Origin of the sequence: Streptomyces caatingaensis (genome assembly GCF_001187435.1) — a bacterium.
GTDB classification, from domain to species: Bacteria; Actinomycetota; Actinomycetes; order Streptomycetales; family Streptomycetaceae; genus Streptomyces; species Streptomyces caatingaensis.
In genome coordinates this window covers 1-57,671 of record NZ_LFXA01000013.1, presented here as the reverse complement: position 1 = coordinate 57,671, position 57,671 = coordinate 1, and the positions used below count along the sequence as shown (strand labels likewise).

46 protein-coding genes (1 of these 46 running past the window's edge) are annotated in these 57,671 nt (G+C 73.7%); 31 read left to right on the top strand and 15 right to left on the bottom strand.

Features of this window, described 5'->3' with window-relative positions:
- The 10 genes from AC230_RS19655 to uriT form a co-directional block, all read left to right on the top strand.
- On the top strand, nucleotides 1-2,103 hold the 3' portion of the coding sequence (locus tag AC230_RS19655; protein WP_049717619.1) for an AfsR/SARP family transcriptional regulator. 822 nt of this gene lie to the left of the window's left edge; 2,103 of the gene's 2,925 nt are visible here — the last part of the coding sequence; the start codon falls outside the window, past its left edge; it ends in the stop codon at nucleotides 2,101-2,103.
- A gap of 121 nt (nucleotides 2,104-2,224) precedes the next feature.
- Nucleotides 2,225-3,181 carry an L-tyrosine/L-tryptophan isonitrile synthase family protein gene (locus AC230_RS19650; RefSeq protein WP_049717618.1) on the top strand — a complete coding sequence of 319 codons (957 nt, stop codon included), beginning with the start codon at nucleotides 2,225-2,227 and terminating at the stop codon, nucleotides 3,179-3,181.
- A 19-nt stretch (nucleotides 3,182-3,200) separates the two neighbouring features.
- The gene (locus AC230_RS19645; protein WP_049717617.1) at nucleotides 3,201-4,052 is read left to right on the top strand and encodes a TauD/TfdA dioxygenase family protein; all 852 of its coding nucleotides are present in this window, start codon (nucleotides 3,201-3,203) and stop codon (nucleotides 4,050-4,052) included.
- Nucleotides 4,052-5,569: a 4-hydroxyphenylacetate 3-hydroxylase family protein gene (locus tag AC230_RS19640; RefSeq protein ID WP_049717616.1), complete on the top strand. Its 1,518-nt coding sequence runs from the start codon at nucleotides 4,052-4,054 to the stop codon at nucleotides 5,567-5,569. Before AC230_RS19645 ends, AC230_RS19640 begins: the two co-directional genes overlap by 1 nt.
- Nucleotides 5,570-5,592: 23 nt before the next feature.
- Entirely contained in the window at nucleotides 5,593-7,548 is a 1,956-nt protein-coding gene (gene asnB, locus AC230_RS19635) for an asparagine synthase (glutamine-hydrolyzing) (RefSeq protein WP_078871400.1), read from the top strand.
- On the top strand, nucleotides 7,548-8,522 hold the full coding sequence (locus tag AC230_RS19630; protein ID WP_049717615.1) for a quinone oxidoreductase family protein: 975 nt from the start codon (nucleotides 7,548-7,550) through the stop codon (nucleotides 8,520-8,522). The genes asnB and AC230_RS19630 overlap by 1 nt, the downstream gene beginning before the upstream one ends.
- A 28-nt stretch (nucleotides 8,523-8,550) precedes the next feature.
- Complete coding sequence (locus AC230_RS19625; RefSeq protein ID WP_049717614.1) at nucleotides 8,551-9,408, top strand: DODA-type extradiol aromatic ring-opening family dioxygenase; 858 nt, start codon at nucleotides 8,551-8,553, stop codon at nucleotides 9,406-9,408.
- Between the two features lie 64 nt (nucleotides 9,409-9,472).
- A complete protein-coding gene (locus tag AC230_RS19620) occupies nucleotides 9,473-10,000 on the top strand; it encodes a flavin reductase family protein (RefSeq protein ID WP_049717613.1) in 528 nt (175 codons plus the stop codon).
- Nucleotides 10,000-10,536 carry a TerD family protein gene (locus AC230_RS19615; protein WP_049717612.1) on the top strand — a complete coding sequence of 179 codons (537 nt, stop codon included), beginning with the start codon at nucleotides 10,000-10,002 and terminating at the stop codon, nucleotides 10,534-10,536. The genes AC230_RS19620 and AC230_RS19615 overlap by 1 nt, the downstream gene beginning before the upstream one ends.
- A gap of 537 nt (nucleotides 10,537-11,073) precedes the next feature.
- Nucleotides 11,074-12,519 carry a uridine transporter UriT gene (gene uriT, locus AC230_RS19610; RefSeq protein WP_049717611.1) on the top strand — a complete coding sequence of 482 codons (1,446 nt, stop codon included), beginning with the start codon at nucleotides 11,074-11,076 and terminating at the stop codon, nucleotides 12,517-12,519.
- Between the two features lie 61 nt (nucleotides 12,520-12,580).
- Here the strand turns inward: uriT and AC230_RS19605 are convergent, their stop codons facing one another.
- Entirely contained in the window at nucleotides 12,581-13,231 is a 651-nt protein-coding gene (locus AC230_RS19605) for a DUF4360 domain-containing protein (RefSeq protein WP_049717610.1), read from the bottom strand.
- A 33-nt stretch (nucleotides 13,232-13,264) separates the two neighbouring features.
- Nucleotides 13,265-13,912 (bottom strand): DUF4360 domain-containing protein, encoded by a 648-nt coding sequence (locus AC230_RS19600; protein WP_049717609.1) that lies wholly within the window; start codon nucleotides 13,910-13,912, stop codon nucleotides 13,265-13,267.
- 190 nt (nucleotides 13,913-14,102) lie between these two features.
- Between AC230_RS19600 and AC230_RS19595 the strand changes: the two genes are divergently transcribed.
- Complete coding sequence (locus AC230_RS19595) at nucleotides 14,103-15,146, top strand: beta-ketoacyl-[acyl-carrier-protein] synthase family protein (protein WP_049717798.1); 1,044 nt, start codon at nucleotides 14,103-14,105, stop codon at nucleotides 15,144-15,146.
- A 68-nt stretch (nucleotides 15,147-15,214) separates the two neighbouring features.
- Here AC230_RS19595 and AC230_RS19590 read toward each other — a convergent pair whose 3' ends face one another.
- The 5 genes from AC230_RS19590 to AC230_RS19570 form a co-directional block, all read right to left on the bottom strand.
- Entirely contained in the window at nucleotides 15,215-15,871 is a 657-nt protein-coding gene (locus AC230_RS19590) for a VC0807 family protein (RefSeq protein WP_198535569.1), read from the bottom strand.
- Between the two features lie 172 nt (nucleotides 15,872-16,043).
- Entirely contained in the window at nucleotides 16,044-16,703 is a 660-nt protein-coding gene (locus AC230_RS19585; RefSeq protein ID WP_049717607.1) for a zinc ribbon domain-containing protein, read from the bottom strand.
- Between the two features lie 59 nt (nucleotides 16,704-16,762).
- A complete protein-coding gene (locus AC230_RS19580) occupies nucleotides 16,763-18,121 on the bottom strand; it encodes an NAD(P)/FAD-dependent oxidoreductase (protein WP_049717797.1) in 1,359 nt (452 codons plus the stop codon).
- An 87-nt stretch (nucleotides 18,122-18,208) separates the two neighbouring features.
- On the bottom strand, nucleotides 18,209-18,556 hold the full coding sequence (locus AC230_RS19575) for a hypothetical protein (RefSeq protein ID WP_049717606.1): 348 nt from the start codon (nucleotides 18,554-18,556) through the stop codon (nucleotides 18,209-18,211).
- 153 nt (nucleotides 18,557-18,709) lie between these two features.
- Nucleotides 18,710-18,898, bottom strand: a complete 189-nt coding sequence (locus tag AC230_RS19570; RefSeq protein ID WP_157868610.1) for a hypothetical protein — start codon at nucleotides 18,896-18,898, stop codon at nucleotides 18,710-18,712.
- Between the two features lie 167 nt (nucleotides 18,899-19,065).
- On the opposite strand from AC230_RS19570, the gene AC230_RS19565 reads away from it, so the two are divergent.
- Together AC230_RS19565 and AC230_RS19560 are read left to right on the top strand one after the other, a co-directional pair.
- The gene (locus tag AC230_RS19565) at nucleotides 19,066-20,193 is read left to right on the top strand and encodes an amidase domain-containing protein (protein ID WP_241833292.1); all 1,128 of its coding nucleotides are present in this window, start codon (nucleotides 19,066-19,068) and stop codon (nucleotides 20,191-20,193) included.
- 105 nt (nucleotides 20,194-20,298) lie between these two features.
- Complete coding sequence (locus AC230_RS19560; protein ID WP_049717604.1) at nucleotides 20,299-21,573, top strand: polysaccharide deacetylase family protein; 1,275 nt, start codon at nucleotides 20,299-20,301, stop codon at nucleotides 21,571-21,573.
- A 42-nt stretch (nucleotides 21,574-21,615) separates the two neighbouring features.
- On the opposite strand, the gene AC230_RS19555 is transcribed toward AC230_RS19560, so the two are convergent.
- On the bottom strand, nucleotides 21,616-23,550 hold the full coding sequence (locus AC230_RS19555; RefSeq protein ID WP_049717795.1) for a transglycosylase domain-containing protein: 1,935 nt from the start codon (nucleotides 23,548-23,550) through the stop codon (nucleotides 21,616-21,618).
- A 308-nt stretch (nucleotides 23,551-23,858) separates the two neighbouring features.
- Here AC230_RS19555 and AC230_RS19550 point away from each other — a divergent pair, with 308 nt between their 5' ends.
- From AC230_RS19550 to AC230_RS19540, 3 genes are all read left to right on the top strand, one after another.
- Entirely contained in the window at nucleotides 23,859-24,446 is a 588-nt protein-coding gene (locus AC230_RS19550; RefSeq protein WP_049717603.1) for a PadR family transcriptional regulator, read from the top strand.
- Nucleotides 24,439-25,932 (top strand): FAD-dependent monooxygenase, encoded by a 1,494-nt coding sequence (locus AC230_RS19545; protein WP_049717602.1) that lies wholly within the window; start codon nucleotides 24,439-24,441, stop codon nucleotides 25,930-25,932. Before AC230_RS19550 ends, AC230_RS19545 begins: the two co-directional genes overlap by 8 nt.
- Nucleotides 25,933-26,284: 352 nt before the next feature.
- The gene (locus AC230_RS19540; RefSeq protein WP_049717601.1) at nucleotides 26,285-27,502 is read left to right on the top strand and encodes a cytochrome P450; all 1,218 of its coding nucleotides are present in this window, start codon (nucleotides 26,285-26,287) and stop codon (nucleotides 27,500-27,502) included.
- A gap of 134 nt (nucleotides 27,503-27,636) precedes the next feature.
- On the opposite strand, the gene AC230_RS34345 is transcribed toward AC230_RS19540, so the two are convergent.
- Nucleotides 27,637-35,136, bottom strand: a complete 7,500-nt coding sequence (locus AC230_RS34345; RefSeq protein WP_277816919.1) for a type I polyketide synthase — start codon at nucleotides 35,134-35,136, stop codon at nucleotides 27,637-27,639.
- Between the two features lie 130 nt (nucleotides 35,137-35,266).
- On the opposite strand from AC230_RS34345, the gene AC230_RS19530 reads away from it, so the two are divergent.
- From AC230_RS19530 to AC230_RS19515, 4 genes are all read left to right on the top strand, one after another.
- Nucleotides 35,267-35,839 (top strand): gamma carbonic anhydrase family protein, encoded by a 573-nt coding sequence (locus tag AC230_RS19530; RefSeq protein ID WP_049717599.1) that lies wholly within the window; start codon nucleotides 35,267-35,269, stop codon nucleotides 35,837-35,839.
- Nucleotides 35,836-37,392 (top strand): DHA2 family efflux MFS transporter permease subunit, encoded by a 1,557-nt coding sequence (locus AC230_RS19525; RefSeq protein ID WP_049717598.1) that lies wholly within the window; start codon nucleotides 35,836-35,838, stop codon nucleotides 37,390-37,392. The genes AC230_RS19530 and AC230_RS19525 overlap by 4 nt, the downstream gene beginning before the upstream one ends.
- A 326-nt stretch (nucleotides 37,393-37,718) precedes the next feature.
- On the top strand, nucleotides 37,719-38,951 hold the full coding sequence (locus AC230_RS19520) for a cytochrome P450 (protein WP_049717597.1): 1,233 nt from the start codon (nucleotides 37,719-37,721) through the stop codon (nucleotides 38,949-38,951).
- Nucleotides 38,952-39,005: 54 nt separating this feature from the next.
- The gene (locus AC230_RS19515) at nucleotides 39,006-39,890 is read left to right on the top strand and encodes a GNAT family N-acetyltransferase (RefSeq protein WP_049717596.1); all 885 of its coding nucleotides are present in this window, start codon (nucleotides 39,006-39,008) and stop codon (nucleotides 39,888-39,890) included.
- Between the two features lie 109 nt (nucleotides 39,891-39,999).
- Here the strand turns inward: AC230_RS19515 and AC230_RS19510 are convergent, their stop codons facing one another.
- A complete protein-coding gene (locus tag AC230_RS19510) occupies nucleotides 40,000-41,199 on the bottom strand; it encodes an alpha/beta hydrolase family protein (protein ID WP_049717595.1) in 1,200 nt (399 codons plus the stop codon).
- A gap of 318 nt (nucleotides 41,200-41,517) precedes the next feature.
- Here AC230_RS19510 and AC230_RS19505 point away from each other — a divergent pair, with 318 nt between their 5' ends.
- Both AC230_RS19505 and AC230_RS19500 read left to right on the top strand, forming a co-directional pair.
- Nucleotides 41,518-42,579 carry a mechanosensitive ion channel family protein gene (locus AC230_RS19505; RefSeq protein WP_049717594.1) on the top strand — a complete coding sequence of 354 codons (1,062 nt, stop codon included), beginning with the start codon at nucleotides 41,518-41,520 and terminating at the stop codon, nucleotides 42,577-42,579.
- A gap of 250 nt (nucleotides 42,580-42,829) precedes the next feature.
- A complete protein-coding gene (locus AC230_RS19500; protein WP_241833291.1) occupies nucleotides 42,830-43,498 on the top strand; it encodes a cysteine hydrolase family protein in 669 nt (222 codons plus the stop codon).
- A gap of 140 nt (nucleotides 43,499-43,638) precedes the next feature.
- Here AC230_RS19500 and AC230_RS19495 read toward each other — a convergent pair whose 3' ends face one another.
- Entirely contained in the window at nucleotides 43,639-44,469 is an 831-nt protein-coding gene (locus AC230_RS19495) for a zinc-binding alcohol dehydrogenase family protein (RefSeq protein WP_049717592.1), read from the bottom strand.
- Between the two features lie 171 nt (nucleotides 44,470-44,640).
- On the opposite strand from AC230_RS19495, the gene AC230_RS19490 reads away from it, so the two are divergent.
- Entirely contained in the window at nucleotides 44,641-45,051 is a 411-nt protein-coding gene (locus AC230_RS19490) for a tetratricopeptide repeat protein (protein ID WP_053161278.1), read from the top strand.
- Between the two features lie 67 nt (nucleotides 45,052-45,118).
- Here the strand turns inward: AC230_RS19490 and AC230_RS19485 are convergent, their stop codons facing one another.
- Nucleotides 45,119-46,747, bottom strand: coding sequence for a DHA2 family efflux MFS transporter permease subunit (locus AC230_RS19485; protein WP_049717591.1), 1,629 nt, complete (start codon nucleotides 46,745-46,747; stop codon nucleotides 45,119-45,121).
- A gap of 119 nt (nucleotides 46,748-46,866) precedes the next feature.
- On the opposite strand from AC230_RS19485, the gene AC230_RS19480 reads away from it, so the two are divergent.
- Nucleotides 46,867-47,355, top strand: coding sequence for a MarR family winged helix-turn-helix transcriptional regulator (locus AC230_RS19480; protein WP_049717590.1), 489 nt, complete (start codon nucleotides 46,867-46,869; stop codon nucleotides 47,353-47,355).
- Between the two features lie 68 nt (nucleotides 47,356-47,423).
- Here the strand turns inward: AC230_RS19480 and AC230_RS19475 are convergent, their stop codons facing one another.
- The gene (locus AC230_RS19475) at nucleotides 47,424-48,383 is read right to left on the bottom strand and encodes an amidohydrolase family protein (RefSeq protein ID WP_049717793.1); all 960 of its coding nucleotides are present in this window, start codon (nucleotides 48,381-48,383) and stop codon (nucleotides 47,424-47,426) included.
- Between the two features lie 412 nt (nucleotides 48,384-48,795).
- Here AC230_RS19475 and AC230_RS19470 point away from each other — a divergent pair, with 412 nt between their 5' ends.
- Nucleotides 48,796-49,344, top strand: a complete 549-nt coding sequence (locus AC230_RS19470; RefSeq protein ID WP_049717589.1) for a hypothetical protein — start codon at nucleotides 48,796-48,798, stop codon at nucleotides 49,342-49,344.
- A gap of 147 nt (nucleotides 49,345-49,491) precedes the next feature.
- Here the strand turns inward: AC230_RS19470 and AC230_RS19465 are convergent, their stop codons facing one another.
- Nucleotides 49,492-50,331 carry a helix-turn-helix domain-containing protein gene (locus AC230_RS19465; RefSeq protein ID WP_049717588.1) on the bottom strand — a complete coding sequence of 280 codons (840 nt, stop codon included), beginning with the start codon at nucleotides 50,329-50,331 and terminating at the stop codon, nucleotides 49,492-49,494.
- Nucleotides 50,332-50,583: 252 nt separating this feature from the next.
- Between AC230_RS19465 and AC230_RS19460 the strand changes: the two genes are divergently transcribed.
- Entirely contained in the window at nucleotides 50,584-51,009 is a 426-nt protein-coding gene (locus tag AC230_RS19460; RefSeq protein WP_049717587.1) for a pyridoxamine 5'-phosphate oxidase family protein, read from the top strand.
- A gap of 69 nt (nucleotides 51,010-51,078) precedes the next feature.
- Here AC230_RS19460 and AC230_RS19455 read toward each other — a convergent pair whose 3' ends face one another.
- The gene (locus tag AC230_RS19455; protein WP_049717586.1) at nucleotides 51,079-51,525 is read right to left on the bottom strand and encodes a MarR family winged helix-turn-helix transcriptional regulator; all 447 of its coding nucleotides are present in this window, start codon (nucleotides 51,523-51,525) and stop codon (nucleotides 51,079-51,081) included.
- A 136-nt stretch (nucleotides 51,526-51,661) separates the two neighbouring features.
- On the opposite strand from AC230_RS19455, the gene AC230_RS19450 reads away from it, so the two are divergent.
- From AC230_RS19450 to AC230_RS19430, 5 genes are all read left to right on the top strand, one after another.
- A complete protein-coding gene (locus AC230_RS19450) occupies nucleotides 51,662-52,201 on the top strand; it encodes a phenolic acid decarboxylase (protein WP_049717585.1) in 540 nt (179 codons plus the stop codon).
- A gap of 119 nt (nucleotides 52,202-52,320) precedes the next feature.
- Nucleotides 52,321-53,412, top strand: coding sequence for an alpha/beta hydrolase (locus AC230_RS19445; RefSeq protein ID WP_049717584.1), 1,092 nt, complete (start codon nucleotides 52,321-52,323; stop codon nucleotides 53,410-53,412).
- Nucleotides 53,413-53,557: 145 nt separating this feature from the next.
- On the top strand, nucleotides 53,558-54,199 hold the full coding sequence (locus AC230_RS19440) for a DedA family protein (protein ID WP_049717583.1): 642 nt from the start codon (nucleotides 53,558-53,560) through the stop codon (nucleotides 54,197-54,199).
- A 142-nt stretch (nucleotides 54,200-54,341) separates the two neighbouring features.
- Complete coding sequence (proP, locus tag AC230_RS19435) at nucleotides 54,342-55,943, top strand: glycine betaine/L-proline transporter ProP (protein ID WP_049717582.1); 1,602 nt, start codon at nucleotides 54,342-54,344, stop codon at nucleotides 55,941-55,943.
- A gap of 209 nt (nucleotides 55,944-56,152) precedes the next feature.
- Nucleotides 56,153-56,725 (top strand): hypothetical protein, encoded by a 573-nt coding sequence (locus tag AC230_RS19430; protein ID WP_049717581.1) that lies wholly within the window; start codon nucleotides 56,153-56,155, stop codon nucleotides 56,723-56,725.
- Nucleotides 56,726-57,671: the final 946 nt, after the last annotated feature.

The following is a 57,671-nucleotide window of genomic DNA, read 5'->3' as shown; positions in this document are numbered from 1 at the left end:
CAACTCCCCCTCGACACCCCCGACTTCACGGGGCGACACCTCGTCATGTCCCGCGCCGCCGCCCTCCTGGAGCCGGCCGCCGGCGCGGCCCACGCCCCCTCACCGGCCACCACCCCCGTCGTCGTCCTCACCGGACCCTCCGGCACCGGCAAGACCGCCCTCGCCACCCGCATCGCCCACCTGCTGCGCCACGCCTTCCCCGACGGCCAGCTCTTCCTGCGCCTCGACGGCGCGCGCGGCACCCGCCGCCCGCCCGGCGCCCTCCTCTCCGACCTGCTCCTCAGCCTCGGCGTCGCCGGCTCCTCCCTGCCCGAGGCGACCGTCGACCGCGCCGCCATGTTCCGCTCGCTGCTGTGCGGCCGTCAGGTCCTGCTCGTGCTCGACGACGCCCGCGACGCCGCCCAGATCCGCCCCCTGCTGCCCGGCTCCTCCCGCAGCGCCGTCCTGGTCACCAGCACCACCCGGCTCGACGGACTGGACGGCGCCCACCTCGTCGACGTCCCCCCGCTCGACGACGAGGAGGCCCAGGCCCTGCTCCGCCGCCTCACCGACTGCCGCCGCCTGGACGCCGAACCCGACGCCACCCGGCGGCTGCTGACCGCCTGCGCCGGCCTCCCGCTCGCCCTGCGCGTCGCCGGGGCACGACTCGCCGCCCACCCCGACCTGCCCCTCGCCGCCCTCGCGGACGCGCTCCACGCCGCACGGCACGACGGCGCCGTACCCGCCGCGGCCGCCGCCGGCTACCAGGGCCTCGGCCCCGACGCCGCCTGGGCCTTCCGCGCCCTCGGCCTGCTGCCCTCGCCCGAGTTCCCCGGCTGGGTCCTCGCCGCCCTGCTCGACGAACCCGACACCGACCTCCTCGCCGACGCCCTGCTCGACGCCCACCTGATACAGGTCTGCGCCATCGACGCCCAGGGCCAGCCCCGTTACCGCATGCACGACGCCCTCCACGCCCACGCCGCCGAACGCGCCCTCGCCGAGGAACCCCCCGCCTGGCGCCGCGCCGCCGTCGCCCGCGTCCTCGACGGCTGGCTCCTGCGGCTGCGCACGGCCGGCGACCGCCTCGTCCGCGGCGGCCCCGCCGACCTCCTCCGGGGCGGCACCGTCGACCCGTTCGGCTGGCTGGAGAGCGAACGCACCAACCTCGTCACCGCCGTCGAGTTCGCCGCCGACTCCGGCTACGGCGCCCAGGCGGCCGCCCTCGCCGCCGCCATGGAGAACGTCTGCCACCTGCGCAACTGGTGGGACGAGTGGGAGCGTGTCGCCCGGGCCGCCCGCGAGCGCGCCACCGCCGACGACGACCCCGTCGCCGCCGCCGTCGCCCAGGGCTCCCTGGCTCGCGCCGCCGCGGCCCGCGGCCGCGTCGACGACGCGGCCGGCCGCTTCGCCGCCGCCATCGACCAGCTCGACGCACTGGGGGAGGAGCGCCACGCCGCGCTGCTGCGCGTCCACCGCAGCTTCGCCCTCGCCGACCGCGGCATGGCCGAACTCGCCTACGAGGACGCCGCGTCGGCCGCCGCCGTCCTCGAACGCCTCGGCGACGCACACGGCCGCGTCACCGCCCTGCGCAGCCTCGGCTACGCCCTGGTGTGCCGGCAGCGCGAGGCCGAGGCCATCGAGGCCGGGGAGGCCGCCCTGGCCGCGGCCGAACGCCTCGGGCATCCGCTGCTGTTGGCCGACGTCCTCCAACTCCTCGCCGTCGCCGAGATCGGCCACGGCCGCTTCGGCCGCGCCGCGCGCCATCTGCACCGGGCCCTCGCCGAGTACCGGTTGCTGCGGCACCGGCCCGGCGAGGCGTACACCCTCCTGACCATGGGCCGGCTCCACGTCGGCCTCGGGCCCGACCAGGCCCCGCGGGCGCTCGGGCCGCTCGGTGAGGCGGTGGCGGTCTTCACGGAGCTGGGGGAGCTGCGCGGCGAGGCGCTCGCCCACTACTGGCTCGGCCGCACCCACGCGGCTCTGGGGGATGCGGGGCGTGCCGCGGGGCACTTCGGTGAGGGGCTCGCCGGTTTCCGGCGGCTCCGGATGCCGGTCTGGACCGAGCGGGCCCGGCTGGAACTGGACGCGGCCCGGTCGGCGGTGGCGTCGATGAGCGCGTCCTGACGCCCCGTCGGGGTGCCCCCGCCGGGGGAGGGCCCGGGCACAGCACCCCCCGCCCACCGCCATATGCGTTTCTCATGCGCCCGCGCACCACCGTGGATCCCAGTCCACGAAGGGAGGCGCGGTGTCCGATCACGCCGCACCCGATACCGCCGCACGCATCGTCCACGAGATCCTGGCCCACCAGCGCAGAACGCGCGACGCCGGCTGCGACGGCGACATCTGCCCGAAGTGCGCCGCACATCACCTGGACGCGGTCCGGCAGGCCGTCGAGAGCGGCCGGCCCATCGAGTTCGTCCTGCCGGCGTTCCCCACGAAGTCCCCCAACCCGGCCAAGGTCCTGGGCCCCCTGCCCGACCTGGCCGAGGAACTCGCCCTGCGGTTCCTCGACTCGCTCGGCGAGCGCATCGCCGCGCTCCACGAGCCCGGGGCCGTCATCCGCATCTGCTCCGACGGCCGGGTCTTCAACGACCTCCTCGGCGTCCCCGACCACGACGTCACCGCCTACGTCACCGGCATCGACCGCATGATCAAGGACATCGGGGCGCGGCACCTGCGGCAGTTCACCCTCGACGACGTCCACCCCGGCTCCACCCACGAGGGCATGCGCGACCTGCTCTCCACCGGCTACGCCCCGACCCTCGACGCCCTGCGCGAGGAGGTGCGGGCGGGCGGCGCCCCGCTCGCCATGTACCGGGGCATCACCCGCTTCATGCTGGAGGACCTGTCCGGCCCGCAGTGGACCGGCACCCGCTCCGCCCTCCAGCGCAAGTGCCGCGACCTGGCCTACCGCGTCATCCAGCGCAGCCGCGCCTGGGGCGACCTGCTCCTGGAGCTGTTCCCCGCCGCGGTGCGCCTGTCGATCCACCCCCAGCCCTGCTCCACGGGGAAGATCGGCATCCTGCTCGCCGACACCCCCGACGCCTGGCTCACCCCCTGGCACAGCGTCGTGGTCGACACCGGCGACGGCTTCACGCTGATGAAGCGCGCCGAGGCCGAGGCGGCCGGAGCCGTGCTCCGGCACGTCGACGGCCGCCCCAGCCACTACGTCCTCGCCCCGGCCGCGTCCCGCGCCGCCTGACACCCACCGGAGGAACACCATGAGCACACCGGCCACCGACAGCCGCTGGGCCGTCGAGCCCGTCACCCCGTTCGGCCTCGCCCTGCACGCGACCGTCCCCGGCACGCACGTCCGCGAGGTCCCCGTCGAGGCCCTGCGCGCCCTCGTCCGGGAGCACCACCTCGTCCTCCTGCGCGGCTTCGACTCCTTCGACAGCGCCGGCCAGTTCTCCGCCTACTGCGAGAGCTGGGGCGAGCTCGCCCAGTGGCCCTTCGGCACCGTCCTCGAACTCGTCGAGAAGGAACAGCCCGAGGACCACATCTTCGACTCCAGCTACATGCCCATGCACTGGGACGGCATGTACCGCGACCACATACCCGAGTTCCAGGTCTTCCAGTGCGTCCACGCCCCGGGCGTGGACAACGGCGGAGAGACCACCTTCTCCCACACCCCCCGCGTGCTGGAGCGCACCGACCCGCGCACCGTCGAGCAGTGGGCGCGGGTCACCGGCACCTACCACCGGGCCATGGAGTTCTACGACAGCGTCACCGTCTCGCCGATCGTGACCACCCACCCGGTCACCGGCACCCCGGTCATCCGCTACAACGAACCCACCGCCGCCGACGACCAGGACTTCGTCAACCACCCCGACCTGACGTTCACCGGCCTCGACGACGCCGGCATCGCCGAGGTGCACCGCACCCTGCGGGCCGCCCTCTACGACCCCGAGCACCTCTACGCCCACGCCTGGCAGACCGGCGACCTGGTCTTCACCGACAACTACACGCTGCTGCACGGCCGCAACGCCTTCACCAGCGGCGCCCCCCGCCACCTGCGCCGCGTACAGGTCCACGGCAACCCGCCGCTGGCCAACCCCGGGCTGGTGAAGTGATGAGCACCACCACCAACGCCCTGATGACGGGCGACAGTTACCTGGAGAGCCTGCGCGACGGCCGCAACGTCTTCGTCGACGGCGAGCGCGTCAAGGACGTCACCCGCCACCCCGCCTTCCGCAACTCCGCCCTGTCCGTGGCCCGCCTCTACGACGCGCTCCACGACCCGGCCACCGCCGGCGCCCTCACCGGCGTCGACGAACACGGCATCCGCACCCACAAGTTCTTCAAGCCCAGCCGCTCGGCGGCCGAACTCGCCGAGGCCGGCGAGGCCATCGCCACCTGGGCGCGCATGGGGTACGGATTCCTCGGCCGCACCCCCGAGTACAAGGCCGCCTTCATGTCGGGCCTCGGCGTCAACGCCGACTACTACGGCCCGTACGCGGACAACGCCCGCCGCTGGTACCGCGAGTTCGCGAGCCAGGCGCTCTACCTCAACCACGTCCTCATCAACCCGCCCGTGGACCGCAAGCGGGCCATCCACGACATGGAGGACGTCTTCGTCCACGCCGTGCGCGAGACCGACGCCGGCGTCGTCGTCAGCGGCGCCAAGATGCTCGCCACCGGATCGGCCGTCACCAACGCCGGCTTCGTCGCCCCCGTCGGCTCCGCGGCCCTCGCCCCCGGCAAGGCCGAGGCGTTCGCCCTCGTCTTCCTCGTCCGCATGGACAACCCCGGCGTCAAGCTCATCTGCCGCACCCCGTACGCCAACCGGCACGCCACCCCGTTCGACGCGCCGCTCAGCAGCCGCTTCGACGAGAACGACGCCGTCCTCATCCTCGACGAGGCCCTGATCCCCTGGGAGGACGTCCTCGTCCACCGCGACATCGAGCGCGCCACCGGCTTCTACGCCACCTCCGGATTCGCCAACCTCTACAACTACCAGAACGGGATCCGCCTCGGCGTCAAGCTGGAACTGATGGCCGGCCTCCTCGCCCGCGGCACCCGGGCCAACGGCACCGACGAGTTCCGCGGCGTCCAGGCCGCCCTCGGCGAGGTCATCACCATGCGCCACATGGTCGGCGCCCTCACCTCCGCCATGGCCCACGACCCCGAGCCCGGCAGCGGCGGCACCGTCGTCCCCCGCCTCGAACACGCCTCCGCGATGCGGATGTACAACGCCCAGATCTGGGCCCGCGTCCACGAGATCTTCGAAACCACCCTCGGCGGCGCCCCGCTGGCCGTCCCCTCCAGCGCCCGCGACCTGGCCGACGACGAACTCCGGCCGCTCATCGACCGCTTCTACCGCGGCTCCGACACCAGCGCCCACGACCGGATCAAGCTGCTCAAGCTGTGCTGGGACGCCATCGGCACCGAGTTCGGCGGACGCCACGAACTCTACGAGCGCAACTACTCGGGCAACGGCGAACAGATCCGCCTCGACGCCCTCAAGTGGGCCACCCGGCGCGGCGGACTCGCCCGCTACGAGGCCCTCGTCCAGGAGTGCCTCGACGACTACGACCTCGACGGCTGGCGCAGGGGCCCCTGGGAGACCCCCGCCCCCGGCGACCGCTGACCCCACCGACAACGGAGCAAACCATGTGCGGCATCACCGGATGGGTCGCGTTCTCCCGCGACCTGTCCCAGCAGTCCACGGTCGTCGGCGCCATGACCGACACCCTGGACCACCGCGGCCCCGACGCCCGCGGCCTGTGGCTCGGCACCCACGCCGCCCTCGGCCACCGGCGCCTGTCCATCATCGACCTCGAACACGGCACCCAGCCGATGCCCACCCCCGAGCAGGGCCCCGACGGCCTGCCCCGCGCCGTCATCTCCTACGGCGGCGAGATCTACAACTTCCGCGAGCTGCGCGAGGAACTCACCCTCCTCGGCCACCGGTTCACCACCCGCAGCGACACCGAGGTCGCCCTGCGCGGCTACCTCCAGTGGGGCACGGACCTCGTCCACCGCCTCAACGGCATGTACTCCCTCGCCATCTGGGACACCGCCCGCGAGGAACTCCTCCTCGTCCGCGACCGCCTCGGCGTCAAGCCCCTCTTCTACCACCCCACCGAGGACGGCGTCCTCTTCGGCTCCGAACCCAAGGCCATCCTCGCCAACCCCCTCGCCCGGGCCCGCGCCGGCGCCGAGGAACTCTGCGACGCCCTCCTCTTCCTGCGCACCCCCGGACGCGTCCCCTTCCGCGGCATGCACGAGGTCAAGCCCGGCCACCTGCTGCGCGTCGGCCGCGACGGCATCCGCGAGGAACGCTACTGGGCGCTGGAGGCCCGCCCCCACACCGACGACCTCAAGACCACGATCGCCACCGTCCGCGACCTCCTCGACGACATCGTCCCCCGGCAGATGATCGCCGACGTGCCCCTGGTCTCCCTGCTGTCGGGAGGACTCGACTCCAGCACCGTCACCGCCCTCGCGGCCCGCACCCGCGCCGCCGAAGGCCGCCGACTCTCCACGTTCTCCGTCGACTTCACCGGCCACACCGAGAACTTCCGGGCCGACGCCGTCCGCCCCACCCCCGACGGCCCCTACGCCCGTGAGGTCGCCCGGCACGTCTCCAGCGACCACCACACGATCACCCTCGACCGCGGCCGGCTCCTCGACCCCGCCGTCCGCAAGGCCGTCCTCGGCGCCTGGGACCTCCCGTTCAACTTCGCCGACCTGGACGTCTCCCTCCACCAGCTGTTCGCCGCCGTCCGCGAACACGCCACCGTCGCCCTCTCCGGCGAGGGCGCGGACGAGGTCTTCGGCGGCTACCTCTGGTTCACCGACCCCGGCGCCCGCGCCGCCGAGACCTTCCCCTGGCTCAAGCTCGGCGCCCACCGCGGACTCGACCCCCGCTCGCTGTTCCACCCCTGGTTCATCGACGGCATCGACCTCGCCGAGTACGAGGCCGACCTCTACCGCACCGCCCTCGCCGAAGTGCCGCACCTCGACGGCGAGAACGCCGGGGAACGCCGCACCCGCGAACTCGGCCACCTCACCCTCACCCGCTGGCTGCCCATCCTCCTCGACAAGAAGGACCGCATGGGCATGGCGAGCGGCCTCGAAGGACGCGTCCCGTTCTGCGACCACCGCCTCGTCGAGTACGTCTTCAACGTCCCCTGGGAGATGAAGACCTTCAGCGGCGAGGAGAAGGCCCTGCTCCGCGCGGCCGCCGCCGACCTCCTCCCCGAGTCCGTGCTGCGCCGCAAGAAGGCCGCCTACCCCTCGATCCAGGACCCCGCCTACGACCGGGCCCTGATCACGAGCCTGGCCACCGCCGCCGACGGCGAGGCCGGCGCACCGCTGGCCCCGTTCCTCGACGGCGGCTCCGTCCGCCGCCTCACCGACAAGACCGCCGACGGCAGCCTCTCCGAGTTCGAGCGGATCCTCGTCGAATCCACCGCGCGCATGGACGACTGGCTGCGCACCTACCGAGTCGAACTGACCGATGTGAAGGACTGTTCCGTCCCGGGGGACACCCCCCGGACCCCCGGCCCGAACCACAGGTCCACGGTGTCCGCCGGACCTGTCATGCGAGGTGTATCCGAGTAATGCACGCGATCGAGATCCGCGAGACCGGCGGCCCCGAGGTCCAGCTCTACGTCGAGAAGCCCGACCCCGGGGCACCCGGCGAGGGCCAGCTCCTCGTCGAACTCGCCGCCGCCGGCGTCAACTTCATCGACCTCTACCGCCGCGAGGGCCGCTACCCGCTGCCCGTGCCCTGCGTCCCGGGGGAGGAGGGCTCCGGCACCGTCCTGGCCGTCGGGCCCGGCGTCACCCGGTTCAAGGCCGGCGACCGCGTCGCCTGGACGACCGTCCTCGGCAGCTACGCCACCCGCGTCCTCGTCCCCGAGGACAAGGCCATCGTCGTCCCCGACGACATCGACCTGACCACCGCCGGCGGCGTCCTCGTCCACGGCATGACCGCCCACTTCCTCGCCCACGACTCCTACCCCGCCCGCGAGGGCGAGACCGTCCTCGTCCACGCCGCCGCCGGCGGCGTCGGGCAGCTGCTCGTCCAGATGCTCAAGCGGCGCGGCGTCCGCGTCATCGGCACCGTCTCCACCGAGGAGAAGGAACGGCTCGCCCGCGGCCACGGCGCCGACGAGGTCATCCGCTACACCGAGACCGACGACCTGGCCGGCGAGGTCCGCCGGCTCACCGGCGGCGAGGGCGTCCACGCCGTCTACGACGGCGTCGGCGCCGCCACCTTCGACGCGAGCCTCGACTCCCTGCGCACCCGCGGCACCCTCGTCCTCTACGGCGGCGCCAGCGGCGCCGTGCCGCCGGTCGACGTGATGCGGCTGCTGTGGGGCGGCTCGCTCACCCTCACCCGCCCCTACCTGGAGCACTTCCGGGCCACCACCGAGGAGTTCGAGCGGCGCGCCGGCGAGGTCTTCGCCGGCATCGCCGACGGCACCCTGCGCTTCACCGTCGCCGGCACCTACCCGCTGGCCGAGGCCCACCGGGCGCACACCGACCTCGCCGCCCGCAGCACCACCGGAAAGCTGCTGCTCGTCCCGTAACCACCGCACCCAGCAAGGAGGTTCCGCCATGGGAGACATCGTCGGCGCGGGTCTGCTGTCGCACGCGCCCGTCATCATGTTCCCCGAGAGCGCCCGCACCGAGGCCAACGGGGGCAGCGACTTCACGCTCGCCACCGGCCTCGGGGAACTGCGGCGCGAGGTGTTCGACACCACCGAGCACGACGCCGTCGTCGTCCTCGACTCGCACTGGGCCACCACCACCGAGGCGGTGATCACCGCCCATCCGCGCCGCGAGGGCCTGTTCACCTCCGACGAGATGCCCGCCGCCCTCAGCCGCCTGCCCTACGACCTGCCCGGCGACCCGGAACTGGCCCACGCGGCCGCCCGGCTCGCCGAGGAGCGCGGCGTCTGGCTCCAGGCCAACGACGACCCGTACCTGCCGGTCCACTACGCCACGCTCAACCTCTGGACGTACCTCGGCCGCCCGGACACCCCCTGGCTGTCGGTCTCCGTCTGCCAGACGGCGACCGACGAGGACTTCCTGCGGATCGGCGAGACCCTGGGCGACGCCGTCCGCGCCCTCGACCGCAAGGTGCTGCTCCTCGCCTCCGGCGGCCTCTCCCACCGCTTCCGGCCGCTGGCCGAACTGCGCGACCGCATGGCGGGCGACCCGGCCAACATCGTCACCCCGGAGGCCCGGGAGGCCGACGAACAGCGCCTCGCCTGGCTGGAGGAGGGCCGGCACGACCGCGTGGTCGCCACCATGGCCGACTACCACCGCTTCGCCCCCGAGGCCGGCTTCGGCCACTACCTGATGCTGGCGGGCGCGCTCGGCGGACCGCGCTTCACGGGCAAGGGGCGCCGCTACAGCGCCTACGAGAGCGGGATCGGGACGGGGCAGGCGCACGTCTGGTTCACCGTCTGACACCGCGGGCCGCCGGGCAATCCGCCCGGCGGCCCCTCCTCCCGAGAACCCCCGAAGGAGCGGCATGACCCTCGACCCCCGGCAACTGCGCACCTGCCTGGGCCACTTCGCGACCGGCGTCACCGTCGTCAGCTGCGGGCCCGACGGCGCCCCGCACGGCGCGACGGTCAACTCCTTCACCGCCGTCTCCCTCGACCCGCCGCTGGTGCTGGTCTCGCTGCACCGCGACAGCAAGGCCGCCCGCCTGCTGCCGGGACGGCCCTTCACCGTCAACGTCCTCGCCGGGGAACAGGCCGCCCTCGCCCGGCACTTCGCCGGCCGGGGGAGCGGTGCCGCGCCCCGCTGGATCCCCTCGGGCACCGGACTCGCCCCGCGGCTGGCCGGCTCCCTCGCCACCGTCTCCTGCGCGCCCTGGGCCACCCACGACGGCGGGGACCACCTCCTCTTCCTGGGCCGCGTCGAGGAGTTCGCCGTCCGCCGGGACGCCCGGCCGCTCGTGTTCTACCGGGGCGAGCTCGCGGTCTTCCGGGCGCGCCCCGCCGCGGAGATGATGGATGCCACAGGCATCGTGCGGCGGGGAGGCGACCGGTAGTGGGCGGTACGGGCGGTTTCGGCAAGGGCATCGACACGGCTCAGGCGCGGCTCAAGTGGAACCCCGCACCGCTCGGCGCCACGCCCCACGACCTCGACCTGATCGTCGCCGTCCACGCGACCGGCGACCCGCACGGCGCCCCCGTCCAGCTCGTCCACTTCGGCCGCCGCTCGACCGACGGCACGGTCTCCCTCAACCGGGACAGCCGCACGGGCCAGGGGCTGGGCTGGGACGAGGTGATGACCCTGGAGCTCTCCCGCATGCCGGACACCAGCGGGCGCGTCGTCGTCGGCGCGGCCATCCAGCAGCCGGGCGGCACGACCGTCCGCTTCGCCGACGTCGCCGACCCGCGGGCGCAGATCACCGCCGGGTACGACGTCCTGGCCGAGCAGGACTTCGCGGCGGTCGGCGGCGCGACGGCCGCGACGGTCGGGGAGTTCCTCCGCGACGCGGCCGGGCTGTGGACGTTCCGTCCACTTCTGCGGGGCTTCGACACCGACCCGGTGACGTTCGCGCGGACGATGGGCTCCGTGTGAGGGGTTGCTCCTCCCCGCCCCGCCCTTTCACCGTTTCTCCGGGGGAGCCCCCCTCAGCCCGCATGCGGGGGCTGCGCCCCCTGCCCCCGAAAGCGCCCCCGCGCGGAAGCGCGGCCGGCCCCGGCCCCCTGTACCTTTCGCGCTGGGGCGGGGCTCCGCCCCTGCCCCCCCTGGAACCGTGCTTCGCGCGACTGCGAGGGGCCGGGGGAGGGCGGGGCCGGGCCAGGAACGGAGTCCCGCGCACCCGCCCGGGAAGGCGGTGCCGCGCCGAGGGACGGAGGCCGGCGCGTCGCCGGGAGGGCGGGGACGGGGACTGCCCGGGAGGAAACGGTGAAAGGGCGGGTCGGGGGCGAAATCCGCCCCTCCCGGCCGGAGACGGTACCTTTGGCCACGGACTGGAGGTACGGCCGGTTCGTGACCTGGTCGTTCCGGCTCGTCGGAACAGTCCGGCACGCCCTCCCCCGGAGCTCCACTCCGCCGCTGTTCGGCCGAACAGAGGGCCCCTCCGTGAACGAAGACAGACAAAGACGTCGAGCCATGAACGTTTCTCTCACCGGCGACCGCGCCGGCGACCCCGGCGGCTCCGGGACCGCCACCCGGGTGGGCGTGCTGGTCACCGCCCTGCTGACCGCCTGCATCGCCTTCCAGCTCAACGCCAGCATGCTCAGCCCGGCGCTCAAGAGCATCGAGGACAGCCTGGGGGCCACCTCCGCGGAGATCGGCCTCACCCAGACGGCCTTCTTCACCTCCGCCGCCCTGTTCTCGCTGTTCCTGCCCCGCCTCGGTGACCTCGTCGGCCGCCGCAAGGTGCTGGTCGGGATGCTGGCCCTGATGGCCGTCGGCTGTGTCGTGGCCGCCCTGGCGACGAGCGTGCCGATGCTGTTCGTCGGCCGTGTGATCCAGGGCGCGTCCGGCCCGACCGTGCCGCTGTGCCTGATCATGCTGCGGCAGGAGGTCACCGAGCCCAAGAAGTACGGCACGCTGCTCGGCGTGATCACCGCGGTCAACGGCGGCATCGCCGGCGTGGACTCCCTCGCCGGCGGCTACCTGGCCGACAACCACGGCTTCCAGTCGGTCTTCTGGGCCATGGCCGGCGTGGCGCTGATCGCGACGGTGATGGTCGCGGTCATGACCCCGGAGACCAAGGTCGCGGACGCCCACCGCATGGACTGGCCGGGCGTCGCCATGCTGGTCGTCTCGGTCGGGGCCATGCTCGTCGCGCTCAACGAGGCCGGGAAGCTGGGCGCCGCGAACTGGGCGATGGTCGGCGTCCTCGTCGTCGTGGCAGCGGCCGCGTTCGCCCTGTTCTGGCGGACGGAGGACCGCACGCGCCACCCGCTGGTGTCCACCCACCACCTCAAGCGGCGCGGCACCTGGGCGACCCTGCTGACCACCGTGCTCACCATGACCGGTGTCTTCGCCGTCATGAACGGTCTGATCCCGGCGTTCGCCCAGGACGCCAAGGCCGGTCTGGGCATGAGCGCCGAGCAGTCCGCGTGGTGGACGCTGACGCCGTACGCGCTGGCGGGCCTGGCGATGGGCCCGGTCGCGGGCCGGCTGGCCGCCACCTACGGCTACGGGCGCGTCCTGCGCGCCGGGCTCGTGGGGGCCGTGCTGTCGGTCGTGCTGATGATCGTGACGATTCCGGCGCACTCGCGGGTGATGCTGCTGGTGGCCTCCGTGCTGGTGGGCATCACCTACGCGGGCGTGGCGAACATCGTCCTCAACGGCCTGGGCATCGTCCTGTCCCCGAAGGCCAACCCCGGCTTCCTGCCCGGGCTGAACGCCGGGGCGTTCAACCTCGGCGCGGGCCTGAGCTTCGCGGCGCTGTACGCGGTCAAGACGGCCACGGTGTCCGCCGACACCTCCTCGGCCGAGGGCTACGTCACGGGCATGATCGCCGGTGTGGTGATCCTGGCCGTCGCCTTCGGGACCTCGTTCCTGATCCCCAAGCCCGTCGAGGCCGAGGCGCACGAGGACTGAGCCCCGGAGACCGGGACGGAACGAGCCGGGGGCGGCCCGCGAAGGGCCGCCCCCGGCTCGTTCACGCCGCGGGACACTGCTTCCAGGCGAAGCGGTAGAGGGTGCTGATGTTCCCGTCGGTCGAGTCCATCGCCAGGAAGCTGGTGGTGCGGGCGGTGTCGGAGGTGCCGGCGTCCACCCGCAGCTCGGTGTTGATGTTGAGGAACCGCATGGCCCCGCAGGGCGCGTAGACCAGGGCGTCGATGTCCGTGGAGTCGGACGCCTGCCAGTTGTCGTTGAGCGGGCCCGCGAACGGGTGGTTCACGAACGCCGTCTGCTGCATGCCCTGGAAGTAGTAGTTGGCCCGCTCCAGCCCCGCCGCCCCCTTCTCCAGGTGCGCGAAGCCGCGGTAGTCCGCCCGGGCGACCGCGTAGGTGAACCCCTGCGGCACGTGGACGTTCAGGCTGAGCTGGCAGTTCTTGCGCATGTCCGTGGGCTTGGAGCCGACGCCCACCTGGGCCACGTAGTCACTGTAGGAGACCGTGAAGGCCGTGTTGTCGGGCGAGACGGCCACATTGGCCGTCCCCGCCGGACAGCCGGAGCCGTTCACGGTCACCACGTCGATCACGATCTTGTCGGGCGGGGGCGTGCCGTACGGATCCGCGGCCGCGCCCGGGGCCGGCACCCCGAGCAGCGCCGCCGCCACGGCCGCGGTCATCGCCGGTCTGAGCATGGGTCTCCCTCCCGTACGCTGCGCGGGCGCCGGTCAGGGACACTGCTTCCAGGCGAAGTGGTAGAGGGTGTTGACGCTGCCGTCGGCGGAGTCCATCGCCATGAAGCTGGTCGTGGACGCCGGGTCCGAGGTGCCGGCGCCCACGCGCAGCTCGGTGTTGACGTTGAGGATGCGCTGCGAGCCGCACGGGGCGTAGACGAGCGAGGCGACGTCCGTGGTGTCGGTGGTCTGCCAGTCGTCGCTCAGCGGCCCGGAGAAGCGGTGCGTCTGCGAGGCCGTCTGCGACATGCCCTGGAAGTAGTAGCTCGCCTTCTCCAGGCCCGTCGCCCCGCTCTCCAGGTGCGCGAAGCCGCGGTAGTCGGCCTCGGCGATCGCGTACGTGAAGCCCTGGGGGACGTGGATGTTCAGCCCGAGTTGACAGTTCTTGCGGAAGTCGGTCGGCTTGGAACCGACGCCCACCTGGGCGAGGTAGTTGCTGTACGAGACGGTGAAGGCGGTGTTGTCCGGGGCGACCGCCACCGCCGCCGTACCGGCCGGGCACCCCGAGCCGTTGACCGTCACCACGTCGATCACGATCCTGTCGGGCGGGGGAGTGCCCTGGGGAGCCGCCCCCGCGCCCGGGGCGAAACCGGTCGCCAGGAGCGCCACCGCGGCGCCGCCGGTCACGAGTGGTCTGATCATGGGAACCCCTCCGCTGCTCGGGAATGACGCGGTCATGCCACCACCGAGGCAGGGGCATGTACAGGTCAGGATTGGCCGACTCCGGCCACCCGTCCATAAGGAACCCGTCACCCTGCGACCGGTGACTTGTTGAATCGCGCATGATTGGCTCGACACGCCGTACCCCTCCTCATCACCGCGAAGGAGCAGCGTGTCCACCGTCTGTCAGCCCGTGCTGTGCCTGCCCGAGCACACCCTCGCCCTGGACGAGGTCGTCGCCCACATGGCCCGGCGGCACGCCGGGCACCCCAGGATCCGCACCGCGACCCAGCTCATGCGCAACACCTCCGTCCGCACCAGATCCCTCGTCGACCCCTTCGAGGAGGTCGTCAGCGGCCGGAGCTTCGGCGCGCGCACGCGCCGCTACGCCGAGGCCGGCACCGACCTCGGCGCCCGTGCCGCCCGGCGCGCCCTCGCCGCCGCCGACACCGCCCCGGACGAGATCGACAACCTGCTGGTCGTCTCCTGCACCGGATACCTGCTCCCCGGCCTCGACGCCCACCTCGCCGGCCGGCTCGGCTTACGCCGCGACGTCCGCCGCCTCGCCTTCACCCAGGCCGGCTGCGCCGGCGGCGCCTACGCCCTGGCCCGCGCCCGTGAACTGGCCGTCGCCCACCCCGGATCCGTCACCCTCGTCGTCGCCGTCGAACTGTGCTCGCTCTCCTACCAGCCCGACGACGACCGGATCGCCTCCTTCGTGTCGGCCGCCCTCTTCGGCGACGCCGCGGCCGCGTGCGTCGTGCGCGAGGACCGGCCCGGACTGCGGCTGGAAAACGCCTATGAGGACCTCGCCCCGGACACTGTGCGCCACATCTCCTACGACATCGACGAGTTGGGCTTTCATTTCGACACCAACCCCCGCATATCCCGCGTCGTCGCCGACGCCATGCCCGGTCTGCGGGACTGGCTGCTCCGCGAGACGTCCGTGCTCGCGCCCCAGCCCGACGTCCTCGTCAGCCACACCGGCGGACCGCGCATCATGTACGAGGTGAGCAAGGGCCTGGGCATCCCGCCGGCCATGTTCGAGCTCAGCGAGAACTCCCTCGCCGAACGGGGCAACACCGCCAGCGCCGTCGTCCTCGACGTCCTGGCACAGACCTTCGCCACCCGGCCCAGACCCGGGGCGCAGACCCTGGTCCTCGCCTTCGGCCCCGGCGTCACCACCGTCGCCGTGACCGGCACCTGGACCGGCTGACGCCCGCCGCCCGGCACACGGGAGGGGCGGGATCCCGGAGGATCCCGCCCCTCGCCGTCGCACCGGACCTACGCCGGGCTGCGCACCGCGCCGTCCACGCCCTCCACGGCGCCCCCGGCCCGCGCGGCCGCCGCCCGCGCACGCCCCCGCTTCCCCGTCCGGACCGTCCAGCTCACCAGCGCCGCCACCACGACGGCCGGCAGCACGTTGTTCAGCACCACCATGACCCCGGTCGGCAGCGCGTAGGTCAGCACCACCCGGACCACGGCCTCCAGCAGGAAGGCGACACCCCACACCGTCGTCATCAGGTACTGCATGCGCCGGAAACCCGGGTACCGCCACAGCCCGTTCCAGTGGGCCAGCCCCTCCGGCGACCCGTCGGTGGCGAAGCGGCGGCCCAGGTAGAACATCAGCGGCCGCGGCAGGGCCAGGCTGCCCAGGTACACCAGCCCCAGCAGGCCGGTGATCGCCGAATCCTTGACGAAGACCAGCTCGGTCGAGTTGTAGGCCACCGCGCTGAGTGCACCCAGCAGCATCAGGGCCAGCATCATCATCCCGAACTCGTCGACCCGCCGCCGCACCGCCAGCGAGATCAGCGTCTCCACCACGGGCCACAGCGAGATCAGCAGCAGGGCGTTCACCTTGCTCACCCCGTGGTCCGTCAGCACGCCGTACGTGACGAACGGCAGGACCGCACCGAAGAGGACCGCCGGTCCCCAGTTCATCAGGGCCGATCCCCCGGATCTGCCAGAGCTCTCCTGCGTCATTCCCCCGCCAACCCCTTATGTGTTGCTTATGTGACTGTGAGAGCGAGAGGGTAACAGATCATCAGCGCCCCACCGCGCCCTGACCAGCGCCGGAGCAACTCCCGGCAGATAACCGGAATGCCTGCTTCCGCTACCGGCGCCGCCCGCACCCCGGACAGAACACCGCCCCCTCCGGCAGCACCGCCCGGCAGCCCGCGCACTCCGTCCGCCGCGCCAGCTCCGTCCCGCACGCCGGACAGAACCGCCCGCCGTGCGCCTCCGCCCGGCACGACGGACACACCAACTGCCGCTCCCCGCCCGCGTCATGGCCCGCCGCGCGGCGCTGCCCCTCGTCGTACGCGCGCCGCGCCACCGAGTCGTTGAAACCGCGCTGCCGGGCCGCCAGTTGCTCACCCGCGGTGTCCGGGGCACAGGTGAAGCAGAGCCCCTGGTCCGCGTGCCAGCACCGGCCGCACACATGACAGGCACAGCGCGCACAGCGGTTGAAGCGCCCCTCGGCCTCCGCGACGGCCCGCCGGAACGACGCGTCGCGCGCCGTGCCCCAGCCCGAGCCGGCCAGCCCCTCCACGGCCGTCGAGAGCCGGGCCACCGCCGTGCCGAACGGCCCGGGGACCGCCCCGACGCCCCTGCCGAGCCAGCCGGCCAGCCGCCCGCTGCGGTACGGCTCGAACGCCGACCGCCAGGTGTCGTGACAGCGCCGGCAGGAGAACTCGAACTGGAAGCCCGCCGCCGTCCCGTAGTGCTCGCACAGATCCCGGTAATCGCCGCCGAAATACGTCTCGTTGCCCATGTACGCCCCCCGTACGCGACCGCCAGTCGCAGTGTGGCACAGCCCGGGAACCTGCGTGGTCAGGTCACCGAGGCCCGCCGGGCACGGATCTGTTCGGGCGTCAGGTACGCGTCGGTGAACTCGAAGTCCCGCAGCGTCGCCCGCCGCCGGCTCTGGAAGCCCGTGCGCACGTAGTCGTCGCCCGCCACGGCGTTCAGCAGCCAGTTCGTCGCCGTCCGCACCTTGGCGACACCGGTCCGCAGCGCCATCAGGTGGTAGCCGCGCGCCACCGCCTGCGCCGGCAGGCCCGTCAACTGCACGCCCAGCGGCCGCGAGACCGCGTCCGTGCCGCCGAGATCCACCACGAGCCCCAGGTCCTTGTGCGCGTACGGCCGCAGCGGGTGCCCGTGCAGGCGCGCCACCACGTTGTCCGCCGCCACCTTCCCCTGGCGCAGGGCGTGTTGGGCCGTGGGCGGGCAGACCGCGCCGTCGCCCTTGGTGACGTCGGGCACCGCCGCGGCGTCCCCCAGGGCGAAGACCCCGTCGAGACCGGGCACGGTCATGCGGTCGGTCACCACGAGACGGCCCTTGACCGTGTCCGTGCCGAGCGTGCCCACCAGCGGGCTGGCCGCCACCCCCGCCGTCCAGACCAGGGTCCGGCAGGGCAGCTCCCGCCCGTCCGTCAGCCGCACCCGGTCGCGCTCCACCCGCTCGACCGACGTCCCCAGCGACACCTCGACACCGCGGCGCCGCAGCGTGCGCAGCGCCTCGGTGCCCAGCCGGTCGCCGAGTTCGGGCATCAGGCGGGACGCGACGTCGACGACGTGCCAGCGGATCCGCCCGGCGTCCAGCCGCGGGTACCGCCGCGCCGCCGCGGTCGTCAGCCGCTGCAGACAGGCGGCCGTCTCGGTGCCCGCGTAGCCGCCGCCCACCACGACGAAGCGCAGCCGCGCGGCCCGTTCGGCCGCGTCCGTCGAGGCGTCGGCCAGGTCCAGCTGGGCGATGACGTGGTCGCGCAGGTAGGCGGCCTCGGCCAGGGTCTTCATGCCGAGGGCGTGGTCCGTCAGGCCGGGGATGTCGAAGGTGCGCGTGACGCTGCCGGGCGCGAGCACGAGGACGTCGTACGGCTCGTCGAGGACCGCGCCGTTGATCTTGCGGATGACGCAGACCCGCGCCTTCGTGTCCACGCCGATGGCGCCGCCCGGCACGACGCGGGTGCGCCTCAGACTGCGGCGCAGCGAGACCGCGACGGACTGCGGGGTGAGGACCCCGGAGGCCACCTGGGGCAGCAGCGGCAGGTAGAGCTGGTAGTCGAAGGGCGCCGTGAGGGTGATCCGGGCCTCGCCCGGACGCAGCCGGCGCTCCAGGCGGCGGGCGCAGGCGACTCCGGCGAAACCGCCGCCGACGACGAGGATGCGGGGAGTCCGTTGGGAAGTCATGCTCTGGAGCATGCTCAGCCGGCGCGAGTTCAGTGCTCCCCGTGCCGGACGGACCGCGTGGGATCCGCCCGGCACGGGCGGACCGGGCTAGGGCTCGTCGGGCGTCACGGGCGGGACGACGGGCGGCCGGGCCGGCACGGGGAACTGCCCGAGGTGCCGGGCGACGAGCGCGCCGACGCGGTCGGCGTCGGCGGCGGGCGGTGCCGCGGCCTCCGCGTCGCCCTCCTCCCCGTCGCCGCCGGCCAGGGTGTTCCACATGTCCTCGGCCGCCGCGACGACTTGGTCGAGCTCGTCGCGGAGCGTCTCCCACGCCCCCGCGCGCAGGGCGGCGTCGACGCGCGAGAACGCGCTGAGGAGTTCGACGTAGTCGTCGGCCAGCTGCTCCTCGACCGGGTCGGGCTCGACAGCGGGGATCACCTGAGCGATGGTGGACACTCCTACCTCCAGCGGGAACGTGCCAGGGACTGGCGGGACGAAAACCCTCGACGCATGGTCGCGCGTCCGCCGGACCGATCCGGGTGAAAGACCCCATAGGGGACGGACAGATCACCCGCCCGGGGGTGCGCGGCGGCCGGCCCGCCGCGGGGGTCAGTCGTCCGGGCCGGGGTCGGGCGTGGCCGCCGTCGCGTTGCGCGGCGCGCGCAGCAGGGGGAGCGCGAGGTCGGCCGCGACGCCGAGGACGGCGGCGCCGAAGGCCGCGTAAGCGCGGGCGCGGCGGCGGTAGTCGGGGCGGAGGACCGGCTGCGGTTCCGGCCGGGGGTCCGTCTGCGGAGCCATGTTCACCTTCTTTCCGTGTCCAGTCGGTATCCGTCAGAAAGGACGTCGGTATGGACCTTTGCGTTCCGTTTTCATCACGCCCCTTGTCCTGCGGCCCGATGATCCGGAAGATCGTGCGAAGATTCCCCACCCGGCCGTGAAGAGGCCGGGTGACAAGGGGAAACTTCGTGAATTCAACGACACTCAGAACCGCCGTGGGCGTCGTGCTGGCCGGCGCCGTCTCCGCCGTCCTGCTGCCCGCCTCCGCCGCGAACGCCGCGACGCCCTCCGCCGGTGTCGACAAGGCCACGGCCGACGCCTTCGGCCGCGTCGCCACCGCCGTGCTGACCGAGCGCACCGACGCCCTCGTGGACGGCCGTCCGCAGCACCGAATAGCCGCGAAGGCCGACCGCAGGGCGGGCCTTTCGGCCCGCATGGCCCGCACCGAGCGCACCGACGTCTCCTCGCTGCGGACCCGCAAGCAGCGGCTGGCCGCGCTCGGCGAGGTGTACACCGCCGGTGACACCAAGGTCTCCGTGGACGGCGTCCGGGTCTCCGGGAAGCGTGCCACGGTCCGGGTCACCGAGACCACCACGTTCACGTACAAGAAGATCCGCGGCGACGAGCCGGCCTCGACCGGCTTCAAGGCCCACCACGAGCTGGGCTTCAGCGCCGCGCAGGGCGGCCGCTGGGAGCTGACCGGCATCAAGGCCACCGACGACGGCCCCCGGCCCGTCAACGCCCCGGCCCCGGGGCCGGCCGCCGCCGCGGCCGCCTCGACGACGCCGGACGCCCCCCGGGCCGCCACCTCCTGGCCCGTCCGCGCCGTGCCGAAGAAGCGGACCTCCTACAACTACGCGGCCATGGCGGCGTACTCGGAGAAGTACTGGCGGAACTACAACCCCGCCTACCGCAAGTTCAACGAGGCCGGCGGCGACTGCACCAACTTCCTCAGCCAGGCCCTCAAGGCCGGCGGCTGGAAGCCCGAGACCGGCAAGGCTGGCGACTACCGGAAGTGGTGGTACGACGCCAAGGGCCAGTCCGACAGCTGGATCGGCGTCAACGAGTGGTCGTGGTACGCGCTCAACTCCAAGCGCGTCACCCCGCTGTCCAACGTCTTCCAGATGGAGGTCGGCGACGTCCTGCAGATGGACTTCGACGGCGACGGGTCCAAGGACCACTCCATGATGACGACGTACCGCAGCAGCTACGGCATGCCGTACCTCACCTACCACTCCACCAACACCTACCGGAAGTCGATGGCGAGCATCCTCGCGTCCTACCCGGACGCGGTCTACTTCGCCTACCGCACCTGACGGCCCGGCCCGTCCGGCCCCGTTGCCCGGGGGCCGGACGGGCCCGGTGGTTCGCCTGTGATACTGAGGGCAGAACATGTGTTTTGGTGCCAGGGGGCAAGAAGAATGACGAAGAGAACCGCGCGCAGCGCGTCGGCCCTGGTCACTGCGGCCGCCCTCACCCTCGGGCTCTCGGCCTGCGACGCCGGCCCGGGGGAGAAGGCCGACGGGGCGGACAAGGCCGGCGGTACGGCCGCGCCGTCCGCCCCGCGTCCCTCGGCGGACGCCCCGAAGAAGGACAAGAACAAGAAGAAGCCCGAGGAGAAGTGGGACGGCAAGGTCCGCGTGCTGGGGGACGGATCGACGTCCTTCACCGGCCCGCAGCCCAAGCAGCCCAGACCCGCGAAGCTCAAGCCCGGCGAACGGCCGCCGCAGTTCGTCGTCTTCTCCTGGGACGGCGCGCTGGAGGGCGACGACCACCTCTTCTCGCACTTCCGCGAGGCGGCCAAGGCGAACAACGCCCAGATGACGTTCTTCCTGACCGGCACGTACCTGCTGCCCAGGTCCAAGGCGAAGATGTACCGCCCGCCGCAGCACAAGCCCGGCGAATCGGCCATCTCCTACGCCACCGACGAGCACATCAGGGACACCCTGAACCAGCTCCGCGCCGCCTGGCTCGACGGCAACGAGATCGGCACCCATTTCAACGGGCACTTCTGCGGCGCCAAGGGCGGTGGCGACTGGAGCCCGGCCGAGTGGAAGAGCGAGATCGACCAGGCATACTCCTTCGTCGAGCACTGGAAGACCAACACCGGCTACAAGGACCTGCCCCCGCTGCCCTTCGACTACCGGAAGGAGCTCGTGGGCGGCCGCGCCCCCTGCCTGGAGGGCCAGAAGAACCTGCTGAAGGCCGCCAAGGGCTACGACTGGCGCTACGACGCCAGCTCGCCCGGCGACTTCCAGATATGGCCCTCCCGGACCGACGGCATATGGAACTTCCCCCTCCAGCTGCTGCCCTACCCGAAGAGCGAGAAGCAGGTCCTCTCCATGGACTTCAACTTCCTCTACAACCAGTCCGGGGACAACACCAAGGGCGACCCCAAGAAGTACGCGGAGTGGCGCAAGCTGACCCGCGACGGCTACCTCAACGGCTTCGAGCGCGTCTACCACGGCAGCCGCGCGCCGCTGTTCATCGGCAACCACTTCGAGGACTGGAACGGCGGCATCTACATGAAGGCCGTCGAGGACGTCATGAAGTCCGTCTGCAAGCGCGCGGAAGTGCGCTGCGTCTCCTTCAAGCAGGTCGCCGACTGGCTCGACGAGCAGGACCCCGAGGTCCTGGCGAAGCTGCGCCGGCTCGACCCGGCGCAGTCGCCCGACTGGAAGTCCCTGGTCACATAGGTTCGTCGGGGCGCCGGGCGGCGAACGGCCCGGCGCCCGGCCCTACTTGGCGGTCATGTACCGCGTCCACAGGTCGAGCGGCAGCGAACTGCCCAGGGTTCCCCCGGGCGTTCCGCCGATGCCGTCCAGCGGCAGCAGCTCCTGCGTCTTCGGGTCGATGCGGGCCACCGAGACGGCGGTCGACAGCGTGCCGCGGTAACCGACGTACCAGGCGGACTTGTTGTCCTGCGCGGTGCCCGTCTTGCCGGCCGTGCCGGGGCCCGCGGCGCCCGCCCGCCTCGCCGTGCCCTTGCGGACGGCCTCGCGCAGCGCGTCGTCCACGGCACCCGCCACCTCCCGCGGCAGGACCTGCCGGCCCTCCGGCCTCTCCACCGGCACCTCCTCGCCGTTGCGCCGCAGCCCGGTGACCGAGTACGGCTCGGCGTGCCGGCCCCGGGCGGCGAACGTGGCGTACGCGTCGGCCATGCGGATGGCGCTGGGCGTGGCGGTGCCGAGCGAGAACGACGGGAGCTTCTCGCCGAGGCTGCTCTCCAGCAGCCCCGTCTGGACGCCCACCGTGCCGACCTCGTCCAGCCCCACGTCCATGCCCAGCTGCATCATCGGGGTGTTGACCGAGTGCGCGACCGCGTCCTTGAGCGAGATCTTCCCCCAGGACTTCCCGCCGTCGTTCTCCGCCTTCACGATCTTCCCCGACCGGTCCCAGTAGGGGCCCTCCGGGGTCCGGAGCGAGATCTTGTCGTCGCCGTCGTAGAGCGTGGCCGGGGTGACGCGCGTACGGGGCTTGCCGCGCTCGCGCAGCACGCCGTCGCGCAGGGCCGCCGCGTAGACGAAGGGCGTGAAGGCGCTGCCCGCCGGGACGACGGAGGAATTGGCGTCGTTGAAGCCCTGCTTGAGGTAGTCGGGCCCGCCGGAGAGGGCGACGATGCGCCCGTCGGTGGTCACCGAGGCGGCCCCGATGCGGACGTTGCGGTCGGCCGCGCGCCGGTCGGGGGCCAGGCCGTCCCGCGCCTGCTTGACGGCCCGGGTCAGCGCCGCCATCCGCCGCCTGTCGAAGGTCGTGAGGATCTGGTAGCCGCCGAGCGCGAACTCCTGCTCCGACACGTGCGAATGGGCGAGCACGTAGGCGCGGGCCGTCTCGACGAGGTAGCCGGTCTGCCCGGTGAGACCGGTGGCCTTGGGCGGGGCGATGGGCTCGGGGAAGCGCGTGTACCGGGCCCGCTCCTCCTTGGAGAGCCGGCCGATGGCCACCATGCGGTCGAGCACCCACTCCCAGCGCTCCACCGCGCGCTTGTGGTTCTCGGGCGAGAGGGCCGGGTCGTAGAGGGCGGCCCCCTTGAGCAGGGAGGCCAGGAACGCGCCCTCGCTCGCGTTCAGCTGGGAGACGTCCTTGCCGTAGTAGGCGTGCGCGGCCCGCTGGATGCCGTAGGTGCCGCGCCCGTACCAGCTCGTGTTGAGGTACTGCTCGAGGATCTCGTCCTTGCTCAGCTTGTTGTCGAGCTTGATGGCGATGAACATCTCGGTGAGCTTGCGCGTGAAGGTCTGCTCCTGGTTCAGGTAGGCGTTCTTCACGTACTGCTGGGTGATGGTCGAGCCGCCCTGGGTGTCCCCGCCGCCGATCATCTTGGTGACGGCGCGGAGCATGCCGCTGGGGGAGACCCCGCTGTCGGAGTAGAACGTCTCGTTCTCCGCGGCCAGCGCCGCCCAGCGGACCTTCTTGGGCACGGTCTGCAGCGGGGCGTCCTGCCGGTTGACCTCGCCGGTGCGGGCCATCTCCGTGCCGTCCGCCCAGTAGTAGACGTTGTCCTGCTGCGTGGCGAAGGCGTTGAGGTCGGCGGGTATGTCGGTGCGTATGTACATGATCGTCAGCAGCCCGGCCACCACGGCCACGACGGACGTGAACAGCCCCAGGACCTGGCGCCATGACGGGATCCAGCGCCTGAACCCCTTCCGCCCCGGCCGCGGATAGGCCGGCCGCAGCCGCGGCCTCCGGCGGCGGTGCCCCGCCTCGCGGCGCTGCCGCCCGCCCCCGCTGCGGGCGGAGAAGGGACGCCGCCGCAGCAGCGGCGGGAGGAGGGTCAGGGCATCCACTCTCTTGCGACGATCGCTCACGGATCGACCCTATGGGATGAACCCAAGAGCGGATGTTTGGATTCCAGTCCTCGAACATTACGGTTCAGGGTCATTTGGCCGGACATCCCGGAGGCCGCCGCGTAGCGTTTACTCGGATCCGAGTAGTAGGGTCCGAGTGCACCGCCTCGACGCCCGACGCGACCGAACGGAGCCACATGCCCGACCGACGACCCGCCAACCCCCTCGCCCTCGCCGTCCTCGGCCTGCTCCTCGAACGCCCCCTGCACCCGCACGCCATGGCCACCGCCCTGCGCGAACGCGGCATGGACCGCGCCTTCAAAGTGACGACGGGATCCCTCTACGACACCGTCCGGGCCCTGGCCCGCGACGGCTGGATCGAGGCCGACGGCACCGAACGGGTCGGCGCCCGCCCGGCCCGCACCGTCTACCGCCACACCGCCCACGGAACACGGCAGTTCACCGCCTGGCTCGACGAGCTGATCCGCGAACCGGCCCAGGAATACCCCAGGTTCCTCTCCGCCGTCAGCTACCTCGCCGCCCTCGGCCCGGACCGCGCCGCCGCGGCACTGCGCGAACGGGCCGCGGCCCTGGAGACGCGCATCGCCGCGGCCGAACGGGCCCACCGCACGGCCCGCGAGGAGCACGGCGCGCCCCGGCTGTTCGTCATCGAGGCCGAGTACGCGCGGGAGATGGCCCGGGCCGAGCTGCGCTGGGTGCTCAGGACCGCCGAGGAGATCGAGACCGGCGCCCTGGAATGGCCGGAGGCGGTCCCCGGTGTCTGAGACCGACGTCCTGATCGTGGGGGCCGGACCCGCCGGGCTGACGCTCGCCTGCGAACTGGGCCTGGCCGGCGTCCCCGCCCTGGTGATCGAGCGCGACCCCGCCCCGCCCGGCCACTGCCGCGGCTTCAACCTCAACGCCCGCAGCCTGGACCTCCTGGACCGGCGCGGGCTCGCCGCCCGCTTCCTCGCCGAGGGCCCGACCGTCCCCACCACCGCCTTCACCGGCACGGCCCGCCTCGACCTGACCGCCATGCGCACCGGCCACCCCTACGTGCTGGGGATACCCCAGACCCGCGTCGAGGAGCTCCTCGCCGAACGGGCCGCCGAACTCGGCGTACGCGTCCTGCGCGGGCATCGGCTCACCGCACTGCGCCAGGACGACGACGGCGTCGACGCCGAAGTGGACGCCCCCGACGGGCCGTTGACGCTGCGCGCCCGCCGGCTCGTCGGCTGTGACGGCGGCCGCAGCACCGTGCGCCGGCTCGCCGGCATCCCCTTCCCCGGCACGCCCGCGCGCCGCTTCACCCTCCTCGGCGACGTGGTCCTCGCCGACCCGGACTCCCTGCCCTTCGGGGTCACGGGCGCGGTGTTCGCCGTACCGCGCCCCGGCTGCGTCCGGCTGATCACCACCGACCCGGAGCCGCCGCAGGACCACCGCGAGCCGGTCACCCCGGCCGGCTTCCAGCGGGCCCTCGACCGGGCGCTGGGCCGCCACGTCCAGATCGCCGAGGCCCGATGGCTGACCCGGTTCGGCGACGCCGCCCGGCTCGCGGAGCGGCTGGTGCACGGGCGCGTCCTGCTGGCGGGCGACGCCGCGCACATCCACCCGCCCGCCGGGGCCGTCGGCGTCAACGCGGCGATCGACGACGCGATGAACCTCGGCTGGAAGCTCGCCCTCGTCTCCCGGGGCCACGCGCCCGCCGGGCTGTTGGAGACCTACCACACCGAACGGCACGCGGCGGGCGAAGCGCTCCTGCGCGCCACCCGGGCCCAGGCCGTCCTGGCCCGCGAGGACGAGGACCTGGCCCCCGTGCGCGAACTCCTCGCCGCGCTGGCCACGGAGGAGGAGACGGCCGGGCTCCTCGCCGAGACCGTCACCGCCGTGGGCACCCGCTACCCGGCCCCCGGCAGCTCCGGCCACCCCTGGGACGGCCGCATGGTGCCGGACGTCCCGCTGGAGGGCGAGGGCCTGCTGCCCCTGCTGGCCCGCACGGGCGGCGGGGTGCTGCTGCTGGACGGGGATCCCCAACCGTCCGCCGCGGCGGCCGCCCCCTGGGCGGACCGGGTCGTGCCGGCGCGCGCCCGGCCCGGGGCCCTGGCCGGTGCCGCGGCCGTCCTCGTCCGCCCGGACGGGCACGCGGCCTGGACGGCCGCCGGACCGGCGTGCCCGGCCGGACCCCTGCGCGAGGCCCTCGCCCGCTGGTTCGGCCCGCCGGGGCGGGAGACGGCCGGCGGCGCGCGTCCCGACGCGGGCGCCGCGGGGTGAAGGCGCCGGCGGGCGGCGGACCGCCGTGACGAGGCCCACGCCGTAGGCGTCGGGCGGCGGGCCCGGGCCGCTGCCCGGCGCTCCGCCGGCCGGAGATCTTCGGCCGGCGCCGGCACACGGCGATCCCGCCGATGTCCCGGTCCGCCCGCGCGGCCTTCAACTTCCGCCCGTGCCAGTGCCGTTGAGACCTGCCGGAGCAGCCGGCCGCCACCGGCGGGCACTGCGCGACCCGGTGAGGGCGAACCGTTCCCCGGTCGCTCTTCCCGGGGAACGCCGGAAAAGCGAAAAGTCCGTAAAATCCCTATCGGATCAGCTCGCCCGGCAGACCCTCGCGGGACCCACAGGAGGCGGCGTGACGACAGATCAGCGGCAGCAGACCGGCACCACCGTGGGCGTCGCCCACGACTTCTGGGACCGGCTCCCCCTCGACGTACGCGACCCGGCCTTCCACGCCGACCCCTACCCCTTCTACGAACGCCTGCGCGCCCGGGGCGACGGCCCCGTCGTCCGCCTGCCCGACGGCGTCCTCGTCGTCACCGGCCACCAGGCCTGCCTCGACGCCCTGGGGGACGACCACCTCGGATTCGGCACCCTCGACACCGAGACCCGGTCCTTCCTCATGGTCGACCCGCCCGAGCACCGGCGGCTGCGCACCCGCGTCGCCGGGCCCTTCGCCGCCCGCGCCGTCGAACGCCTCCGCCCGGCCATCGAGCACCGCGCCGCCGAACTCCTCGCCGGCGTCGACCGCGCGTCCGACGTGGACGTCATCGCCGACCTCGCCGAACCCCTCGCCCTGGACGTCATCTGCGCCCTGGTCGGCGTCCCGCCCGGCGAGCGCGAGGAGTGGGTGGACGCCCTGTCGTGGATGGTCACCGGCTTCGACCCGCAGGCCCTGCGCGACCCCGGGACCGACGCCAAGGTCACCAGCTCCCGCCTCGACTTCGCCCGCCACCTGCGCTCCCTGGCCGAGCGGCGCCGGGCCGCCCCGGCCGGCGACTTCGTCAGCGCCCTCGTCGCCCCCGGCCCCGACGGAAGCGTGCTCACCCTCGAACAGGTCATGACCGCCGTCGCCCAGGTCGTCATCGCCGGCTTCGAACCCACCGTCAACCTCGTGGGCAACGGCTTCCACGCCCTGCTCAACCACCCCGGCCAGCTCGACCACCTCCGCCGCCACCCCCGGGACGCCCCCGCCGCCGTCGAGGAACTCCTGCGCTACGACCCGCCCATCCAGCTCCTGACCCGCGTCGCCCTGCGCGACACCGCCGTCGCCGGCGTCCCGGCGCCCGCCGGCACCGTCGTCGGGCTCCTCGTCGGCGCCGCCAACCGCGACCCCGCCGCCCACGACCGGCCCGACCGCCTCGACATCACCCGCCCCCGCCGGCACCTCTCCCTCGGCTGGGGCGAGCACTTCTGCCTGGGCGCCCGGCTCGTCCGCGTGCAGGCCGAGATCATGCTGACCGCCCTCGCCCACTGCGGGGCCGTCGCCACCGGGGAGCCCGTCCGCCACAAACCGACCATGATCAGCCGGGGACTGGAACGGCTGCCGGTGGTGCTGACCGCGGGGTCCTGAACGGCAGGCGCTCCACTGCCCGGCGTTCCCCTGTCCCCGGCCCGTCCGTTCCGGTGCCGGGCCGGGATGGTCCCGCGGAGGCGCTTGGAGGAGACGCTCAGGCCGGCCTCACGGCCTGTCACGGCGACCACCACCTACACCTGTCCCGCGCCCGGGAGACCTACGGCCCCGACCGCTTCCTCCGGACGGCGCAGCACGTCCGACGGACGGCCGCCCGGGCCCTCCCCGGCGGCACCGCCGCCCGCGGGCGCCTCCCGCCCCGCCGCCCCGCCCGACGGCACCGACAGCCGGCGCAGACACCGCCGGGCCAGGTCGCCCACCGTGGCGCTCCCCAGGATCTCCACGGCGGGCACGTCACAGCCCAGCCGCTGGTGGAGGGCCGTCATCAGCTCCGCGCCCATCAGGGAGTCCAGCCCCAGCCGGTCCAGGCGGTCCTCCGCGCGGACCCGGCCCGGCTCCGCCTGCAGCACCCGCTCCAGCAACGCCACCACCGCCTCCGTCACCCGGGCCAGCGCCTCCTCCGGACCGGCCTGGGCCAGGGCCTGCGCGAGATCCCGCGCCTGCCGGTCCGCCGCACCGTCCGACTCCGGCCGCGCCGGCGCGAAACGCGGCGCCGCCACGGACGCCACCGCGTGCCGCAGCCGCTCCCAGCCGAAGCCCGCCACCACCGCCACCGCGTCCTCCCCGCCCAGCAGACCGTCCAGGAAGTCCAGCGCCCGGCCCGCCGGCACCGGCGGCAGCCCCACCTTCTCCATCACCCCGTCCAGACCGTGCCGCGCCACGTGCCCCGCCCCGCCCAGCGCCCCCCAGGCGACCGTCAGCGCCGGCAGCCCGGCCGCCCGCCGCGCCCGCGCCACCGCCTCCAGGGCGAGGTTGGCGCCCGCGTACGTCGCCTGCCCCGGATTGCCGATCAGCGCCGACGCCGACCCGTACAGGACGAAGAAGTCCAGCCGCCGGCCGCGCGTCAGCCGGTCCAGGACCCGGGCGCCCTCCGCCTTGGGGGACAGCACGCGGCGCGCCGACCCCTCCGTGATCCCCGTCAGCGGACCGTCGTCGAGGACCATCGCCGCGTGCACCACACCCCGCAACGGGCGGCCGGGAGCGTCCACTTCGTCCAGCAGCGCCGCCATCGCGGACTCGTCCGCGACGTCCGCCGCGCGCACCGTCACCTCCGCGCCCGCGCGCCGCAGCCCCTCGACGAGCTCCGCCGCCTCCGGGCTCTCCATCCCCCGGCGGCCCACCAGACACAGGTGCCGCGCCCCGCGCGCGGCCAGCCGGCGGGCCGTCTCCGCGCCGAACCCGCCCAGCCCGCCGGTCACCAGGTAGCACGCCCCCGGGTCCAGCACGACCGGCCCGGACTCGCCGCACAGCGGCGGGGCGGCGTCCAGCGCGACCACGACCTTCCCGATGTGCCGGGAGTGCCGCAGCGCCTCGAACGCCTCGGCCACCCGGCCGGCCCCGTACACGTGATGCGGCACCGCGCGGTACGCGCCCTCGCGCACCCACCGCACCACCTCCGCGAACTCCTCGGCCACCACCGCGGGCCGCTCCCGCGCCAGGTGGGCCAGATCGACGGCCGCGAAGGAGAGGTTGCCGAGGAACGGGCCCAACGGCAGCCGGCTGTCGGCGTACAGGTCGCGCTTGCCCAGCTCGACGAAGCGGCCGCCGGGCGCCAGGCACTCCAGCCCCCGGCCGATCGCCTCGCCCGCCAGCGAGTTGAGGACGACGTCCACGCCGCGCCCCGCCGTCAGCGACCGCACGCGCTCGGCGAAGGCCATCGAGCGCGAGTCCACGACGTGCTCCACGCCCAGCAGGCGCAGCAGTTCACGCTTGGCCGGCGTCCCGGCGCTCGCCACCACCCGGGCCCCGGCCCGCCGCGCGTACTGGAGGGCGGCCAGCCCCACACCACCGGCACCGCCGTGCACCAGCACCGTCTCGCCCGCCGACAGACGGGCCACCCGGTGCAGCGCGTGATGCACCGTCAGCAGCACCACGGGCAGCGTCGCCGCCTCCGCGAAGCCCATGCCGTCCGGGATCCGGCCCGCCGTCGCCGCCGGCACCGCCACGTGCGAGGCCAGCGTGCCGGCCCCGAAGGCGAACACCCGGTCGCCCACGGCCGGTTCGGCCACGCCCGCCCCGACGGCCGTGACGACACCGGCGCACTCCATGCCCGGACGGTGCTCCCCGCCCGGCACGTCGAGCGGCATCGTGCCCTGGGCCTGGAGCACGTCCCGGTAGTTGAGCGCGGCACAGCGCACCTCCACGACGACCTCGCCGGGCCCGGGCCGGGGCACCTCGGCCGGGACCCACTCCAGGCGGTGGGCGCTCCCCGGCTCGCGCACCCGCAGGGCGAAGGACGGCGCGTCCGGGCCGCCGCCGGCGTCCGCGCCCTCGCGCAGCCGGGTGACGAACCGCCCGGCGGCGGTCAGCAGGATTTCGTCCTCCTCGCCGTCCGCCGCGGCCAGTTCGGCGGCCAGCCGGTCCGCGTCCTCGTCCGCCCGCCCGGCGGACTCCAGGGAGACCCTGCGGACGGTGAGCTGCGGGTGCTCGGTGGCCAGGCAGCGCGCCACGCCCCACACCGCCGCCGTCCCGGGGGCGGAGGGCCGCTCGGGGCGGGGCAGCGCCCCGGTGGGCGGCGTCACCAGCCACAGCGCGACGCGCGCGTCCGGCTCCCGGTCGGCCGCGACGGCGAGCGACCGCAGGACGGCGGTGCGGCGGACCTCCCGCTCCAGGACCCCGCCGTCGCCACTGGCGTCGCTGCCGTCGCCGTCGCCGCCGAGGAGGAGCAGGACGCCGTCGGGGAGGGGCGACCAGTGCTCCGGTTCCGTGCCGGGCGCCGCGCGGCGGACGGTGGCGCCGGCGGCGGAGAGCCGTTCGGCGACGGCGGCCGCGAGACCCTCCCGCTCCGGCTCGGCGGCCACCACCCAGGAGCCGCCGGCCGCCCCGGGCGCGGGCGGCGGCACCGGACGGCCGAGGTCCGGACGCCGGGCCAGCAGGACGGACGCGGTGGCGCGCGCCGGATCCTCCTCGTCGCCGAGCACCACGGGATCCCGCCAGCCCGCCCCCGAGAGCACCTGCCGCCACGCGCCCGCGGACAGCAGCGGCCCGTCCGGCCGCACGTCCTCGTCCCGCCGGTCCCAGAAGCCCGGCCGCAGACCCGTCAACAGACAGAGCGGAACGGGGTCGTGGGGCTCGGTCATCAGCAACTGCCCGCCGTCGTCCAGCAGGACGGCCAGATGGCCGAGCGCACGGCGGACGTCCCGGGCGGTGTGCAGGGCGTGCGGGGCGACGACCAGGTCGAAACCGCCCTCGTGCCAGCCCTGTTCGCGCGGGTCGCGGTCCAGGTCCAGGACGCGCAGGTCGAGCACGTCGTGCTCCGCGAAGCGCTTGCGCAGCCGCGGGAACGAGGCGTCGGTGGTGTCGGCGCACACGTACCGGGTCCGCTCCGGCGGCAGTTCCGGCAGCAGGAACGCGGTGGCGCCGCCGCTGCCCGCGCCGACCTCCAGGACCCGCAGCGGCCGGTCCGCCGGCCAGTCCCGCACCAGACGCCGCAGCACGGCGCGCGCCGCACGGTGGACGAAGCCGCGCGGACAGCCGTCGGTCGACAGCTCCTCCAACAGATGCCGGTGCCCCTCCGACCGCAGCAACTCGCCCGCGTCCCGGTGCCCTTGCAGCACCTCCGCCAGCCGGGCGCCACAGGAGGCGAGCAGCCCCAGCTCCACCGCGAGCCCGGGCGCCTCCCCGGCCGCCGCCCGCAACCGCTCCGCCGGAGCGGCCGCACGCACCATCCGCCACCCGCCGTCCACCGGCTCGGCCAGCCCCTCGGCGCACGCCGCCCCCAACAGCGCCTCCACCAGCGGCAGATGCTCCCGCAGGACCCCCGACGCCACCAGCCCCTCCACCTCGACGACACCCGCCGCGCCGCCGCCCGCCAACGACGCCACCACCGCGGCCCCCAGATGGGCCGTCAGCCCGCGCAGCCGCTCCGCGCCCGCCCGGGCGGCGGTCGCCCGCAGGCCCCGCACCTCCTCCGCGCACGCCCGCACCACCTCACCCGGCGGCGGCAGCGGACACGGCGAGCCCGCCGGGCCCGGCCGCGGCGCGGCCCGCCCGACCGCCGTCAGCCGCCGGGGGAGCACCCGGCCGCCCGGGTCGAACCGGCGCAGCCGGCAGCCCTCCAGCGCCAGACACGTCAGCCCGTTGGGCGCGAGCACCGTCACGTCCCACAACGCCTCCCGCGCCGACAGCTCCCGCGACCGCACATGGACGTACCCCGTGGCCGGCATCCGCCGCCACGCCCGCACCCGGTCCACCGCGACCGGAAGGAACGGCATCCCGTCCGCGGTCACCTCCTCCAGCAGCGCCGACCCCGCCTGCAACGCCCCGTCCAGCAGCGCCGGATGCGCCTCGAAGTCCGCGGTGCCGTCCCCGCCCGCGTACGCGGCCACCACCTCGCCGTCGCCCACCCGCAGCGCCCGCAGCACCCGGAACGCCGGGCCGTAGCCGATCCCCTTGCGCAGCGCCGCGGCGTAGTGCTCCTCCGGCGTCCGCGTCCGCGGCGCCCGGGCGGCCAGCGCGTCCAGGTCCGCCGGCACCGGCACCGGCGTGTGCAGCCGGCGCACCCGCCCGCGCGCGTGCTCCCGCCACGAGGCGTCCTCCTCGCCCCGCGACGCGATCCGCACGACCCCGTCGTCGGCCGCCAGCGCCGTCTGCAGATCCAGCCGCCGGCCGTCGTCGAACGGCAGCACCAGCGCCGTCGGCACCACCACCCGGGTGATCTCCACCGGGGCGTCCAGCACCCGCCGCCCCGCCGCCAGCATCATCTCCAGGTACGCCGAGGCCGGCATCACCACCGCGTCCCCCACCCGGTGCCCCGCCAGCCACGGCACCCGCGCGCAGTCGAACGGCCCGTGCCACACCGGATCCGCCAGCGCCGCCCGCTCGCCCAGCAGCGGATGGTCCACCGTGCCGTCGCCGCAGCCGCCCGCCCAGGACTCCGGGCCGCCGTTCCAGTGCTCCTCCCGCTGCCACGGATACGCCGGCAGGTCCACCACCCGCCCCGGGCGCGGGAAGAACACCGCGTGGTCGTGCCGCGCCCCGGCCGCCACCAGCCGCGCCACCGCGCGGTCCACCGCCTCCGGCCCCGGCACGTCCCGCGTCAGCGCCGGCACCGTCACCACCTCCGCCCCGCCGGCCGACCGCCGCACGTAGCCGCACAGCACCGGATGCGGCCCCACCTCCACGAACACGTCGCAGCCCTGCTCCCGCAACTGCTCCACGGCCTGCGCGAACAGCACCGGCCGCCGCAGGTTGTGCCACCAGTAACCGGCGTCCAGCTCCGTCCCGCCCAGGACCGTGCCCGTCGTCGCCGACGCGTACGGCACCGCCGCCCGGCCCGGCTTGAGGCCCTCCAGCGCCGCCACCAGCCCCTCCTCCAGCCCGTCCATCGCCCGGCTGTGGAACGCGTACGCCAGGTCCAGCGGCCGCACGTGCACCCCCTCCCGCCGGCACCGTTCGTACAGCTCCTCCAGCGCGCCCCGGTCACCGCTGACCGTCACGTCCCGGCCGCTGTTCACCCCCGCGACCTCCACCCGCCCGCCGTACGGCGCCAGCAGCGCCCGGGCCCGGACCACGTCCGCGCCCAGCGCCGCCATCCCCCAGTTCCCCGCCGTGGACGCCTGCGCCCGCGACCGCGCCACCACCACCCGCGCCGCCGACGCCAGATCCAGCGCACCCGCCGCCCACGCCGCCGCCATCTCGCCCGAACTGTGCCCCGCCACCGCCGCCGGCACCACACCCCGTTCGCGCAGCACCGCCACCAGCCCCACCTGCACCGCGAACAGCAACGGCTGCGCCACGTCCGTCGTATCGGCCCGCCGCCGCCCCTCCTGCGCCGCCAGCTCCTCGGCCACCGACCAGCCCAGCCACGGCCGCAGCGCCCCGTCCGCCTCCTCCACCGCCCGCCGGAACACCGGGTCGCCCGCCAGCAGATCCGCCGCCATCCCCGCCCACTGCGACCCGTTCCCCGAGAAGACGAACGCGACCGCGCCCCGCGCCGCCCCCGCCACCCGCGCCCCCGCGTCGTCCCCCGCCGCCACCTCCCGCAGCCGTGCCGCCGCCGTCGCCGGATCCGCGGCCAGCACCGCCGCCCGCTCCTCGTACCGGCCCCGCCGCCGGCACGCGGTGTACGCCACGTCGTAGAACTCCTCCGGCCCGCACCCCTCCAGCCGGTCCGCCATGCGCCGCGCCGCCTGCGCCACCGCCTCCGGCGTACGCGCCGAGACGACCACCGGCAGCGCCCGCCCGGCCGGCGGCGCGGCCGGCGGCGCGGTGGAGGGGGCCGGGGCGGCGAGGACGACGTGCGCGTTCGCGCCGCCGAAACCGAAGGAGTTGACCCCCGCCACCACCCGCCCCCCGGGCAGCGGATCCAGCTCCGCCTCCCGCACCGCCGGCGCCAGCCGCAGCCCCTCGAAGTCGATGTCCGGACTCAGCGGCAGCGCACCTGCGTTGGCCGGCACCCGCCCGTGCCGCAGCACCAGCAGCGTCTTCACCAGCCCCGCCATCCCCGACGCCGGCTCCAGATGCCCCAGATGCCCCTTCACCGACCCCACCGGCAACGGCCGCCCCGCACCCCGCCGCATCCCCAGCGCCCGCCCCACCGCACGGCACTCCACCGGATCGCCCACCGGTGTCCCCGTACCGTGCATCTCCAGATACACCAGCTCGTCCGGCGCCACCCCCGCCGCCTCGTACACCCCCCGCAACAGCGCCTCCTGCGCCGCCGCGCTCGGCTGCGCCAGCCCCGGCGTCCGCCCGTCGGCGTTCACCCCGCTGCCCAGGATCACCCCCCGCACCGGATCCCCGTCCCGCACCGCCGCCTCCAGCGGCTTCAGCACCACCACCGCGCCCCCCTCGGACCGCACATAGCCGTCCGCCTCCGCCGAGAACGGCCGGCAGCGCCCCGCCGGCGACAGCATCGACGCCTTCGCGAACCCCACGAACTCGAACGGGCTCAGCAGCACGTTGACCCCCGCCGCCAGCGCCAGACCGCTGCGCCCCGACCGCAGCGCCTCGCACGCGTGGTGCAGCGCCACCAGCGACGACGAACAGGCCGTGTCCACCGCCAGACTGGGCCCGCGCAGGTCCAGGAAGTGCGACACCCGGTTGGCGATGTTGCAGGCCGCCCCGCCCGTCATCGTGTACGCGTTGGCCGACCGCGGTTCGAGCCCCTGCAGGAACGCGAACGCCTGGCTCGACGCCCCCACGTACACCGCCGTGTCCGACCCCGCCAGCGACGCCGGCGCCACCCCCGCCGCGTCGAGCGCCTCCACGGCCATCTCCAGCACCAGCCGCTGTTGCGGGTCCATGCGCCGCGCCTCCCGCGGCGACACGTTGAAGAACCCGGCGTCGAAGCCCCGTACGTCCGGCAGGAACCCGCCCGCCATCGCGTACGCCTTGCCCGGACGACCCGGCTCCGGATCGGTCCAGCGCGCCGCGTCGAACCGGTCGGCCGGCACCGGCCCCACCAGCGGACGCTCCTCGCGCAGGGCGGCCCACAACGCCTCGGGCGTGCACAGACCGCCCGGGAGCCGGCACGCGACCCCGACAACGGCAACGGCTTCACGGGAGGTCACCACGGCTGACTCCTCACGACGGCGCGACTTCCCTGGTGGCATGCCCTCCCGCGCACCCGGGCGCCGCACATTTCACCCGATCGGTGGCACAGGGGATGCCCCGGCGGGCGGTAAAGGGAAGCCGCACTCCATGAACACCGCCATCACCCCCGCCACCGTCCCGGCCCCCCTCACCGTCCCCCTCCTCGGCTCCCCGCCCGCCGTCGCCCCCACCGCGTTCGTCGCCCCCACCGCCGTCCTCGCCGGCGGCGTCCACGTCGGCGACCGGGCCAGCGTCTGGTTCCACACCGTCCTGCGCGCCGACGGCGACGAGATCCACATCGGCCCCGAGAGCAACGTCCAGGACGGCACCGTCGTCCACGCCGACCCCGGCTTCCCCGTCCGCCTCGGCGCCCGCGTCTCCGTCGGCCACAACGCCGTCCTCCACGGCTGCCGGATCGAGGACGACGTCCTCGTCGGCATGGGAGCCGTCCTCCAGAACGGCACCCACGCCGGCCCCTGGAGCATCGTCGCCGCAGGCACCGTCGTCCCCCCGGACCGGCGCGTCCCCCCGAACACCCTCGTCGCCGGCCCCCACGCCGCCGTCGTCCGCGAACTCACCGACGAGGACAAGGCGCTCATCACCGCCGCCACCCACACCTACCTCGGACTCCTGCGCCTCTACCGGACCACGGACGGCGCGGACCCGGCCCCCCTCGCGTGAGCGGCGTCCACGCCCGCCGCCGCGGCCGGCGGGCCACCGCCCTGGCCGTCGTGTCGAGCTCCGTCTTCATGGCCATGCTCGACAACCTCGCCATGAACAACGCCCTGCCGCGCATCGCCGCCGAAATGGACCTCGGCGTCAGCGGACTGCAGTGGGTCGTCGCCGGCTACACCCTGCCCTTCGCCGCCTGCCTGCTCTCCGGCAGTGTCCTCGGCGACCGGCTCGGCCAGCGCCGCGCCTTCGTCACCGGCCTCCTGGCCTTCTGCACCGGCTCCGCGCTCAGCTCGCTCGCCCTCACCTGGGGCTGCCTGGTGACCGGACGCGTCGTCCAGGGCGTCGGCGCCGCCGTCCTCATGCCCCCCGGCATGGCCCTGCTGCGGCACGTCTTCACCAACCCCGTCCACCGCACCCGCGCCATGGGCGTCCGCGGCGGCGCCGGCGGACTCGGCGTCGCCCTCGGCCCCACCATCGGCGGCCCCCTGGTCGACCTCCTCGGCTGGCGCAGCGTCATGTGGATCAACCTGCCGGTCGGCGCCGCCGTCCTCCACTTCGCGCTGCGCAGCCTGCCCGACGTGCCCCCGGCACCGGCCCGCTGGGACCCGCGCGGCCAGCTCCTGGCCGTGACCGGCCTCGGCAGCCTCGTGTACGCCCTGGTGCAGGGCCCGGTGGACGGCTGGGACGACCCCGCCGTGCTGACCACCCTCGCGCTCGCCGCCCTCGCCCTGCCGGCCTTCGCCCTCGCCGAGGCGCGCGGCACCGCCCCCATGCTGGAGATCCGGCTGCTGCGCGACCCCGTCGCCGCCGCGGCCGCCACCGCCTGCTTCGCCACCGCCCTGGGCCTCTTCGGCTCCGTCTTCTTCCTCACCCTCTACCTGCAGAACATCCTCGGCTGGTCACCCACCGGCGCCGGGGCCGTCTTCCTGACCGCCTCCGCCCTGATCGCCCTCACCGCCCCCCTCGCCGGCGCGCTCTGCGCCCGCCACGGCCCCCGCCTGCCCCTGCTCTGCGGAACGGCCCTGTGCGCCATCGCCCTGCTCGGCCTCACCCGGCAGGGACGCGACGCGGCCTACGCCTCCTACGGCTGGCTGCTGCCCGTCCTCGGCACCGGAGTCGGCCTGACCTTCGTCTCCGCCGTCATCGCCACCGTCCTGCGCGCCCCCGCCGACCGCACCGCCATGGCCTCCGCGCTCATGGACACCCTGCGCGAACTCGGCGGTGTCGTCGGCGTCGCCGCCCTCGGCGCCGTCCTGACCGGCCGCATGCGCGACTCCCTGTACGAACGGGCCACCGCCGGCGGCCTCCCCGACGGCACCGCCCGGGACCTCGTCACCTCCGTGCTCCGCCACGGCGCCGCCGCCGGCCTCGAACGGGCCGCCCCCGGCGGCGCCGCGGCCGCCGCCCGCACCTGGGTCGAACAGTCCTTCGTCGCCGGCCTCCACCAGGCCCTCTTCGGCGCCGCCCTCGTCCTGGTGGGCGCCACCGCCGTCGTCACCCTCCTGCTGCGCGGCGACCGGCCCGCGGCCACCGAACCGTCCCTGCCGCTCGCCGAGTAGCAGGGCGGCGCCGGCCGCCTACGCCCTCCGTCGCCCCCCGCCCTCCCCCCGCCGCCCCCAACACCCCTGCGCACGGCGGCGGAGCGCGCCCCACGGCAGGGGGCGCGCACCCCTTCCCGCGCCCGGCGAACGGTACGGACGGCGACCCCCGTGCCCCCCGGACCGCACCCGCCACCACCCCGGCCGCACTCCCCGGCCCCACCCGCCGCCAGGCCGCGCCGCCCAACCGCCGCCGCCGGTGCCAGACTCGAAGGACAGGAGCGCCAACGGGACCTGCCCGGCGCTCCGTTCACGGGGGAAGCACACGAACGAGAGCAGGTGGCACCGTGCCGGAAACCCACTGCCCGGCCCTGTCGTCCGCCGCGGTCTCCGCGGCCTTCCTGGCCCCGTCCGCCGCCGGCCTCCACCCGCTCCTCCGGCAACTCCGCGCCGACGCACCGGTGTTCTTCAGCGAGGAACTGAACGTCTGGATCGTCACCCGCTACGAGGACGTCCTCACCGTCCTCAAGGACGCCGAACGCTTCCCCGCCTCCACCCGCTCCGTCATCCTCGGCGCCTACCCGCCCGACGTCCGCTCCCTCCTCGCCGCGACCGCCACCTTCACCGCGCCCAACATGGGCTTCGACGGCCGCCCCACCCACGACCGCCTGCGCCGGCCCGTCGCCCCCTACCTCTCCGCCCAGGGCGCCGCCCGCCTCGAACCCCGCATCCGGGCCATCGCCGAACACCGCGCCGCCCTCCTCCCGGACGAGCCCCCGGCCGACCTCGTCGCCGCCTACGCACGGCCCCTCGCCACCGACCTCGTCATGACACTGACCGGCCTCCCCGAGGAGGACCGCGACCGCATCCTGCGCTACCACCGCGCCGTCAGCGAGTTCTTCTTCGGCAGCCCGCCGCCCGAGCGCCAACTCCCCTACGCCCGCGACGTCCAGGAGTGGGAAACCTACCTCTCCGCCCTCATCGCCCGCCGCACCCGCCGCCCCGCAGACGACCTCATCAGCTTCCTGACCGCCCAGAACGCCTACACCGAAGCCGAGTTGATCAGCCTCATCAGCTTCGACATCGTCACCGCGGGCATCGGCCCCACCGGCTACGCCCTGACCGTCCTGTGCCGCGAACTCCTGGAGGACCCCCGCCGCCGCGACACCCTCCTGTCCCGCCCCCACCTCTTCGACCACTGCTTCGCCGAAAGCCTGCGCCGCTCCGGCCCCGCCCTCGGCGTCTTCCGCACGGTCGCGCACCCCACCGAACTCGGCGGCGCCCGCATCCCCGCCGGCGCCGGTCTGTGGGCCCTGATCGCCTCCGCCGACCGCGACGAACGCCGCTTCGAGCACCCCGACGACCACGACCCGGCCCGCCCCCGCCTCGGCACCAGCCTGCACTTCTCCCACGGCCTGCACTACTGCCTCGGCGCCCACCTCGCCCGCACCACCGTCCGCACCGCCGTCACCACCCTCCTCCACCACCACCCGACCCTGCGCCTCGTCCCCGACCAGCCCAGGGTCTACGAACCGGGGATCAACGTCATCGCCCCGGCGCGGCTGCTCGTGGAGTGGTGAACCGGACCGTGGCCCCGCCACCCGCCCGCGGCGGCCCGTTCCGTACCCTGCGGTATGGACGACCACCTGCTCAGTGGGCATGACAACCCGCACACCCCGCCCGCACGCCCCCTCACCCCCGCCGACGCCCCCGCCCTCACCGCCCTGCGCGCCGCCGTCGAACGCGCCGACCGCTCCGGGACGCACTTCGACGAGACCGACATCCGGTCGGAACTCGCCGACCCCAAGCTCGACCTGGCCGCCGACTCCGTCGGCCTGTGGCGGAACGGGCAGTTGACGGCCTACGCCGCCCTGTACCAACCCGAGCGGGTACGGGACGTCGTACGCTTCGAGGCCGCGGCCGCCGTCCACCCGGCACACCGCCGCCAGGGCCTCGGCGGCGAACTGGTCCGCCGGCTGCGCCACCGCGCCCGCGCTGTGCACGCCGAGCGCGGCCACACCGCCCCCGGCGAACTGCTCCTCACCGGCGTGGCCACCAACACCGGCCTGGCCGCGCTCGCCCACCGCACCGGCTTCACCCCCCGCCGCCACTGGGCGGGCATGACCCACGACCTCCACCCGGACCGCATCCCGCGGGCGGCCGTCCCCGAGGGACTGCGCCCGGTGCCCTACACCCCGGACCACGAGGAGGCGACCCGCCTCGCGCACAACGAGGCCTTCGCCGACCACTGGGACTTCACCGGGACGGACACCGAGGACTGGCGGGCCTGGGGACCCGGCGGCCCCTCCTTCCGGGCCGGACTCTCCGGACTCCTCCTCGACTCCGGCGACCGCGTGGCCGCGTACCTCCTCACCGACGCGTACGCCGCCGACGCGGCCGCCACCGGGGTCCGCTCCTGCACCCTGGCCTTCCTCGGCACCCGCCGGGCCCACCGCGGCCGCGGCGCGGCCCGCGCCCTGCTGGCCCGCACTCTGCACCGGGCGCGCGAACTCGGCTAGGAACGCGCCGACCTGGTCGTCGACACCGCGAGCCCGACCGGCGCGCCCGCCCTCTACGTGTGGGCCGGCTTCCGGCCGGGCGTCCGGTTCGTCACCTACGCCGGACCGCTCACGGGTTGTTGAAACGCACCTCCGGGTGGGCCGGCGACGGGCCCTCCAGCAGCGGCTGCGGCAGGTGCCGCAGATTCCGGTCGAAGAACGCGGCCGTGTACGCCCGGGTGATGGCCACCGAACGCTCGCCCGACAGCGCCGGCCGGGGGACGCTCGGCGGGAAGACCTGCTCGGTGAGCACGGGCGCGTCGGTGAACGTGAAGTGGTCCGCCCGCTCCACCGTCAGCCACCGCTTCCAGCCGCCCAGCCGCGCCCACGCCTCGTCCCAGGACGTGTCCCTGCCGCCCGGCCGGTGCGTCTCGTCGTCCGTGCCGAGCATCATGAAGGCCCGTCCGCCCAGACCCTCCGCCGGAACGGCCCCCTGGAAGGCGCCGTCCATGTTGACACCCGCCCGGATCCGGCCGTCCGCCGCCATCGCGGCCGCCGCGCTCGCCCCGCCGATGGAGTGCCCGGCCATGCCGATCCGCTTCTCGTCGATCATCCGCGCGTACGGCCACGCCGCCCGCGGACCGGTCAGCCGGTCCAGGACGAAGGACACGTCCGCGGCGCGCCCCGTGACCAGGCGGTGGAAGTCCTCGGGCGTCCGCGCCTTCTCGCAGGCCGCGCACGGCAGGACGCGGTCGCCGAAGGCCGCGCCCACGGCCTCGTAGGCGTGGTCCACGGACGCGACGACGTACCCCCGGCTGCTCAGCTCCTCGGCGAGGGCGGTGAGCGTGTACCGGGCGACGCTGAAGCCCGGCGAGAGGACCACCAGCGGATGCCGGCCGCCGGCGGGCAGGGCGCCGGTGCGGCTGTCGATCCGCGTCCGGCTCACGGCCTCGGGCGGGACGCCCTCCAGCCCCCGCGCCGCGAGCAGTTGGCGTATCTCCTCGGCCGAGGCGTACGGGGCCGGGGTGCCCGTACCGCGCAGCGCCGGGTAGAAGACGTCGACCATCAGCCGGCGGTCCCCGGCCTCCGGCACCCACGGGTCCTTGCGGCTGTGGTCGGTCAGCTGGAGCGTGCTGCGGCCGACACCGTACGGGCCGGTGGAGTGCGGCAGTTCCGCGTGCTCGGCCGCCGCGGTGGCGGCCCGGGCCGCGGACGCGTCCACGGCGTGCGCACCCGAGGCGGAGGAGGAGGCCAGTGCCGTGCTGGGAGCGGTGAACGCGGCACAGAGAGCGAGCGCGGCCGCGGCAGCTGTACGCATGAGTCTCGTCATGACCCGCAGCCTAGGCCGCCCACCTGCCACGACGGGCGGCCCGCCGGGCCGATGGCCGGTAACGGACCCTCAGCCTTCGCCGACGGAAGCGCACAAAACTGACAAGCCGCCACATCCCCAGCGCACAGCGGCACCCACCGGTGCGAAGGCGCCCCCGGGGTGGTGCAGGATGACATCCCGCGCCGGGCACACCCACCGCCCGGCGCGATCGTGATCCCACGGGACAAGCAGGCAGGTACACGTGACGAATCAATGCTCCGGGCTTCCGGCGGCCCACCGCGCCGCCGCCCCGTTCCCCGGAACGGAGGGAGGACACCGATGAGCCGGGATCTGACGCTGCACGACATCATCACCGCCGGCATCGCGGTGGCCGCCGGCCTGGCCGCGGCCCTCGTGCTGCGGGTGGTCCTCCGCTGGCTCGGCGAGCGGGCCCGCAGGACCAAGTGGACCGGGGACGACATCATCGTCGACGTCCTGCGCACCGTCGCCCCCTGGGCCGCGGTCGCCGCCGGCCTCGCGGCCGCCGCCGCGGCCCTCCCGCTCACCCGCACCGTCGGGCACACCGTCAACCAGATCCTGACCGCCGGCGTCATGGCGACCGCCTCCTTCGCCGCCGCACGCGTCATCAGCGGCCTGGTGCGCAGCGTCGCCCAGTCCCGCTCCGGCGTGGCCGGATCCGCCACCATCTTCGTCAACATCACCCGCGTCACGGTGCTGGCGATCGGCTTCCTCGTCATCCTCGAGAGCTGCGGCATCTCCATCGCCCCGCTGCTCACCGCCCTCGGCGTGGGCGGCCTCGCCATCGCCCTCGCCCTCAAGGACACCCTCGCCAACCTCTTCGCCGGCGTGCACATCCTCGTCTCGAAGACCGTCCAGCCCGGCGACTACATACGCCTCAGCAGCGGCGAGGAGGGCTACGTCGTCGACATCAACTGGCGCAACACCGTCGTCGAGCAGCTCTCCAACAACCTGGTCATCATCCCCAACGCCAAGCTCGCCGGCACCAACATGACCAACTTCAACCGGCCCGAGCAGAAGCTGTCCGTCACCGTCCAGGTCGGCGTGGCCTACGACAGCGACCTGGAACACGTCGAACGCGTCACCACCGACGTCGCCGACGAGGTCATGCAACAGGTCAGCGGCGCCGACCCCGAGCACGAACCCGCCGTCCGCTTCCACACGTTCGGCGACCACCGCATCGGCTTCACCGTCATCCTCGGCGTCGGCGAATTCAGCGACAAGTACCGCATCAAACACGAATTCATCAAGCGCCTCCACCGGCGCTACGCCGCCGAAGGCATCCGCATCCCCGTCCCCGCACGGACGGTCGCCCTCCAGCACACCACCGAGCCGGCGATCCCGCGCCTGCGCGTGCCGTGACCCGGACGCGGTGACGGCCGGTCGACCCGTCACAGCCAAGGGCCTCCGGCCGAAGGTCTCGACGACCTCCTCAGGCGTCGCGAGCAGACGGGCATGAGGCCCATGGAAGGCGCGGCACCCGGAATCCCTGACCGGCCCCTCCCGGAAAAACACCAGGTGCTGTCGCCTTCCCCTTTGTTACCCTCCGCCCTTCGAAGTGGCGTTCACCGAACCGACGTTGGAGGATCGCGTGGCTTACACGGAGGAATGGGTGACACGGCGCGCACGGGCGGCCTACGCGCGGGGACACGCGTCGTTCCCGGTACATCCCGACCGCTCGGCGCTCCTCGTCATCGACATGCAGGACGAGTTCGTCCGCCCCGGCTGGAGTCCGTACTGGGTTCCCGCCGCGACCAGGATGGTCCCCAGGCTGCGACGGCTCGTCGAGCACTGCCGCGCCCTGGACGTCCCCGTGATCTGGACGGTCTTCGACGACACCCACCTGGGGCTCGACCGCCCCCACGCCCTGCGCCACATGCCGCACGCCGATACGGAATGGCGCAGACCAGGACCGGCCGAGGTCTGGGGCGAGTCGGGCTTCCGCAGCGACGAGGTGCTGATCCGCAAACCGTCCTACGGGGCGTTCTACGACACCCCGCTGGACACCGTCCTGCGCAACCTCGGCCGCGACACGGTCGTCATCACGGGCACCCTCACCAACTACTGCTGCGGCACCACGGCCCGGCAGGCGTACGAGCGCGGGTACCACGTCGTGTTCGGCTCCGACACCACGGCCACCGACGACGAGTCCCGCCAGGAACCCGAACTCGCCGTACTCCGCAAGGGTTTCGCGCTCGTCCTGAGCGCCGACGAGATCGCCGCCCGGCTCTCGGAGGCGGACGCGGGCCGAGGAGGGGACCGCCGCACGCCCGGCACCTGACCCGCCTCGCGCGGCTGTCAACCGCCTGCCGCGACGAGTTGTGGCCGACAGGCGAGGAGGGCGCCGTGCCCGTCCCCGCGAGCAGGGCCGGCCGCGTAGTCGCCCACCCCGGCCGAGCACCCGGTCATGGAGCCTCCCGCTCACGGAACAAACACCACACGCCGCGCATCATCGCCCCGTCCCCACACCTTCTCCACATCGGCGAGCGGCACCGCATCGACGTCCAGCATCAGCTCACCCCGCGCCGCGTCATCCAGCAACTCCCCGAAGGCGGCGGCCACGTCGGCGAGCGGTGCCCGCCCGCCGGTCCCGCTGCCGACCACCTGGACCGGGGCCTTCCGCAGGGCCGCGGCGGGTACGCGGGCCACCTCGCCGGCGGTCATGCCGACCAGGAGGTGGCGGACGAGCCCCGGCGGTCGGCCGGAAGGCCGGTCATCACGGGCCAGGGCGGCGAACACCGCCTCGGCCGGCGGTCCCCAGAGATAGTCGACGATCAGGTCGAAAGGGCCCAAGGAGCCGATGACGTCGGCGAGTTCGTCAGGGGGCAGCCCAAGCCAGATCGTGGCATGCACACCACTCGCCTCCACCAGCCGCTCCAGGACTGGCCGGTTGCGCCCGGCGGCGACGACCCGTGCGCCACGCCGCGCGGCCAGCAGGGCCGCGACGCGTCCCGAGGCCCCGGTCGCGCCGAGCACCAACACCGACTGCCCGGCTGTGAGCCGCCCCTCCCACGCCACCGCCTTCCAGGCGGTCACCCCAGGGTTGAGCAGCGCCGCGGCCGTCACATCGTCCGCCCCGCCGGGGACCGGGATCCACATCCCGCGGCGGACCAGCACCTCCTCGGCCATCCCTCCGTACGGCGCCCGGGGAGCGAAGAACGCCACGCGTGTCCCGTCCTCGAGCCGCCCCACCCCGTCCAGCCCCGCCACATGCGGCAGAACGGCAGGCGCGTAGTGCAGCCCGTCGGCCATGAGGCGATCGGACGGCTTCAAGGCTGCCGCCGCGACCCTGACGACGACGTGATCGGCATCGGCGACCGGCGCCCGGAAACGGCTCGTAGCGTGGTGCCTGACCCGTGCCGTGCAGGACGGCGGCGCGGACGTACCGGTTGCTCATGGGAACTCCGAAGGATCGGGACGCCGATGCGACAGTGGGGCCGGAGAGGGATCCGTATCGCCTCCGCCCACGACAGCACCGGCCAACCCGGCGCAGCGGCCCCGCTCTACCGCCAGGCCCTCGCTGCAGGCCTGACCGGCCACCGACGCCGCCGCGCCGTCATCCAACGCGCCAGCACCCTCCGCAACCTCGGCCGACCCGACGAGAGCATCGCCCTCTTGACGGCCGAACGCGCACTGGACCCCTCCTCACTGGACGAAGCCACCGCCGACCTCGCCGACGCCGTCGACGCCTTCCTGGCCCTGGCCCTCGCCGACACCGGCCGCGAACGAGAAGCCACGGCCCTCGCGTTGAACGCTCTTTCGCACCACCTCCCTCGCTACAACCGCTCCCTCGCCCGCTACGCCGAGGCCCTGCGCGACAGCTCGGTCCAATAACCCACCCGCATGAGCCCCCGGACGCCGAAGCCGCGCCGGCGTCCGCCCCGACGGGCAGGCCGCTGCCTCACGACCGCAGAGCGCGCCGTTCCGTCCCCGAGGGTTCGGACGCGGATCCCGCCCGTGCCGGCACGAACGCCGTCGCCGCCAGCCCCAGCAGGACGAAGGCCGACGCCGCAAAGGCGCTGTAGGTCATGGCCTGCGTCATCGCCGCCTTCGCGGCGTCGGCGGCGGCCGCGGAGGAGGACTGGGCGGCCAGCGGCTCGATGGCGGCTCCCGCGCTGTCGGTGATGGCACGGGTGAGGACGTGGACCTCCCCGGCGGGCAACCCGGTGCCGAGGAGGCGATCGTGCAGACCGGCGCGGAGCACACTGAAGAAGACCGTGGTCAGCAGGGCGATACCGAGCGCCGAGCCCAGCTGACGGAAGGCGCTCTGGACACCCGACCCCTGCCCGGCGTCCGCCCCGGGCACATCGGCGAGGGCGACATTGGTCACCTGGGCGGTGGCGAAACCCACACCGGTGCCGTAGAGGAAGAGCACCGGGGCGACGGCCCACCACGGGCTGTCCGGGGACGCGACGCCACCCAGTGCGGCGAGCCCGGCCGCCTCCAGGACGAGTCCGGCGCGAACCTGCCGCAGCGGTGTGACGGCCGCAGCCCCGAAGCTCGCGCCGCTGGCGACGAAGCTTCCCGCGGCCAGCGGAACGAGAGCCAGTCCCGCCTCCAAAGCGCTGTATCCGAGGGCGAATTGGAGCCACATGGGCAGCACCGCGATGACACCGAACTCGCCCATCCCGATCACCGCCGTCACGATATTGCCGCCGCGGAAGGAAGCCCTTGAGAACAGGCGGACGTCCATCAGCGCCCGCTCCGCATCACCACGCCGGACAAGCGTCACCTGGCGGCGGACGAACGCCGGCAGTGCCGCGGCCGCCAGGACGAGCGCGACGAGGACGGGCGACGGCCCTCCGTCCCAGACGAACCCGGCGACATGCAGCGGACGAACGCTCAACACCCAGCCGTACACCCGCCCATCGACCAGACCGAAAGCGAGCAGACCGAGACCGGCGACGGAAAGGACGCTGCCCGCCGCGTCGAAGCGCCCGCCCTTCGCGGACGACGGCCTGAGGCAGACCAGCGCACCGACGCAGAGCAGGGCGGTCGCAGGGACGTTGACCGCGAACACCCAGCGCCAGGAGGCGTGTTCGGCGAGCCAGCCGCCCAGCAGGGGGCCGAGAGCCGACGCCGCCCCGATGGTGGAGCCCCACACGGCGAACGCCCGGCCGCGTTCCCGGCCGGTGGACCCGGCGTTGAGCAGGGCCAGGGAAGCCGGCAGGATCATCGCCGCCCCCGCACCCTGCAGTGCGCGGGCCAGGATCAGCGACGTGCCGTCCGGCGCGACCCCGGCCGACACGCTGGTGACGCCGAACAGGGCGACGCCGGCGAGGAAGACCCTCCTCGCCCCGACGGCATCGGTGAGACGGCCGGCCAGCAGGAGCAGCGCCGCGAAGACGATCGCGTACGACTCCTGGACCCACTGCACCTGCGTGGAACTGATGCCGAGGTCTTCGACGACGGGGGCGACGATCACGTTCGCGACCGTGGCGTCCACCACGACCAGCGAGACACCCAGGGCTATCACGACAAGGCCCGGCAGGCGCCGGGCGGTGGAGGGGAGGGGGACCTTCGCGTTCACCAAGTACCTCCATCATGAAGTAACTTTGCGATGAAGGTAGATTGGGGGCGGTAGGTTGTCAAAGGCGTACGGCCGACGCGAGGGATGGCGGCGGCGTGGTGAAAAGGAGGCCAGGGACGATGGACGAGCCGGTGACGCCCGACGGTGTCGCGGCCCAGCGGGAACGCCTCGTGGAAGGACTCAGGGCCTACGGCGCGACGTTCACGGAACTCGGCCGGCGTTTCGCGGACCGGCTCGGCGTGCACTCCACCGACGCCTTCGCACTCCTCGAGATCGCCACCGCCGAGGAGGCGGGCACTCCGATCTCACCCGCCCTGCTCGGCCGGCGCATCCCCCTCTCGTCCGGCGCGATGACGGCACTGCTGAACCGCCTGGAACAGGCCGGCTACATCACCCGCACCCGCGAGCACACAGACCGACGGATCGTCACGCTGCGCTGCAGCACCCGCGCCAAGGAACTCGCGGACGCCTTCTTCGACCCCATCAACGCCCACCAGGAACGGATCCTGTCCCAGTATCCGCCCGCATTGCTCCGGCAGTTCGAGACCGTGCTCACCGAGCTGCGCACGACCATGGACACCGGCCTCGCCACGCCCGACACACCCTGACTCCCGACCCTTCCGGCACAACGGGCGTCACGGCGAGGGAGCCAGGGAACAGCGAACCAACGCCCCTCTCACCCAGCAGACCCCAACCCGAACAGCCCCCGCGCGTTCCCGTCCAGGATCTTCTCCGCCTGTCCCGGCGGAAGCCCCGACTCCGCGATGTAGGCGACAGCCGTGCGGAAGAGGTCGCCGTCCTCGTAGGGAAAGTCCGTGCCCAGCACGATCCGGTCGGCGCCGAGGGATTCGACGGCCGCCCACAGGGCGGGCGCGTGGCCGTGGCCGACGCTGTCGTACCACAGGCGCCGCGCGGTGGCGCTCGGCTTCTCCGCAAGCTCCGGAACGTCCCATTCCCAGGCGTACTGGTCGTCCATGCGCTGCAACAGCATCGGCAACGCCCCGCCCAGGTGGGAGGCGACGAACTTGACGCGCGGGAACCGCCCCGGAATCCCCGCCCGCACGAGATGGGCGACGGCGATGGTGTCCTCGAGGGGCGCACCCACCGACCAGGTCAGGCGGAAATCCGTCACCAGCGGGCTGCCCCCGCCGCACCCGGCGGGATGGACGAACAGGACGGCGCCGCGGCGGTCGAGCTCGGCGAGGACGGGCGCGAAGACGGGATCGGCGAGGGACCGGCCCAGGACGGACGTGGTCACACACGCCCCGTGCAGGCCGAGTTCGTCCAGACACCGGGCCAGTTCCTCCAGCGCGAGGTCGGTGTGGGGGAGGGGCAGGGAGGCGAGGGCCATGAACCTCTCCGGCCAGTGAGCCACCGTCTCGGCGTACAGGTCGTTCACGGAACGCGCCGCCCGCGCCGCGTGCCGCGGATCCGCGAAGTGGGGCGACTGGGGGGCCGCGGAGAGCACCTGACGGGTGACCCCCGCCGAGTCCAGCAACGCGAACCGCGCCTCGATCTCCCGCTCGTCCAGCCCCGCCCCCACACCGCGCTGGAAGGCCGTGTCGGTCTTCCCGAACCCCTCCAGCAGGTCGAGGTATTCGTCGGTCCACACATGGGCATGGACGTCGATGCGCATGAACCGCCTCCTCACGTCCATCTCACCCCGCGACAGGTCCGTGACCAGCAGACTTTCCCCGGCAGGGCCATAACCGGACCCCTCACACGCATGCGGTCCCCACCACCAGGCTGAGCCGCCCGCCAGGAGCCCGCAAACGCACGCGATGCCGTTCCTGATCTCTCCGGCCGGGACGGACGGGGACGTCCCCGTCGATGAACGACGACGGGGAAGGCGCCCCCCCCCGCCGCATACCCCTCCCACCAACGCCACTCGTGCCGACAACACGCCTCCAAGGCCCCAACCAACCCCCCACGGCCCCCACTTCACCGTCCCCAAGGCGACCGCACAGAACAACGCCCCCTGGCGAACCGGCCCCCGCCACCGCACCCTGGTGCCAGTGCTTCCATCGGAACACCGCCCAGGAGGACACATGCTGTACGCCTTCGGCTTCGAGCGGATCGGCGTGGTGGCGAGCGACCTGTACTTCGTGGACCCGGACCCGATCCCGGGCCAGGAGGGCGCCGAACGCGGAGTGCGCCTGGAGGTCCGCGTCCTGCGCCCAGGAGACCTGCCGGGCAGCATCTACGCGTCCCGGCCCATCGTCGTCGACCGCCCCGTGTGGCGCGCCGACCTCCTGGAATCGGTGGCGGGGCCGATGGGCAGCTTCGACCGGGCGCACCACCACCCGGCGTTCGAGGGCTGGGAACCCGGCGAGCGCGTCTTCGACGACGACCTGTCCGCCGCGCCGCTGGACTGGGTGGCCGCAAGGCTGGCCGACCTGGACACGCTCCTCGCGGAGGCCCGCGTCCCGGCCTCGGAGGCGGGACCGCGCGACGCCGAGGACCTCCGCAACGCCGTCCCCGACATCATGGCCGCCGTACGGAAGCTGCTCGACGGCGTGGCCAAGGGCGAACTGGCCCGCCCGCCCGAGGACCGGGCAGGCGAGGACATCACGAACGCCCGCGTCAGCTGGCTCTGACCACGCCCGCGGACCGCCGGCCGACCCCGCCCGCCGGCCCGCACGAAGCCCCGGACGGACATCCCGGAAGATCCCACGAGCGCCGGGGCTTCCGCGACGGACCCCCGCCAACCGCCCCGCGCCGACCCCCGCCCCCCGCACGAGCCCTCACGCCTCCCGCGCCACCACCACCCCGCCCACCCCGAGAAGGGCCCGCAGCCGGCCGGGCGGGTAGCCCGTGGCACGACGCACCACATGGGTCATATGGGCCTGGTCGGCGAAGCCGAGTTCAAGGGCGAGCTGGCGGAGGTCCCGCTCACCCTCGCTGAGCCGGTCCAGCACCTGCGCGGTCCGCAACCGGTTGCGGTAGTGACTGAGCGTGGTGCCGGTGACGTCGGCGAAGACACGGCTGAGATGGTGGGGCGAACACCCCACCTCCCGGCTCAGCGCGTCCAGCCGCAGCCCCGGACGCACGGCCAGCGCGGTCCGCGCGTCGTCGACGAGTCGCCGGCGCGCGGCCTCCGTGGCGGGCCGCCCGGCCGCCACCCGGTCCGGGGCCAGCTGAGCGAAGATCGTGGCGGCGAGCCGCACCGAGTTCTCGGCGACCTCGAAGCCGTCCCCGTCCTCCGCACGCGCCCGCGCGAGCAGCAGCCTGTGCCGCAGTCCGATCGTGGGGGAGACGTGCACCAGACCGGAGGGAATGCCGGGGTCGTCGTCCAGCAGGGACGCCACGGCGGGCTCGGACAGAACGATCTCCGTATAGGCGTCGCCCCCCAGCGGATGGGCGAACTGCTGCTCCACGCCGAGGCGTTCCACGAAGACGGTCGCCGGGTCCATGAGCTGCTCGACCCCGTCGACCCGTGAACGGACGACACCCCGCCGGACGAGGACGAGACCGAAGACGGGGGCCGGACGCGGCTCGGTCCAGCTCCGTGGCGGGCCGCCGCAGCTCACATCGGCGACGTACACGTCGTCGGAGCGCAGATGCACACGTCGCTCCACTGCCATGACGTCACCCTACGAGCGCCGTTCCCCCGGGGGAAAGGGACAGCCGCCCGCTGTGGCCTGTTCCGGCAGGCGGAAACGACGCGAAAAACACCGTGGCAACCGACCGGACGCCCCCGGGAGGTGAGGCCCGCCGGCGCGGACGGTCACGCCTACAAGTCCTGTTGACCCTGCTCCGCCGCCCTGCCCGCCGATCGGGGAACGCGCGGTTCCGCCACCGCCGGGCCGCCGGACCCCGGTGCTACGTTCGAGCGCATGGCGCTTTCCGTCCACGAACGAGAGCAATTCCTGGCCGAACCCCACATCGGCGCGCTGGCGGTCACGCGCGGCCCCGACCGCGCACCGCTGACCGTCCCCATCTGGTACCACTACACACCCGGCGGTGAGCTGCGGATCCGTACGGGACCGGACTCGCGGAAGGCCCGGGCGATCCGCTCCGCCGGCCGGTTCAGCCTGATGGCACAGCGGACAGAACCGACGGTCCGCTACGTGTCCGTCGAGGGCCCGGTCACCGGGATCACCGCCGGCGGCCCGGACAGCGCCTATGCGATGGCCGCACGCTATCTGCCCCCGGACAAGGCCGCCGCCTTCGTCGAGTACGAACGAACCCGGCTCGGTGACCACGTCGACATCTACATGCGCCCCGAGCACTGGCTGTCCGCGGACCTGGGCGCCTTCTAGACACACAGCCCCCGTAGCCCTCGCGCCCCCGCGGCCTCGCTGCCCCCGCCCCCGAGCGGGAACGCCCGGCTACTCGCCCTTCCCCTCCGCCTCCAGCGCGACCAGCAACTCGTCCAGAGCGGGCAGGGCACGCTCGATCGCCTCGCGGCTCCGCGGGCTCAGGCTTCCGAGGGCCCGGCGCAGGGCGGTGGTGCTGATGTGGTCGTAGCGGTCGAGCATGCCGAGGGCGGCCGCCGAGGCGGACAGGTGGACCGTCCGCAGGTCCGTCGACGAGGGCGTGCGCTCGACCAGACCGGCGGCGCTCATGGTGCGCACGAGGTTGCTGACGGTGGAGGGGGCGACGCGCAGCCGCGCCGCCGCCTCCCGGGGCGTCAGCCGGCCGCTTCCGGCGAGCAGCCGCAGCAGCTCGATCTGGGCCTCGGGAAGGTCGGGCAGGTCCTTGTCGGCCCGGCGGGTGCGCAGTACGGCGCGGCGCAGCGGGCCGATGAGCCGGCTGAACCTGGTCGCGGTGTCCATGACCCCATTCTGCGCCACCCTTCCGTTTGCCACAAAATAGTTTTGTGGCAAACTCAAATAGTGCCGGGTGACGGACGGGGCACCCGCCCGCCGGCCCGGGTACCCCAAGCTTGATCAACAGCAGGAGGCCCTTCCCATGACAGCCAACGGAGCGTTCACCACCACCGTCGACCGGCCCGTCCCCCCGCAGGACCTGTCCGGCATCGTCGGCCACCGCTTCATCTACACGTACGCCAACGGCTGGCAGTACGAGATGTACGTGAAGAACGACCGCACCATCGACTACCGCATCCACTCCGGCCACGTCGGCGGCCGCTGGGTCAAGGACCAGGAGGTCGACCTGGCCCAGCTCGACGACGACTGCTACAAGGTCTCGTGGACCGAGCCCACGGGCACCTCCGTCGTCGTCAACGTCCTGCCCGGCAAGCGCCGCCTGCACGGCACCATCTTCTTCCCGCACTGGATCCGGGAACACGGCGAGCGCACCGTCCTGTTCCAGAACGACCACCTGGACCGGATGCGCGAGTACCGCGACGCGGGACCGACGTACCCGATCTACGTCGTCCCGGAGTTCGCGAAGATCACCTTCTTCGAGTACGTCGGCCAGGACGACGAGGACGTCGTCTCCGTCGCCCCCGGCGACCTCCCCGCAGGCTGGTCCGACCGCACCAACTGACCACTGGGCGAAGGGGGTCGCGGCCGGCCCGGCGGCCCCCGTGCCCGGCCCCGACCGGCTCCTGCGATCCCACGGGGCGGCCGGGGCCCGGCGGCCCACCGGCTGGTTGACTGCACCCCATGGACCACACCGACGTACACACGAGCACCGATGGGCCGTCCGGGCCGGGCGTCCCGGCGTCCCCCCACCCCGCGGAAGTACCGGACACGATCGCCCCCGCGCCCCCCTTCGACCCCGAACTGGCCGTGGTCCTCGGGGCGTTGGGGGAGGGGACGAGGGAGCCGGTCACCCCGCAGAACCTCGCGGCCCGCCAACGGCAGGACGCCGCCGCCCGGCCCAGGCCGACGGCCGGCGAACTCCGGGCCGACGGCCGCTTCGACGTGGAAGACCTCCGCATACCGGGCCCACCGGGCGGCCAGGACATCACGCTCGTCAGTGCCCGCCCCGCCGGCATCCCCCGGCCCCTCCCGCTCCTCTACTACCTCCACGGCGGCGGAATGATCACGGGCAACGCGTGGTCCGTCCTCCCGCGCCTGCTCCGCGAATGGGCCCTCACCCTCGAACTGGCCGTCATCTCCGTCGAGTACCCCCTCGCACCACGGACGCGGTACCCCGGACAGGTGGAGGCCTGCTACACCGGACTCGTCTGGGCGGCCGGCCACGCGGACCGCCTGGGCATCGACGCCCACCGCATCGTCATCGGGGGCAAGAGCGCCGGCGGCGGACTCGCCGCCGCCCTCGCCCTGCTCACCCGCGACCGGGGCGGCCCCGCACCGATCGGGCAACTGCTCCTCTGCCCCATGCTCGACGACCGCAACACCACCTGCTCCAGCCACCAGATGGCGGGCATCGACCTCTGGGACCGCACCTCCAACACCACCGCCTGGCGAGCACTGCTCGGCGACCGCCACGGCGCCCCCGACCTGGCGCCCTACGCGGCACCCGCACGCGCCACCGACCTGTCCGGACTCCCGCCCGCCTACATCGACGTCGGATCGGCCGAGACCTTCCGGGACGAGGGCGTCGCCTACGCCCAGGCGCTGTGGCAGGCCGGCGGCCAGGCCGAACTGCACGTATGGACCGGAGCCTTCCACGGCTTCGACACCGTCGCACCACGCGCGGCCATCAGCCGGGACGCCCGCGACGCCCGGCTCCGCTGGCTCCGGCGCGTCCTCTCCAGCCCCCGCCCCAGCAGCGGAGCCACCCGCTGAGCACACCGCGACACCCCCGGCCGAGGGGCCCATGAGACCCGAGGGACTGTGACAGGACCCGCCCGGGTAAAGGACAACAGATTCCCGGCCCACGGCACCCGACCCGCCCCCTCACCGACCCGCCCCCGCTCCGAGGAGACCCTGCATGGCAGCTCCTCCTCCCCTCCCCGGCTTCCTCAGCGACCTCGCCCCGGTCCTGGAGCACTGGGGCTACCTGGCAGTAGCCGTCCTCGTCTTCATCGAGGACTTCGGCATCCCCGTCCCGGGCGAAACCGTGATGGTCGCGGCCACGGTCTACGCGGGGGCCGGGCGGCTGAACGTCGGCATGGTCGCCGGCATCGCCTTCTCCGCCGCCGTCCTGGGGGACAACGTGGGCTACGCCATCGGCCGTTACGGCGGCAAGCGCCTGGTCGTCCGCTACGGCCGCTACGTCCGCCTCACCCAGGAGCGCGTGGCCAAGGCCCAGGAGTTCTTCGCCCGGCACGGCGGCAAGGTCGTCACCGTCGCCCGCTTCATCGAGGGCCTCCGCCAGATCAACGGCATCGTGGCCGGGATGGGCGAGATGCCCTGGCGGAGATTCCTCGCCTTCAACGCCCTGGGCGCCGCCCTGTGGGTCGGCACCTGGGTCACCCTCGGCTACTTCGCCGGACAGCACATCGACACCCTCTATCCAGCCATCGAACGCTCCGAGCTGTACCTGCTCGCCGCGCTCGGCCTGGTCGCCGCCGTCCTGATCGTCCGCCGCGTACGCCGCCGGGCCCGCCGCACCGCCTCCAAACGCCGCTGACCGGCACCCCGCGCTCTCTCGACGACGACTTTTTACCTCTGTACGAAAACGCTTACGAACGATCTCCCCGGGTACGCGCGCGCCTGACCCCCCTCCACAAGGCCAAAGAGCGCCAAACCGCACATAAGGATTGAATAGCTTCATGGACGCCGACCCGAGGAAGGCCCCGAGGCCCGGCCAGGTCAGAACCCCGCGGGAGAGCACCCCCGCGACCGACCGGCTGGTCCGCATCATGCTGCGCCGCCGCAAGAGCCCCCTGAGCCTCGAAGAGGTCATGGTCACCGACCGCCCCGAGGTGCGCAGGGCCGTCTCCGCCGCGGCGCTCGGCAACATGATGGAGTGGTTCGACTTCGGGGTGTACGCCTACCTCGCCGCCGTGCTCGGCAAGGTCTTCTTCCCCGGAAGCTCCCCCGGCGTCCAGGTGATCTCCGCCTTCGCCACCTTCGCCGCCGCCTTCCTGGTCCGCCCCCTCGGCGGCCTGGCCTTCGGCCCCCTGGGAGACCGCATCGGGCGCCAGCGCGTCCTCTCCGCCACCATGATCATGATGGCGGTGAGCACCTTCGCCGTGGGCCTGCTGCCCGGCTACGGCACGGCCGGCCTGCTGGCCCCCGCCCTCCTCCTCGTGTGCCGCCTGGTACAGGGCTTCTCCACCGGCGGCGAATACGCGGGAGCCACCACCTACATCGCCGAGTACTCGCCCGACGAACGCCGCGGCTTCCTCGGCAGCTGGCTTGACTTCGGCACCTTCGTCGGATACGCCCTGGGCTCCGCGCTCGTCACCACCCTCACCGCCACCCTGGGCGAGAGCACCATGACCGACTGGGGCTGGCGCCTGCCCTTCCTGCTCTCCGGCCCCCTCGGCCTGATCGGCCTCTACATGCGCATGAGGCTGGAGGAAACCCCCGCCTTCCGCGCCGCGGCCTCGGTCGGCATGGCCAACGACCCCGACGAGTCCCCGACCGCCCTCGCCGAACACGCCGAAGAAGGCCGCCAGTCCGGCCACGGACGACTCAAGGAGACGTTCACCCGGCACTGGCAGGCCGTACTGATCTGCATGGGCCTCGTCGTGGTCTACAACGTGACCAACTACCTGGTCACCTCCTACCTGCCCACGTACATGACCGAGACCCTCGGCCGCGACGCCACCACCTCCCAGCTGCTGATCCTCTGCACCATGATCGTCGTCGCGCTGACCATCACCACGGTGGGCCGCTACTCCGACGTCTGGGGACGCCGACCGGTCTTCATGGCCGGCAGCGCGGCGCTCGTGGCCCTCGCCATCCCCGCCCTGCTGCTCATCCAGGCCCAGGGCGCCGTCCTGCCGGCCATCGGATGCCTGATCCTGGCCCTCCTGCTCGTCTCCTTCGCCGGCACCGCGGCCTCCACCCTCCCCGCCCTCTTCCCCACCCGGCTCCGCTACGGAGCCCTCTCCGTCTCCTACAACATCTCCGTCTCGCTCTTCGGCGGCACCACCCCCCTCGTGGTCTCCGCCCTGATCGAGAACACCCACAACAAGATGATCCCGGCCTACTACCTCATGGCCGCCGGCGCCATCGGCTTCGTCTCCGCCTTCTTCCTCCACGAAACAGCCGGCCGCCCCCTCCGCGGCTCCGGCCCCATGGTGGGATCCGAGGAAGAGGCCCGCGAACTCGTCGCCCGCAGCCGCATCGAGGCCGGCCGCCACGCCCGGGACATCTGGCTCCGCCTGCGCCACCCGGGCCACCGCCACCACACCGAGGACTGAGAGCCGGGCAGATCACGGCCCCTTTCCCACCTGTCGGCAAAAGCAGGCCAGAGGCTTTCTCGCCGTTCCCCGTGCTTATTCGCACGAGTGCTTCGAGAGAGCCTCTCCCCGTGGCGCTGACGAGTGAACTAAGGCCGCTACCAGCAGAGTTGTGCTATTCTGACGTGGTTGAATTCGAGGATGAAGGCCGTTGGCGAGGGTGAGGACGAGTGCCGGAACGCACTATCGAGTTCGGTAAGTACGGCGCTCGCGGCATCAAGGGTCATGAGGCCGTGGCGCGACAGCTCGACGCCCTGGCCGGTTTCATCGCCACCCCGGTGTCCGTACGCCGCGGCCTGGTGGCGCGCCTGCGGTATCTGACCCGCTCGGGACACGCACGCACTGCCGCGCGTGAGGCGGGTTTGTCGGTCACGGACCGCACGGTCAAGGCATGGCTGGACGGAAAGCGTTCCCCTTCGAAAAGGAACCTGGAACGCATCGAGAGCGCTTATCGCACGGTGCGCCGCAGAAACGTGGCGCCGTACCTCGTGGGGCGCCTGAACAGGGAGGGCCGCGGCACGCGCGTGGAGATTCATCCCTTGGACCAGTCGCATGTGCTGCGCCCGCGTCAGCGCGTCGTCGAATTCCGCCTCCTGAACATCCGTCAATGGGACGCGATCGTGAGGGCCTGGGCCGAGGGGGACGATCGGGGGCTGGACGACGCCTGGGTGGAACAGATCGTGGACCTGGGAAGCCAATGGGGTCAGTACGAGTACGTGTCGAACGTAGGGTTTGCGGCCTGATTACTGCTTTGTCCGGCTCGCCGGTGGACGAGAAACCTGCGGGAAAGGGACAGCCCGACCGTTGGGCCATCGAAGATGGCCCCGGACCGCACTACAGGGAAACAAAAACAACTCGTCGGATTTCTGCGCGGACATGCAAGCCCGCTACCATCTGCAGTTCTGCCACCTCCTTCGAAGCGGTTCAGCCCCCGAACCCAAGCCCTCGGCAATGCGGTTTTAGAGGCCGGTGTCACCGTCCCCGGCCGCCGGCAACGTGAAGTACCTCCGGCCGCGCTCGTCGTGGAGACTCAGCGCACCGCGCCGGGCAAGAGCCTTTAAATCCCGCCGCGCTGTGCCCCGGCAGGGGCCGACCCCCGAATCACGGTAGAGGCGCTGGACATCGCGCGTCGTCCACTTCCCGGGAGAGGCGATGATGGCGGCGAGGAGGCGGGCCCGCCGTCTGGTCAGACCAGGGGCGGGTGAGGAGTCCGCACAGGCGAACTCCGCGCTCCAAGCCCTGTCGTCGGACACGGAATCCGACGGACGCACAGCCGCGAGAATGTACCCTGCGACCACTTCGCCCTCAGGAACAGTCGTGGAGACCTGAACAGCCACACGTGAACCATCCCGAGAACACGCAGTGCAGGTGTGCAGAGTCCAGGTCTCGACACCCTCACATGCCGAGACACGGATCTCACCCCCACGTTCCGCGACCCATTCGCCGAGGTCGTCCAAGTTCGACACGGAGACGTACACCGCCTCCGGCCGGGGGATGCAGACCGAGGCCGGCAAGCCGGTGCTGTCGAGAAGCATGCCGACAGCGGTCGCGTTGGCACGCATGGCCGCGAAGCCGGTATGCCCAAGGCGTTGCGGCGCAGCGGACAGTGAAGTCACGATCCTTTTCTCCTTTCACTGAGCGGAACAAGGCCCGCCGAAGGGTACTGACAGTCAGGGCGGCCACCGACAC

Coding starts and splice junctions, on each gene's coding strand:
- AC230_RS19645 (WP_049717617.1), top strand. CDS start 3,201: ATGAGCACACCGGCCACCGACAGCCGCTGGGCCGTCGAGCCCGTCACC.
- AC230_RS19640 (WP_049717616.1), top strand. CDS start 4,052: ATGAGCACCACCACCAACGCCCTGATGACGGGCGACAGTTACCTGGAG.
- asnB (WP_078871400.1), top strand. CDS start 5,593: ATGTGCGGCATCACCGGATGGGTCGCGTTCTCCCGCGACCTGTCCCAG.
- AC230_RS19630 (WP_049717615.1), top strand. CDS start 7,548: ATGCACGCGATCGAGATCCGCGAGACCGGCGGCCCCGAGGTCCAGCTC.
- AC230_RS19625 (WP_049717614.1), top strand. CDS start 8,551: ATGGGAGACATCGTCGGCGCGGGTCTGCTGTCGCACGCGCCCGTCATC.
- AC230_RS19620 (WP_049717613.1), top strand. CDS start 9,473: ATGACCCTCGACCCCCGGCAACTGCGCACCTGCCTGGGCCACTTCGCG.
- uriT (WP_049717611.1), top strand. CDS start 11,074: ATGAACGTTTCTCTCACCGGCGACCGCGCCGGCGACCCCGGCGGCTCC.
- AC230_RS19605 (WP_049717610.1), bottom strand. CDS start 13,231: ATGCTCAGACCGGCGATGACCGCGGCCGTGGCGGCGGCGCTGCTCGGG.
- AC230_RS19600 (WP_049717609.1), bottom strand. CDS start 13,912: ATGATCAGACCACTCGTGACCGGCGGCGCCGCGGTGGCGCTCCTGGCG.
- AC230_RS19590 (WP_198535569.1), bottom strand. CDS start 15,871: ATGAACTGGGGACCGGCGGTCCTCTTCGGTGCGGTCCTGCCGTTCGTC.
- AC230_RS19585 (WP_049717607.1), bottom strand. CDS start 16,703: ATGGGCAACGAGACGTATTTCGGCGGCGATTACCGGGATCTGTGCGAG.
- AC230_RS19580 (WP_049717797.1), bottom strand. CDS start 18,121: ATGACTTCCCAACGGACTCCCCGCATCCTCGTCGTCGGCGGCGGTTTC.
- AC230_RS19570 (WP_157868610.1), bottom strand. CDS start 18,898: ATGGCTCCGCAGACGGACCCCCGGCCGGAACCGCAGCCGGTCCTCCGC.
- AC230_RS19560 (WP_049717604.1), top strand. CDS start 20,299: ATGACGAAGAGAACCGCGCGCAGCGCGTCGGCCCTGGTCACTGCGGCC.
- AC230_RS19550 (WP_049717603.1), top strand. CDS start 23,859: ATGCCCGACCGACGACCCGCCAACCCCCTCGCCCTCGCCGTCCTCGGC.
- AC230_RS19530 (WP_049717599.1), top strand. CDS start 35,267: ATGAACACCGCCATCACCCCCGCCACCGTCCCGGCCCCCCTCACCGTC.
- AC230_RS19515 (WP_049717596.1), top strand. CDS start 39,006: ATGGACGACCACCTGCTCAGTGGGCATGACAACCCGCACACCCCGCCC.
- AC230_RS19510 (WP_049717595.1), bottom strand. CDS start 41,199: ATGACGAGACTCATGCGTACAGCTGCCGCGGCCGCGCTCGCTCTCTGT.
- AC230_RS19505 (WP_049717594.1), top strand. CDS start 41,518: ATGAGCCGGGATCTGACGCTGCACGACATCATCACCGCCGGCATCGCG.
- AC230_RS19495 (WP_049717592.1), bottom strand. CDS start 44,469: ATGGCCGACGGGCTGCACTACGCGCCTGCCGTTCTGCCGCATGTGGCG.
- AC230_RS19490 (WP_053161278.1), top strand. CDS start 44,641: ATGCGACAGTGGGGCCGGAGAGGGATCCGTATCGCCTCCGCCCACGAC.
- AC230_RS19480 (WP_049717590.1), top strand. CDS start 46,867: ATGGACGAGCCGGTGACGCCCGACGGTGTCGCGGCCCAGCGGGAACGC.
- AC230_RS19475 (WP_049717793.1), bottom strand. CDS start 48,383: ATGCGCATCGACGTCCATGCCCATGTGTGGACCGACGAATACCTCGAC.
- AC230_RS19470 (WP_049717589.1), top strand. CDS start 48,796: ATGCTGTACGCCTTCGGCTTCGAGCGGATCGGCGTGGTGGCGAGCGAC.
- AC230_RS19465 (WP_049717588.1), bottom strand. CDS start 50,331: ATGGCAGTGGAGCGACGTGTGCATCTGCGCTCCGACGACGTGTACGTC.
- AC230_RS19460 (WP_049717587.1), top strand. CDS start 50,584: ATGGCGCTTTCCGTCCACGAACGAGAGCAATTCCTGGCCGAACCCCAC.
- AC230_RS19455 (WP_049717586.1), bottom strand. CDS start 51,525: ATGGACACCGCGACCAGGTTCAGCCGGCTCATCGGCCCGCTGCGCCGC.
- AC230_RS19450 (WP_049717585.1), top strand. CDS start 51,662: ATGACAGCCAACGGAGCGTTCACCACCACCGTCGACCGGCCCGTCCCC.
- AC230_RS19445 (WP_049717584.1), top strand. CDS start 52,321: ATGGACCACACCGACGTACACACGAGCACCGATGGGCCGTCCGGGCCG.
- AC230_RS19440 (WP_049717583.1), top strand. CDS start 53,558: ATGGCAGCTCCTCCTCCCCTCCCCGGCTTCCTCAGCGACCTCGCCCCG.
- proP (WP_049717582.1), top strand. CDS start 54,342: ATGGACGCCGACCCGAGGAAGGCCCCGAGGCCCGGCCAGGTCAGAACC.